Annotated in this window: 54 protein-coding genes, 1 pseudogene and 1 other annotated feature; of the genes and pseudogenes, 32 read left to right on the top strand and 23 right to left on the bottom strand. The window is 49.1% G+C overall.

Annotated elements, in window-relative coordinates; all coding sequences use genetic code 11:
* Positions 1-432 precede the first annotated feature (432 nt).
* Both ACI7RC_RS23395 and ACI7RC_RS23390 read right to left on the bottom strand, forming a co-directional pair.
* The gene (locus ACI7RC_RS23395; RefSeq protein ID WP_408110594.1) at positions 433-1,746 is read right to left on the bottom strand and encodes a sensor histidine kinase; all 1,314 of its coding nucleotides are present in this window, start codon (positions 1,744-1,746) and stop codon (positions 433-435) included.
* 19 nt (positions 1,747-1,765) lie between these two features.
* A complete protein-coding gene (locus ACI7RC_RS23390) occupies positions 1,766-2,464 on the bottom strand; it encodes a response regulator transcription factor (RefSeq protein ID WP_408110593.1) in 699 nt (232 codons plus the stop codon).
* 184 nt (positions 2,465-2,648) lie between these two features.
* Between ACI7RC_RS23390 and ACI7RC_RS23385 the strand changes: the two genes are divergently transcribed.
* From ACI7RC_RS23385 to ACI7RC_RS23375, 3 genes are all read left to right on the top strand, one after another.
* Positions 2,649-3,173, top strand: a complete 525-nt coding sequence (locus ACI7RC_RS23385; protein ID WP_408110592.1) for a HemJ family protein — start codon at positions 2,649-2,651, stop codon at positions 3,171-3,173.
* A gap of 150 nt (positions 3,174-3,323) precedes the next feature.
* Positions 3,324-4,793, top strand: coding sequence for a multicopper oxidase family protein (locus ACI7RC_RS23380; protein ID WP_408110591.1), 1,470 nt, complete (start codon positions 3,324-3,326; stop codon positions 4,791-4,793).
* A complete protein-coding gene (locus tag ACI7RC_RS23375) occupies positions 4,757-5,116 on the top strand; it encodes an MFS transporter (protein WP_408110590.1) in 360 nt (119 codons plus the stop codon). Before ACI7RC_RS23380 ends, ACI7RC_RS23375 begins: the two co-directional genes overlap by 37 nt.
* 86 nt (positions 5,117-5,202) lie before the next feature.
* Here ACI7RC_RS23375 and ACI7RC_RS23370 read toward each other — a convergent pair whose 3' ends face one another.
* From ACI7RC_RS23370 to ACI7RC_RS23340, 7 genes are read right to left on the bottom strand one after another with little or no spacing between them, the layout of a single operon-like run.
* Positions 5,203-6,345, bottom strand: coding sequence for an amidohydrolase family protein (locus tag ACI7RC_RS23370; RefSeq protein ID WP_408110589.1), 1,143 nt, complete (start codon positions 6,343-6,345; stop codon positions 5,203-5,205).
* On the bottom strand, positions 6,335-7,405 hold the full coding sequence (locus ACI7RC_RS23365; protein ID WP_408110588.1) for a pyridoxal-phosphate-dependent aminotransferase family protein: 1,071 nt from the start codon (positions 7,403-7,405) through the stop codon (positions 6,335-6,337). The genes ACI7RC_RS23370 and ACI7RC_RS23365 overlap by 11 nt, the downstream gene beginning before the upstream one ends.
* Positions 7,395-8,174, bottom strand: a complete 780-nt coding sequence (locus tag ACI7RC_RS23360) for an ABC transporter ATP-binding protein (protein ID WP_408110587.1) — start codon at positions 8,172-8,174, stop codon at positions 7,395-7,397. The genes ACI7RC_RS23365 and ACI7RC_RS23360 overlap by 11 nt, the downstream gene beginning before the upstream one ends.
* Entirely contained in the window at positions 8,165-8,932 is a 768-nt protein-coding gene (locus tag ACI7RC_RS23355) for an ABC transporter ATP-binding protein (RefSeq protein ID WP_408110586.1), read from the bottom strand. The genes ACI7RC_RS23360 and ACI7RC_RS23355 overlap by 10 nt, the downstream gene beginning before the upstream one ends.
* Entirely contained in the window at positions 8,929-9,795 is an 867-nt protein-coding gene (locus ACI7RC_RS23350) for an ABC transporter permease (RefSeq protein ID WP_408110585.1), read from the bottom strand. Before ACI7RC_RS23350 ends, ACI7RC_RS23355 begins: the two co-directional genes overlap by 4 nt.
* Positions 9,792-10,778 carry an ABC transporter permease gene (locus ACI7RC_RS23345; RefSeq protein ID WP_408110599.1) on the bottom strand — a complete coding sequence of 329 codons (987 nt, stop codon included), beginning with the start codon at positions 10,776-10,778 and terminating at the stop codon, positions 9,792-9,794. The genes ACI7RC_RS23350 and ACI7RC_RS23345 overlap by 4 nt, the downstream gene beginning before the upstream one ends.
* Positions 10,778-12,397, bottom strand: coding sequence for an ABC transporter substrate-binding protein (locus tag ACI7RC_RS23340; protein ID WP_408110584.1), 1,620 nt, complete (start codon positions 12,395-12,397; stop codon positions 10,778-10,780). The genes ACI7RC_RS23345 and ACI7RC_RS23340 overlap by 1 nt, the downstream gene beginning before the upstream one ends.
* A 235-nt stretch (positions 12,398-12,632) precedes the next feature.
* On the opposite strand from ACI7RC_RS23340, the pseudogene ACI7RC_RS23335 reads away from it, so the two are divergent.
* The 4 genes and pseudogenes from ACI7RC_RS23335 to ACI7RC_RS23320 form a co-directional block, all read left to right on the top strand.
* Positions 12,633-12,855, top strand: a pseudogene (locus ACI7RC_RS23335) (Lsa family ABC-F type ribosomal protection protein); the annotation flags it as partial.
* A gap of 15 nt (positions 12,856-12,870) precedes the next feature.
* Complete coding sequence (locus ACI7RC_RS23330) at positions 12,871-13,221, top strand: SMI1/KNR4 family protein (RefSeq protein WP_408110583.1); 351 nt, start codon at positions 12,871-12,873, stop codon at positions 13,219-13,221.
* Positions 13,222-13,286: 65 nt separating this feature from the next.
* Entirely contained in the window at positions 13,287-13,883 is a 597-nt protein-coding gene (locus tag ACI7RC_RS23325) for a TetR/AcrR family transcriptional regulator (RefSeq protein ID WP_408110582.1), read from the top strand.
* A complete protein-coding gene (locus tag ACI7RC_RS23320; protein ID WP_408110581.1) occupies positions 13,880-15,088 on the top strand; it encodes an FAD-dependent monooxygenase in 1,209 nt (402 codons plus the stop codon). The genes ACI7RC_RS23325 and ACI7RC_RS23320 overlap by 4 nt, the downstream gene beginning before the upstream one ends.
* A 67-nt stretch (positions 15,089-15,155) precedes the next feature.
* Here the strand turns inward: ACI7RC_RS23320 and ACI7RC_RS23315 are convergent, their stop codons facing one another.
* Positions 15,156-16,145: a helix-turn-helix transcriptional regulator gene (locus tag ACI7RC_RS23315; RefSeq protein ID WP_408110598.1), complete on the bottom strand. Its 990-nt coding sequence runs from the start codon at positions 16,143-16,145 to the stop codon at positions 15,156-15,158.
* Positions 16,146-16,381: 236 nt separating this feature from the next.
* On the opposite strand from ACI7RC_RS23315, the gene uvrA reads away from it, so the two are divergent.
* Complete coding sequence (uvrA, locus tag ACI7RC_RS23310) at positions 16,382-18,913, top strand: excinuclease ABC subunit UvrA (RefSeq protein WP_408110580.1); 2,532 nt, start codon at positions 16,382-16,384, stop codon at positions 18,911-18,913.
* A gap of 164 nt (positions 18,914-19,077) precedes the next feature.
* Here the strand turns inward: uvrA and ACI7RC_RS23305 are convergent, their stop codons facing one another.
* Together ACI7RC_RS23305 and ACI7RC_RS23300 are read right to left on the bottom strand one after the other, a co-directional pair.
* Complete coding sequence (locus ACI7RC_RS23305; RefSeq protein ID WP_408110579.1) at positions 19,078-19,233, bottom strand: hypothetical protein; 156 nt, start codon at positions 19,231-19,233, stop codon at positions 19,078-19,080.
* Positions 19,234-19,360: 127 nt separating this feature from the next.
* Positions 19,361-20,227: an NAD-dependent epimerase/dehydratase family protein gene (locus tag ACI7RC_RS23300; RefSeq protein ID WP_408110578.1), complete on the bottom strand. Its 867-nt coding sequence runs from the start codon at positions 20,225-20,227 to the stop codon at positions 19,361-19,363.
* 161 nt (positions 20,228-20,388) lie between these two features.
* On the opposite strand from ACI7RC_RS23300, the gene pdxR reads away from it, so the two are divergent.
* On the top strand, positions 20,389-21,807 hold the full coding sequence (gene pdxR, locus ACI7RC_RS23295; protein ID WP_408110577.1) for a MocR-like pyridoxine biosynthesis transcription factor PdxR: 1,419 nt from the start codon (positions 20,389-20,391) through the stop codon (positions 21,805-21,807).
* An 87-nt stretch (positions 21,808-21,894) separates the two neighbouring features.
* Here the strand turns inward: pdxR and ACI7RC_RS23290 are convergent, their stop codons facing one another.
* Both ACI7RC_RS23290 and ACI7RC_RS23285 read right to left on the bottom strand, forming a co-directional pair.
* Positions 21,895-22,818: a VOC family protein gene (locus ACI7RC_RS23290; protein ID WP_408110576.1), complete on the bottom strand. Its 924-nt coding sequence runs from the start codon at positions 22,816-22,818 to the stop codon at positions 21,895-21,897.
* 235 nt (positions 22,819-23,053) lie between these two features.
* Positions 23,054-23,578, bottom strand: coding sequence for an ECF transporter S component (locus tag ACI7RC_RS23285; protein ID WP_408110575.1), 525 nt, complete (start codon positions 23,576-23,578; stop codon positions 23,054-23,056).
* Between the two features lie 251 nt (positions 23,579-23,829).
* Here ACI7RC_RS23285 and ACI7RC_RS23280 point away from each other — a divergent pair, with 251 nt between their 5' ends.
* Both ACI7RC_RS23280 and ACI7RC_RS23275 read left to right on the top strand, forming a co-directional pair.
* The gene (locus ACI7RC_RS23280; protein WP_408110574.1) at positions 23,830-24,351 is read left to right on the top strand and encodes a TetR/AcrR family transcriptional regulator; all 522 of its coding nucleotides are present in this window, start codon (positions 23,830-23,832) and stop codon (positions 24,349-24,351) included.
* 108 nt (positions 24,352-24,459) lie between these two features.
* On the top strand, positions 24,460-25,431 hold the full coding sequence (locus ACI7RC_RS23275; protein WP_408110573.1) for an SDR family NAD(P)-dependent oxidoreductase: 972 nt from the start codon (positions 24,460-24,462) through the stop codon (positions 25,429-25,431).
* A gap of 255 nt (positions 25,432-25,686) precedes the next feature.
* Here ACI7RC_RS23275 and ACI7RC_RS23270 read toward each other — a convergent pair whose 3' ends face one another.
* Positions 25,687-26,034: an FAD-dependent monooxygenase gene (locus ACI7RC_RS23270; protein WP_408110597.1), complete on the bottom strand. Its 348-nt coding sequence runs from the start codon at positions 26,032-26,034 to the stop codon at positions 25,687-25,689.
* Positions 26,035-26,107: 73 nt separating this feature from the next.
* Between ACI7RC_RS23270 and ACI7RC_RS23265 the strand changes: the two genes are divergently transcribed.
* Both ACI7RC_RS23265 and ACI7RC_RS23260 read left to right on the top strand, forming a co-directional pair.
* Positions 26,108-26,893, top strand: a complete 786-nt coding sequence (locus ACI7RC_RS23265) for an alpha/beta fold hydrolase (protein ID WP_408110572.1) — start codon at positions 26,108-26,110, stop codon at positions 26,891-26,893.
* Positions 26,868-27,455 (top strand): TetR/AcrR family transcriptional regulator, encoded by a 588-nt coding sequence (locus ACI7RC_RS23260; protein WP_408110571.1) that lies wholly within the window; start codon positions 26,868-26,870, stop codon positions 27,453-27,455. Before ACI7RC_RS23265 ends, ACI7RC_RS23260 begins: the two co-directional genes overlap by 26 nt.
* Before the next feature lie 135 nt (positions 27,456-27,590).
* Here ACI7RC_RS23260 and ACI7RC_RS23255 read toward each other — a convergent pair whose 3' ends face one another.
* Complete coding sequence (locus tag ACI7RC_RS23255; protein WP_408110570.1) at positions 27,591-28,211, bottom strand: DUF2306 domain-containing protein; 621 nt, start codon at positions 28,209-28,211, stop codon at positions 27,591-27,593.
* Positions 28,212-28,442: 231 nt separating this feature from the next.
* Here ACI7RC_RS23255 and ACI7RC_RS23250 point away from each other — a divergent pair, with 231 nt between their 5' ends.
* From ACI7RC_RS23250 to ACI7RC_RS23220, 7 genes are all read left to right on the top strand, one after another.
* Positions 28,443-29,129, top strand: coding sequence for a response regulator transcription factor (locus tag ACI7RC_RS23250; protein WP_408110569.1), 687 nt, complete (start codon positions 28,443-28,445; stop codon positions 29,127-29,129).
* A gap of 1 nt (position 29,130) precedes the next feature.
* Entirely contained in the window at positions 29,131-30,471 is a 1,341-nt protein-coding gene (locus ACI7RC_RS23245; RefSeq protein ID WP_408110568.1) for a sensor histidine kinase, read from the top strand.
* Positions 30,472-30,659: 188 nt separating this feature from the next.
* Complete coding sequence (locus tag ACI7RC_RS23240; protein WP_408110567.1) at positions 30,660-31,475, top strand: MerR family transcriptional regulator; 816 nt, start codon at positions 30,660-30,662, stop codon at positions 31,473-31,475.
* A 30-nt stretch (positions 31,476-31,505) separates the two neighbouring features.
* Positions 31,506-32,702 carry an MFS transporter gene (locus ACI7RC_RS23235; protein ID WP_408110566.1) on the top strand — a complete coding sequence of 399 codons (1,197 nt, stop codon included), beginning with the start codon at positions 31,506-31,508 and terminating at the stop codon, positions 32,700-32,702.
* Positions 32,703-33,087: 385 nt separating this feature from the next.
* On the top strand, positions 33,088-33,864 hold the full coding sequence (locus ACI7RC_RS23230) for a putative protein N(5)-glutamine methyltransferase (protein WP_408110565.1): 777 nt from the start codon (positions 33,088-33,090) through the stop codon (positions 33,862-33,864).
* A gap of 226 nt (positions 33,865-34,090) precedes the next feature.
* Positions 34,091-34,354 (top strand): type II toxin-antitoxin system Phd/YefM family antitoxin, encoded by a 264-nt coding sequence (locus ACI7RC_RS23225; protein ID WP_408110564.1) that lies wholly within the window; start codon positions 34,091-34,093, stop codon positions 34,352-34,354.
* Positions 34,351-34,665 carry a type II toxin-antitoxin system RelE/ParE family toxin gene (locus tag ACI7RC_RS23220; RefSeq protein ID WP_408110563.1) on the top strand — a complete coding sequence of 105 codons (315 nt, stop codon included), beginning with the start codon at positions 34,351-34,353 and terminating at the stop codon, positions 34,663-34,665. Before ACI7RC_RS23225 ends, ACI7RC_RS23220 begins: the two co-directional genes overlap by 4 nt.
* A gap of 567 nt (positions 34,666-35,232) precedes the next feature.
* Here the strand turns inward: ACI7RC_RS23220 and ACI7RC_RS23215 are convergent.
* Positions 35,233-35,970, bottom strand: coding sequence for a cyclase family protein (locus ACI7RC_RS23215; protein WP_408110562.1), 738 nt, complete (start codon positions 35,968-35,970; stop codon positions 35,233-35,235).
* A gap of 221 nt (positions 35,971-36,191) precedes the next feature.
* Between ACI7RC_RS23215 and ACI7RC_RS23210 the strand changes: the two genes are divergently transcribed.
* Together ACI7RC_RS23210 and ACI7RC_RS23205 are read left to right on the top strand one after the other, a co-directional pair.
* Positions 36,192-36,737, top strand: a complete 546-nt coding sequence (locus ACI7RC_RS23210; RefSeq protein WP_408110561.1) for a PadR family transcriptional regulator — start codon at positions 36,192-36,194, stop codon at positions 36,735-36,737.
* A gap of 40 nt (positions 36,738-36,777) precedes the next feature.
* The gene (locus tag ACI7RC_RS23205) at positions 36,778-37,929 is read left to right on the top strand and encodes an MFS transporter (protein WP_408110560.1); all 1,152 of its coding nucleotides are present in this window, start codon (positions 36,778-36,780) and stop codon (positions 37,927-37,929) included.
* A gap of 97 nt (positions 37,930-38,026) precedes the next feature.
* On the opposite strand, the gene ACI7RC_RS23200 is transcribed toward ACI7RC_RS23205, so the two are convergent.
* The 3 genes from ACI7RC_RS23200 to ACI7RC_RS23190 form a co-directional block, all read right to left on the bottom strand.
* The gene (locus ACI7RC_RS23200; RefSeq protein WP_408110559.1) at positions 38,027-38,791 is read right to left on the bottom strand and encodes an SDR family oxidoreductase; all 765 of its coding nucleotides are present in this window, start codon (positions 38,789-38,791) and stop codon (positions 38,027-38,029) included.
* Positions 38,792-38,871: 80 nt separating this feature from the next.
* A complete protein-coding gene (locus ACI7RC_RS23195; RefSeq protein WP_408110558.1) occupies positions 38,872-39,702 on the bottom strand; it encodes a MerR family transcriptional regulator in 831 nt (276 codons plus the stop codon).
* Between the two features lie 36 nt (positions 39,703-39,738).
* Positions 39,739-40,515, bottom strand: a complete 777-nt coding sequence (locus tag ACI7RC_RS23190) for an arylamine N-acetyltransferase family protein (RefSeq protein ID WP_408110557.1) — start codon at positions 40,513-40,515, stop codon at positions 39,739-39,741.
* Between the two features lie 214 nt (positions 40,516-40,729).
* On the opposite strand from ACI7RC_RS23190, the gene ACI7RC_RS23185 reads away from it, so the two are divergent.
* The 7 genes from ACI7RC_RS23185 to ACI7RC_RS23155 all read left to right on the top strand — a co-directional run bounded on the left by ACI7RC_RS23185 (position 40,730) and on the right by ACI7RC_RS23155 (position 47,237).
* Positions 40,730-41,803 carry an SIS domain-containing protein gene (locus tag ACI7RC_RS23185; RefSeq protein ID WP_408110556.1) on the top strand — a complete coding sequence of 358 codons (1,074 nt, stop codon included), beginning with the start codon at positions 40,730-40,732 and terminating at the stop codon, positions 41,801-41,803.
* A gap of 15 nt (positions 41,804-41,818) precedes the next feature.
* A complete protein-coding gene (locus tag ACI7RC_RS23180; protein ID WP_408110555.1) occupies positions 41,819-42,241 on the top strand; it encodes a PTS sugar transporter subunit IIA in 423 nt (140 codons plus the stop codon).
* Positions 42,242-42,266: 25 nt separating this feature from the next.
* Entirely contained in the window at positions 42,267-42,752 is a 486-nt protein-coding gene (locus tag ACI7RC_RS23175) for a PTS sugar transporter subunit IIB (RefSeq protein WP_408110554.1), read from the top strand.
* A gap of 24 nt (positions 42,753-42,776) precedes the next feature.
* Positions 42,777-43,556 carry a PTS mannose/fructose/sorbose/N-acetylgalactosamine transporter subunit IIC gene (locus ACI7RC_RS23170; protein WP_408110553.1) on the top strand — a complete coding sequence of 260 codons (780 nt, stop codon included), beginning with the start codon at positions 42,777-42,779 and terminating at the stop codon, positions 43,554-43,556.
* Positions 43,549-44,367 carry a PTS system mannose/fructose/sorbose family transporter subunit IID gene (locus tag ACI7RC_RS23165; RefSeq protein ID WP_408110552.1) on the top strand — a complete coding sequence of 273 codons (819 nt, stop codon included), beginning with the start codon at positions 43,549-43,551 and terminating at the stop codon, positions 44,365-44,367. Before ACI7RC_RS23170 ends, ACI7RC_RS23165 begins: the two co-directional genes overlap by 8 nt.
* 80 nt (positions 44,368-44,447) lie before the next feature.
* The gene (locus tag ACI7RC_RS23160) at positions 44,448-46,364 is read left to right on the top strand and encodes a BglG family transcription antiterminator (RefSeq protein ID WP_408110551.1); all 1,917 of its coding nucleotides are present in this window, start codon (positions 44,448-44,450) and stop codon (positions 46,362-46,364) included.
* A 66-nt stretch (positions 46,365-46,430) separates the two neighbouring features.
* Complete coding sequence (locus ACI7RC_RS23155; RefSeq protein WP_408110596.1) at positions 46,431-47,237, top strand: YitT family protein; 807 nt, start codon at positions 46,431-46,433, stop codon at positions 47,235-47,237.
* Positions 47,238-47,283: 46 nt separating this feature from the next.
* Here the strand turns inward: ACI7RC_RS23155 and ACI7RC_RS23150 are convergent, their stop codons facing one another.
* The 3 genes from ACI7RC_RS23150 to ACI7RC_RS23140 all read right to left on the bottom strand — a co-directional run bounded on the left by ACI7RC_RS23150 (position 47,284) and on the right by ACI7RC_RS23140 (position 49,435).
* Positions 47,284-47,853: an MFS transporter gene (locus tag ACI7RC_RS23150; protein WP_408110550.1), complete on the bottom strand. Its 570-nt coding sequence runs from the start codon at positions 47,851-47,853 to the stop codon at positions 47,284-47,286.
* A gap of 23 nt (positions 47,854-47,876) precedes the next feature.
* On the bottom strand, positions 47,877-48,944 hold the full coding sequence (locus tag ACI7RC_RS23145; RefSeq protein ID WP_408110549.1) for a saccharopine dehydrogenase family protein: 1,068 nt from the start codon (positions 48,942-48,944) through the stop codon (positions 47,877-47,879).
* 104 nt (positions 48,945-49,048) lie between these two features.
* Complete coding sequence (locus ACI7RC_RS23140) at positions 49,049-49,435, bottom strand: MarR family winged helix-turn-helix transcriptional regulator (RefSeq protein ID WP_408110595.1); 387 nt, start codon at positions 49,433-49,435, stop codon at positions 49,049-49,051.
* A 428-nt stretch (positions 49,436-49,863) separates the two neighbouring features.
* On the opposite strand from ACI7RC_RS23140, the gene ACI7RC_RS23135 reads away from it, so the two are divergent.
* From ACI7RC_RS23135 to ACI7RC_RS23125, 3 genes are all read left to right on the top strand, one after another.
* Positions 49,864-50,661, top strand: coding sequence for an AraC family transcriptional regulator (locus ACI7RC_RS23135; protein WP_408110548.1), 798 nt, complete (start codon positions 49,864-49,866; stop codon positions 50,659-50,661).
* 68 nt (positions 50,662-50,729) lie between these two features.
* Entirely contained in the window at positions 50,730-51,143 is a 414-nt protein-coding gene (locus ACI7RC_RS23130; RefSeq protein ID WP_408110547.1) for a VOC family protein, read from the top strand.
* A gap of 173 nt (positions 51,144-51,316) precedes the next feature.
* The gene (locus tag ACI7RC_RS23125; protein ID WP_408110546.1) at positions 51,317-51,718 is read left to right on the top strand and encodes a DoxX family protein; all 402 of its coding nucleotides are present in this window, start codon (positions 51,317-51,319) and stop codon (positions 51,716-51,718) included.
* Between the two features lie 91 nt (positions 51,719-51,809).
* Positions 51,810-52,039 (top strand) — a binding site (T-box leader).
* The last annotated feature ends 83 nt before the right edge of the window (positions 52,040-52,122 follow it).

Below are 52,122 nucleotides of genomic sequence, written 5' to 3'. Positions count from 1 at the left end.
CGAGAATAAGGGAGAAAGACTCAAATTTTAAGGGGTTAAACCGGTAGACCGTTAGTTCACGGGTCCACACTTCAGATAACCCCTTGGCTGAGGTTAAAGCTTTGTATATTTCTGTAGCGGGTACATGAATCGTTTGCAGTTGCTCGATATTTGCCATGAATTACGAAGCCTCCTTTTTTGTATGTATCTAAATGAATAAATTATATCACTGAGAGGCAACAAAGATTTATTACAGATTGCGATTAAACAGATTCAAAAAAATAACTGATATATGGTGTGGCCAACATTCCCTTCAAGGTAATGGCGGGAGAGCGCTTCGCTGGCAGCGAAGAGGTCAGCGGTTCTGTCCCGCTGGCAAAAGGTACGAGCATTGACACGCAATCCGTTGCGAGCCAATCTTCCTCCTGGGGTGGAGGTTTTATAGATTTTCTCTTAACGCTCTTTTGCTGTCGGTAAAAATACCGAGAATGCCGTACCTTTTACAGCTTCGCTGCGCACTTCGATCCAGCCTTTGTGTACGGCAATGTTTTGCTGCGCGATTGCCAGGCCAAGACCTGTACCGCCGTTCGGACGACTTCTTGAATGATCGGCCCTGTAAAACCGGTTGAATATATAGGGCAGATCTTCCTGTGGAATGCCCACTCCGTTATCCTCAATTACAATCCGGACAACTTCATCCTGCCGGTCGGGACTGTACATCCGTTCCACATAAAGCTGTACTTGCCCCCCCTCGTTCGTATAATGAATCGCATTAATTAAAATATTGTAAAGCGCGTGAAGAATACGGGATTTCTCGACCGAGACCTCGATCACATCCTCTGAAGCATGCATGGATAAGCCGATATGCTTATCCTCGGCCAAAAACTGCGTTTTCTCGATCAGCACGCTGACCATCTCGACTATATTCTCAGCTGTTGGACGGAGCTCCGTGCCGCCGGCCTCCAGCTTGGATAGATCAAGCACGTCATGAACCAGCCGGGATAGCCGTAACACTTCGTCGAGCAGAGACGATAGCTTTTCTTGGGTAAGCGGGACATCTCTTTCCTGAGCAAGCTCTATCTCGCCCTGTATAACCATGAGAGGGGTTTTCAATTCATGCGCAACATCGGATAATAGCTGCTTACGGGATTGTTCTGCGCTGGCAAGGCTGTGATTCATCTCCTGAAGCGCTCTTGAGATCGCTCCGAACTCGTCCTTCCTGTGGACAGGGAAAGGCACGTTTGCATCTCCTTGCCTGATCCCATGGATTCCTGCAACAATTTTGCGTACCGGACGGGTCATCCCCCAGGATAGCAGGAAGATGATGCCCAGAGCGGCAACAGCAGTCAGCAGTAGGGAGACGAGAAGAGTATTCGGAAGAATGTTATACCACATGTTCTTAAATTCATAGGTTTTGTACTGGCTGTCGTTCATAACAAAAAGGCGGCCGATCTTCCGATCATGATCATGTAACGAGATATGAAAACCATCGGCCTGCATGCTTTTGATGTCCAGCTGTCCTTGCTGGTACAATACTTGGCCATCCACTACTAAGACGATCTCGGCAAAGCCGTGGCTATGTTCAAATTGTTCATCATGGACGCCTTCCCAGGAATCATCGTGATCCGCATAATATTGTTCAAATTCCTCTTGCAGCAATTGAAAGGCGGCTCTGTCATTATAATACGCAAGATCACGGACAATAAAAAACTGGATATGCGTGACTGCGAGCAGACTGAGCAGGATGAATACGATCAGAATGATCATCGACAGCATCAGCTTCGTTCTAATTTTCATGTTTCGTTCCGAAGCGATACCCGAACCCGTATACCGTCTGGATGTATACAGGCTGATCGATATTGTCCTCGATCTTTTTACGCAGCTTGCTAATGTGTGAATCCACCGTCCGTTCGTCAATGACGAATTCTTCTTCAAAAGCGTGCTGAAGCAGCTGCATTCGGCTGTATACCCGGCCAGGCTTCGCCGCCAGCATATGAAGGAGCTTGAATTCGGTCGGGGTTAGCCGTAGCTCCTGATCTCTTCTATAGGCTTGCAAGCTCTCCTCGTAAATCGTCAAATCGCCTCGGCGGAGCACATTGCTCTGTTCGCCGATGTTACTTCTGTTCATTCTCCGCAATAAGGATCGGATACGAGCGGAAAGCTCTCTTAGGCTGAAAGGCTTTGTTAAGTAATCGTCCGCGCCCATCTCTAGGCCGACGATTTTGTCCGTTTCCTCCGTTTTGGCCGTTACCATAATAATTCCCGGCTCTCCGATTTGCCGGAAGTAACGGCACACATCCAGACCGTTCATTTGCGGCAGCATCCAATCCAGAATGACGATATCCGGCTTGTGCTCCTTAAATCGACTGACCGCGGTTTCCCCATCCCTGGCGGTAACAATATCGTAGCCCTCCGTCTGAAGGAAATCTTCCATCAACGACAATATTTTCTCCTCATCTTCGATGATTAGAACTTTGATCCCCATTTTTGCCCCTCGCTCATTTTTCCGTTTTTCGTGTTCCCGGTTTAACTGCATTTTATTATACAACAACTTGATACGACGAACGGTAGCATCACAACCTCTCAAAAATGTCTCCACAAGTTCGCAACATTCTGGTGTTAGCATGATTTTAAGCCTGTTACAAACACGATATAGGAGGATTAGATCAATGCGCTACAGATTATCTTTGAAAAAGAAGCAATTGTTGATTACGATTCATGTCATTTCGATAATAAGTTGGTTCGGCGGCGTTTTTTGTATGTTTATGCTCGGGTTGTATATGCTGAACTCGGATAATGGAGAGCAGCTTTATTACACCCTTGAAAACATGCATTTGGTCGATGTCGTCTTGATTCGCTATACCGCGCTTGTCGCCTTGTTATCAGGTCTCGCGCTGTCACTGTGGACCAACTGGGGACTATTTAATTATTACTGGATTGTAGCCAAACTCGTCTTGACGATACTTTTAATTTTACTCGGAATCGCATATATGAGCCCATGGTTATCTCAGCTCCTTCGCGAAGCGGACCAGGGAAGGTCTCTTGCCCTGGTTAATGCAGCATTCCTCGATAAAAGCTATTCCCTACTCGGAGGCGCTATCGCAAACATCATCGCGCTTGCTTTTATGACGGCGATCTCTTATTTCAAACCATTCGGCAAAATCAAACCAAAGCTTAACAAATCCAAATCATAGCGCGAAAGGGTTTTTGAGTTGTTCCACAATTTTTCCAATATGATTTTGACATTCCTAATGGCGATTATATGGTCTATTGCCGGATTATTGATTACGATGCTTCCTTATGCGAAAAATAACCGGCGCCTAAGGCTCTGGAGAATGGTTCTGATGGGGATCATCTACATCGCTCTCACAATCGCAGGGTTATGGGGAGCTCTGCTCAGCTTTGGTTTTATTCAAAATGACTGGCTACTCATTGAAGGGACCATCAAGGGAATGGTTCCCGTCACGCTAATCGGTTATATGCCAGTCGTTGTTTTCACATTGTCACGGGCAAGGCGTCTAGGCGAATCAAATCAAGAACCATTATCGTCAGTGACGTTGGCCAAGACAATGGACCCCCTGCTGATTATTCCGGTCTATGCAGCTGCATTCGCTTCCGGCATAAATGCTGTCAGCAATATTTTCGCGCAAGCGGTTATGCCGAGTTTATTTGAAATCGTGCAAAGACCTGTTCTGTTGCTGCTTATTCTGGTCGTACCCGCTTTCTTCATCCTGAGAAGATATCTTGTGGTCTTACGAAGGGGGTTCATCCTGCATCCATTTTGGAAAAGGTTGATTAAGTTCGCTGTGATGACCGCTATAACGGCAATTGCTACGGTCGTAGTCATTGTTGTTAATGTCTTGTTGGCAGCGGATTTATCCAAATTGCCGGAAGCCTCCGATATGATGAACCATCATCTGATTGATGAAGGGGGCGGAACGCCTACGAGGATGTCAGCCTATCAGATGTGCGGTCAATCCAATCCTTCCAATTGGACTGAAGTGGCTGCTTTGACGGGAGATATCTCCGATCCGGCAGATGTCACGTTCGAGCTCGTCGCGCAGAGGAGGGAAATAACACTTGCTTCCGGCGCGAAGATCGATACCTGGACCTACAATGGAGAAATCGCCCCCGAGCTTCGCGTGCGATATGGAGATATGGTGGAAGTGAAGCTGCTCAACAAGGATATCGACAAAGGCGTGACGATTCATTGGCATGGCTATAATGTGCCGAACTCGATGGACGGCGTGCCGGGAATGACCCAGAATGTCGTCAAACCAGGGCAGTTTTTTACGTATAAATTTCGGGCGATGCAGAAAGGAACCTATTGGTTTCACTCTCATCAGCAAGCTGCAGAGCAAGTGAGGAAGGGGCTCTTCGGATCGTTCATTGTCGAGCCAAGAAGCGGCTGGAAAGACGAGTACGATGAACAATTTACGATTATCAATCATAATTGGGAAACTGATCAAGGAAAGACGATGGCCTTCGGAACCGAGGATCAAATGCAATTCAAGCAAGTGGAGCCTGGAAAAAGGGTAAACTTGAAAATTATCAACACGCATAACCTCTCGCAAAAATACCTTCTGCAAGGGTTCGATTATCAAATTACAAGCATTGACGGCGTGCGGATTCAGGATCCGGACCTATTGTCCGATGACACTGCATTCAGGCTCGCATCTGGCGGAAGATATGACATCGTCTTTAGGATGCGATCTTCGCAGTGGCCGGCTCGCGAATCGGAGGATATGGAACGGATCGTAGGGGAACTTACTGAACTTTGCTCGTCAGTCTGCTTTTTCACGCAGTGGCATTGACGGTGATTTCGTTCGCGGCAACGACATTCGTAGGGGCATTAATTATTTCTGCATTTTGGGTCGGATCTGCCACCATGACTATGCCGGCACAGCAATATTATCTTATCTCTCTTTCACCTGAGTCATCTGGACTATCGCTGGGGATGAATAATTCCATATTTCAGCTCGGAATGGCTGTTGGTGCGGGGGTAGGCGGATGGGTGGTAAACCAAACCTCGGTTATGAATTTGGGATGGGTTGGAGCCATGAGTATCCTACTCGGGATGATTGCTGTATTTTATTCATTTTCCATTAATAAACAGATGAAAATGGAGGTTAGATAAAGCTTTATAAAACTAGAGGGGAGGGAGAAGTTGAGGACGAAATAGGGACGTGCGCTATGGGCGTCCCTATTTCATTAATGAGATCTCTAAATTCCCTTTTTACTAGTAATGACAGAAACAATGTTCTTCCGCAGTTCAGACGGATTTTGGGCCTGATACGGATCGGTATCAAAAAGAATCGCGTCCGCGAGAAAACCTTCGGCAATTTGCCCTAATTCGTTGCCATTTCCCAGAATCTCAGCAGCACCTTGCGTAGCAGATTGCCAAGCTTCTGCGCGAGTCAAGCCGTAATCAATCAACGTATCCAGTTCTTGAAGGTTGTAGCCATGCAACGCAGGTGTGGCATAATCCGTACCGAATCCAATGCGGACTCCCGCTCTTTTGGCATAATGAATGGCTTTTGAGTGGGCTTCGGCGGCACGGGCAGCTCGATCGCAAATGACCTCGTTCAGAGCCAATACGCCTTTCGGATCTGAAGCAATGCGATAAATCGATGTTGTAGGCACAAGCGCTATTCCAGATTGTGCAAGTTTGCCAGCCTGATCCTCAGTCAGGAACATGCCGTGTTCAATCGTTTCAACACCGGCTTTGATGGACCAGTCTACCGTCACCCCGCCCCATGTATGAACCATGACCTTTTTATGGTGAGCTTTCGCATGGCGAACAATGAAAGAGAACTCTTCCTCCGAAAAAGTCGGGTCAAGCACTTTCTCCGCAGGTGCTCCAAGACCGCCTGTTGCCATGATTTTGATCCAGTCTGCCCCTGTATCAAAGATTTCTGCCATTCGTTGTTCAAGATGCAAAACACCTCGGGCATCCGCTGCGCCAAGCATAAAGCTGCTGGTTTGTACCCGTAAAGGATGTTGATAGTGCGAAACTAGATGCTGCACGGTGCTTGGCAGAAGCCCGCCAGCATCGCGCGCCGTTGTTACACCAGTCCGCAGTGTTGCTTCAAAAGCTTGCGCCTGCATAATTTCGATCTCGCGGCTGTCGCGTTTTATTTGATCGGCATGGTCAAAGTCTGTCCAGGCCAGATGCGTATGAAGATCAATAACCCCAGGACTTATCCATATATCTTTGCCTGGTTGAGATGGCTGATCCGGATGCGGTTCCGTTTCAACAATCGATACAAATCGACCATCCTGAATCGCGATATCGAAGCGTTTCCCTTCAATACCTGCGATAAAAATACGATGGAATGTTTGTTGTTGTGGATGTTCATTTATCATGTTCATTCTCCCAAATCAGTTGAACTGCCTGTAAGGCGAGATCGGGGTCTTTCTTCAATAATTGGGCGAGTGTCGAGATGGCTTCCTCCACGCTTTGCTGGTTAGCGTCCGCTCCAAAATGGTTGATTCGCAGAAGTTGACCAAATAAATCCCCGTCTCCGGGAGCTACGATTCCAATAGGCTGATCGATATGCAAATTCTGCTCCCCAGCTATCCGAACGGTCGTAGTCAGCGTGGAAAAGTGCCTGCTATCCTTCTGCCAAGGATCAAGACCCAAGGCTTTGATGCCGGCCACGGTCGAGGCTGCAGCCAATTCATGACGCTTGATCACCTGCTCCAAACCTTCTTCCTCGATTCGGTTTAATGCCTGGATCAGGGCTCTGGCCTCCAGCGTTGGAATGTTGTAGGGAACCCGTAGCGGCTCAGCGCCATTGCGCGATGGTTTCAGATCGAGCAAGGACAGAATGGAATTACGCGGCGCATATTCATTGGACGAAAGGAATTCCCAACCGCGTGGTGAAATGCTTACCGCGCTGACGCCATTAGGCCCGGCCAGCGCTTTTTGCGCGCCAATAATGGCAAAATCCACTCCCCACTCATCAATCAGCAGGGCCTCGCCTCCGACAGCGGAAACAGAGTCCGTCACCGTAATGATGTTAAAGTCGCGTGCAATCCTGCATATTTCTTTGGCGGGATTCGAACCGCCTGTAACCACTTCAGCCTGAACGAAGGATACGGCGCATGGGTTAAACCGTTCAATCGCTTCAGCGATCTCCTCTGCTGTAACTACTTCATCAAAAGGGACCTTCACTTCAACAACCGTCGCTCCGCTGCGTTCAAGCCATTTTCCAAATAAAGTTCCATAGGGGCCCGTCACCACATTTACAAAGGTGCGGCCAGGCGCAGCTATCCCTGCAGCCACCGCCTCAATTCCCAAGATCGCTTCTCCCGGGATAATGACCGGGGGATGTTGTGTAGACAAGAGTCTGGAGAGCAACTGTGTAAGCGTATCGAACTCAGACAGAGAAAGTGGCACAAATCCTTTATACTCACGGTTCATAAAGACCTCCTATTGTACTTGGTTTCGGCATTTTCGGAACTGCGGACAGCAGCTCGTAGCTGTACGCCGTTGCAGGGCGAGTGAAGAACTGGTCTTTGGGACTATGCTCAACAAGTTTCCCCTGCTGCATGACCGCTACCGTATCACAAATGGCATGGATGACCCCCAGATCATGGGAGATAAACAGCATGGTAAGATTGAGTTCGGATGTAAGTGTGTGTAACAGTTCGAGCACACTGAGCTGTACGGAAACATCCAATGCGCTCGTCGGTTCATCCGCGATCAGAATGTTCGGCTCAACGCTCAATGCACGTGCGATCGCGATCCGTTGACGCTGACCGCCAGAGAATTCGTGAGGGAATCGATCCAAGGCGCTTGCTTCCAGGTGAACGAGATTCAAAAGCTCTTTGCATCTTTTCTCGACCTGATTGCGTTCCACAATGTTATGAAACAACAGTGCTTCGGAAAGAATCTGCCTGATGGAATGCCTGGGATTCAACGATGCGTCTGGATTTTGAAAAATCATTTGAATCATTTTGCGCTGTTCACGGCTTCGCTTCTTTTTTAATTCTTGTGTACCCAGCAGTAGCTGCCCCTCATCGGGAGCGATCAACCCGGCTATGACCCGTGACAGAGTGGATTTGCCCGATCCAGACTCACCGACAAGGCCAAGAGTGGTATGGGGTTGCAGATTCAGATTGATGCGGTCGAGCGCAGTAAACTCGCCGTAGCGAACGGTTACATCTTTCACTTGCAAGGCTAATTCCATGAATGTCCATTCCCTTCAAGCTCCGGCAGAGGAAGCACCGAATCAATCAGCATCTGTGTGTAAGGATTCGTCGGCTTTTGTAAAAGTCGAAGGGTATTGCCTTCCTCCACAATCTGCCCCGCTTTCATCACACACAGCTTTGAGCATAAAGAAGCTGCAATAGCAAGATTATGCGTAACAAATACCATGGCAAAACCAAGTTCATGCTGCAGACGAGTGATCGTCTCTATAATTTGCCGTTGAACGGTTACGTCCAGCGCTGTTGTCGGCTCATCACAGAGCAAAATACCCGGCTTGCACGCCAAGGCCATGGCGATGACTACCCGTTGACACTGACCTCCCGAAAGCTGGCTCGGATACCGGTCCGATTTCTGTAAAGAATCCGGGAGCCCGAGCATTTCGAGCAATTCCAGCGCGATGATACGCGAAGCCTTTCGACCTACTCTTTGTCTGTAATAAACAACTTCCGATAGCTGCTTGACGACCGGACAGAGCGGATCCAGCGCCCCTCTTGGGTCTTGAAAAACCATCGCGCTGCTTGCTCCTTTCTTAACGGTTCCTCCAATCTGTTTAATACCATGTGGAAGCAGTCCCAGAATCGCACGCAGCGTAAGGGATTTTCCGGAACCCGATTCGCCTACTAATCCGAGACTCTCTCCCTTGCCGAGTGAAAAGCTAACATGATCAACTAATTTTGCATTTGACTTGCTTGCCAGCGATAGTGCCTCTACTTCCAAAATAGGGCTTGTAGAAATCATTTTTTCCTCCATATGTCTGCCAAACCGTCACCCACAAGAGACAAAGCAATCCCCACATACACCACTGCAAATCCCGGGACTGCCGAAAGCCACCAAGCTGTCGTGATGAAGGGTTGCCCATCCGAAATCATTGTCCCCCAGTCCGGCGTTGGCGGAGTAATGCCGATGCCCAGATAACCAAGCGTAACAATGACCACTAGCAGCCCAACCATATCTGTCATAAGCACGACAACCGCTTGAGGCAGCACATTAGGCAGGATGTGGCGCAGGATAATTCTTGGTCCAGACAGCCCTAATGTCTCGGCTGAAGCTACCCATTCCTGTTTGCGAAACGTGGCGCTCAGACCTTTGACGACACGGGCAAAAACAATCCAGCCTACCAGCATGAACGTGATATAAATGCCCCTTTGGCCTGCTCCGCTGGCAAAGGCCACGATAATCACGATCAGATAAAAAGGAAAAGCGATTAACGTATCCGTGAGCAGAGTAATGACCGTATCGATCCATTTTCCGTAATAGCCCGCAAGCATTCCCAAAAATACTCCGGTGCAGAATGGGACAATTTCAGCCAATACCATGATTGTCAAATCGGTTCTTGCAGCATAGATCAATCTCGTAAATAAATCACGTCCCAGTTGATCTGTTCCCAGCCAATGTTCGGCGGAAGGGGGCTGTAAAAAGGCGCTCAAATTCTGCTCCGAGGGTTGGTACGGACTCATAAACGGAATGAACACAGCCAAGATGATCAGCACTGCAAGCATGATGCAGCCGGCCAATAAAGAAGGGGTATTCCAGATTCGTTTTACGATGTTTGTCTTCTGGCTCGCCTCATACAATAAGGGTTCGATTGTTATAGGTTTCATGGGTTTCCTTTCGTTCTGGGATCGAGCCATCTGGAAATGATCTCTGTCAGAAGGCTGATGATCACAACAGATAGCGCACAGTAAAGCGCAATTCCTTGTATAACGGGAAAATCCCGTTTCGAAATGGAAGTAAACAGCAAGCTGCCAATCCCTTTGATGCCAAATACCTGTTCGATAACCAGTGTGCCGCCGATCAAATAAGAAATGTTTACGCTAAGAAGCATGAGCGTGGGTAGCGCAGCGTTGCGCAGCACATGTTTAAACAGAATAATCCTGTTTGGTATTCCCGCAGCCTTCAATGTAACGACAAAGTCGGATTCCAACACTTCCAGCATCTGTGCTCGCAGAGACCGAACCAAAGTAGGAATCTGCGAAAAAGCAACGGTAACTGCCGGAAGCGTAAGACTGTACAAGGTTCCGAGCCACCCTTCGCCGACGCCCCCAACTGGAAACCAGCGAAGATGGACACTAAAAAGCAGAATGAGAAGTAAGCCAACCCAGAAAATGGGCATACCCAAAGTTATTGCAGGAAAAATACGTACAAGATGATCCAGCAGCTTATCCTTGTGCGTGGCTGCGAATGCAGCGAGCAGAATGGAAATGATAATCATCGCAACACAAGCCATCACAATGAGCAGCAAAGTAACGGGGGCGCGTTCGGCGATCAGCTCTCTTACAGAGGTTTCCGTAATAATGGAATTGCCGGTATCCCCTTGGGTAACCATCGTCTTCAGAAACTGGATGAATTGTTCCCATAAAGGGAGATCCAGCCCGAGAGTATGGTGCATACTCTCGATGGCCTCAGGCGTACTGTATTCTCCCAAAATCATTTTTGCGGGGTCCCCCGGCACGATTCGGATGATGAAAAAGACTGCTATCATTACGCAAAGGATGACTGCCAACGCTCTCACAAGAGCGATCAGCAGCCAATGAGATGATCCTTTTCTTCCTTTCGATTGATGTAACGTCGTGTTGGAGTTCATCATTTGCCAATGCGAACATCTTCAAAACGAATGCTGCCGTTAGGTAACACAACGATGCCATCGACTGAAGAGCGAATTCCTTTCAAAATTTCTGGGTAATACAGCGGAATGTAAGGCACTTCATCTGCCAGAGTTTGCAGCAGCGTTGAATAGATTTTCGCGCGTTCATTACCATCTGGTGTTTTTTGGCCTTCATAGAGAAGCTTGGTTACATCGTCATTCGTGTAATGCGTCCAATACGATTTACTGAAACCGTTTGGATCTGTTTGGAAAGCAATAATCGAGTTCGCTTCCGGAGAGTCGGCCTGACCGCTGTTTAGCATTGCCGAGAAATCATAGGCAAAGAAACGCTCACGGAACGTGGCCAGTTCAACCGATTCAATTTCAATCTTGATCCCGATCGCTTGACCTGCTGCCTGAATAATTTGCGCCTCTTGGGCTCTTGTGCTATTACCGGACGCTACAAGCAATTTTGTAGTGAACCCATTAGGGAACTTGGATTTGGCAAGCTCCTCCTTGGCCGCGGTTACATCAAAGTTCAGTGCCTTGATCGTATCATTTGCGTTATAAGGAATTGTTGTTGGCAGCAATGAATTTGCAGTCTGTGCATAGCCAAAGGTAAGCGCCTTGGTCAAGCCTTCACGATCAAGCGCCAGAGCCAGGGCACGGCGGACATGCACATCAGCAAAATGTTCATCCAGCGTATTGAAGAACAATTGCTCTGTTACCCAGCTACCGTTGGTCACGACTTTCGTTTCAGCGCCATTCTTGATCTCATTGGCATTTTGCAGAGCCAATGATTCAATTGCATTCACTTCTCCCGCCTTCAGTTGGTTGATGGCTTGGCTGTCGTCTTCAATCAGCTTGTAAACGAGCTTGTCAATAAATGGTTTTCCAGTTTGCCAATAGTTTGGGTTTTTGCTAAAAGTCAGATCTCCTGCAGGGTCCCACTTTTCAACAACGAAAGGCCCCGTACCTACAGGTTTCTTGAAAAATTCTTCTTCGGAAACTCCGCCAAAATTATTCGGAAGAATACCGTTGGAGAAGTTGGACAGCTCGGAGAGAAACGGTGTATATGGCTCTTTCAGCGTAATGACAAGCGTTTTGTTATCCTTCGCTTTAACGCTATCTACCTTTGCCGCTATCGCCAGCGGGCCGCCAACCTTCAAATGTCGATTCAACGAGAATACGGCATCCTCCGCAGTAACATCAGTACCGTTCGAAAATTTCAAGCCGTCACGCAACTCAAACGTATACGTCAAGCCGTCCTCACTTATGCTATGTGACTTGGCGAGCCAGTCCACAATCTTGCCTTTGCTATCAAAAGCAACCAAAGATTCAAATACTTTGTCAATCGCAAAAGCATTGTTTGCCGTAATTTGATTATGCAAGTCAAATGAGGTGACGGAAGCCGGACGTCCATAGACGAAAGTGCCTCCCGCTGCAGGCTCCTCTTTATTTGCACCCTCATTTGCGGCTTGGTTCGCACTTTGCGAAACGCCGTTATTTTGATCAGGAGCATTCTTTGCTCCAGAGCATCCTGCACTCAGCACCAGTAACAAGACTGATAATGTCCCGATCCAAATCGCCCTTCGCAAAGATCCATTGACCTGTGACATGATTAACCATTCCTTCCGGATAATTCATATATGTTTAGTATGGATTATATTGTAGTGCAAATGCCATCACCTGTCAAAAAATTTCGGAGGTTTTGGGTTGCCATTTATCGGATATTGCAAACGCAGGATTTGTTTTATTCTTTTTGGCAAGAAGTTACCTTATTCTTTTCACTCAGAAAATATATCCTTTTCATACCCTGCAATTTTTTATTTTGACAAAGGAGGTTGCCGACACATGTCATTGATCAAGGTAACGAACCTGACGTTTGCTTATGACGGCAGTTACGACAACATCTTTGAGAATGTAAGCTTTCAAATTGATACCGACTGGGTTCCCATTCCACGTTGAACGCAAAGAGAACAATACCGTCGACGTCGTCGCCGACATCTATCCGGACTATGAGCACTGGCAGCTTCTTCGCGAGCTTTCGCTGCTGAGGGTGTCGGAGGACGTGTTATAAGCGGTCTGCATCGTGAGTTGGCTTCGTCAGCAAGTTAATCGGGATTCAGACTTCCCGCTATGCTCCACCATTCACATAGGAGTTCCATTGCCAACGACATATAAAAAGTGGCTGAGAGAACAAGCGAATGGTGCATTTTTTGATAGGGGCAGTACCTTACGATTATTCTCTTTAGATAAGATCGACGGAGAACCGTTTTCCGTACTTTCCCAAACGGAGTACTTCCGCAACATGGAGCACTGTGAACTGAAGGAGTTAGTGGTATTCGGTTGTAATGGAGTCGATGGAGAAAAATATTCAACGTGCGCGGCGCATTTTAAAAAAATAAAATTAAATATTGAAATAATTCCCAATAAACAGTAATATTATGGTACTAAGAGTACTGAAAAAACTAATTTAGTACTTAAGGTTCGAAGGGGTGGTATATATTGCAAGAGGAAAAGACGAAAGAGAAAATAGTTAGCTTCGCTGCAAAGCAATTTTTGACGATCGGTTTTTCGAAGGTTTCTACCGACCAAATCGCGTATGAACTTGGCATGAGCAAATCAACTTTGTACAAATATTTCCCGAAAAAGGAAGCGTTGCTTCATGAGGTCGTTTCAAACTTCTATCGAGAGCAGCTTGATGATATCGAGCGGATCATAAATAACACCGAACTCGATTTTTTACAAAAAGTCAACCAGTTTATTTTTGTAGTAGGGAAGCGGCTAGGTACGGTGAAAAAATCCGCGGTCCTGGATATGAAACGAACAGCTCCTGAAGCTTATGAGCTTCTCATGGATTTCCGTAAAAATCTTATATTGAGGAAGCTGAGTGAACTTTTTCAACAGGGTGTGCAAGATCACGTATTTCGCAAGGATATGGATCAGACATTCGTGGTGAACGTAATACTCGCCGCTATCGAGAGTTTGACTGACCCCGATTATTTATTGACCTCCGGAAATACGTACGAAAGCGTGTTTCAGAATGTGCTGACCCTTGTTCTAGAAGGGAACTTAATCAGAGAAAGGGACGATGATGAATGAAAAATCTAGAAACCGACGTCTGCATTGTGGGGGGCGGTCCCGCTGGAATGCTTCTAGGTCTACTGCTGGCCAAACAAAATATTCGGGTCCATGTCCTGGAGCGACAAAAAAACTTTGAACGCGAATATCGCGGGGAAATATTGCAGCCTCGTTTTCTACAAATGCTGGAACAACTTGGTCTCAAAGAGTACATCGAGCAATTTCCGCATGAAAAACTAAAGGAGGGCGCTTTTTATGTCCATGACCGCCGCATAGGGACCATTAACTTCCAGAACATCCATGCCAGCAGCCCCTACGCCATTTCAATGCCACAGCCGATCCTGCTGCAAGCTTTGTATGAAAAAGCAGTCACTTTTCCCTCGTTTGAAATGTCGTTTCATTCCAGTGTAAATAATCTGATTGTTGACGACGGTATTGTCAAAGGCGTGACCGTTAAAAGAGGGGGAGAAGATGTCGAAATTCGCGCTAAAATTACGGTTGGAGCAGACGGAAGGTTCTCCACTTTACGTCGATTAACTGACTTTGAAATCGAGTATGAGCAATACAATATGGACCTAATCTGGTTTACAATAGATCATCCGGAGCATTGGGAACGTATGCTGCGTTTTCAAATCTCGAACGGCCCAACCTGCATCATGGGTTCGAAATACGGGAATCAATTACAGGTGGGAATTGCTTTCAAGAAGGAAGAATGGGAAATGAGCAAGCAGAAAGGGATAGAAGATTTTAAGCGAACGATCGTTAATATCCATCCATACTTCCAAGAGTTTGTCTCCTCTTTAAAAGATTTTAGACCGTTTACTCCCCTCCAATCGAAGCTTTTTATGGTAAAACAATGGGCGAAAGACGGATGCCTCCTCATTGGCGATGCCGCGCATTGCTCAACTCCGATCGGTGCGGTGGGCGTCTCTCTCTCCTGCGCAACAGCGGTCATTGCTGCGGATGTGATCGTTCGAGCGATGAGAGAAAATAATTTTTCCGCTGAAATGCTTAACCAGGTCCAAGTGATACGCGAACCGGAGATCAGGAGGATTCATGCGTTTCAAATGAAGATTGAAAAAGTGATGGTGGATTCGCCTATATTGAGAAGGGTCAGGCCGATAGCAATCACGATGCTGGCTAAAACCCCGCTGTTTGGTAATATTCAAAAGCGAATGCTTCTTATGCCGACACCTCTGCCGATTGATCCTATATTATCGTTCTAAACAAAATGAACAGGCTTGCAAGGGCGGCCGGCTGCCTTTCATAGAAGGGATTGACATCCTCCCCCGCCTACGCTTCGCTTAGAGGCGGGGGAAACGAGAGGGTGCCCCCATAGATCGACGCGATAGCTTTCACTTCGGACACAACCTTCGCCCGTAATTCCTCCGGTGCCAGAACTTCAACAAGAGGTCCGTAGCTGAGAATGATTTCGCAGGCGGATTCCAGCGTCTCGAACTCGATGTCCAGCTCCAACCATCCGCTCCCTTCCGATGCTTCCAGGCTGCGCATAATTTTGGCATACCGCTCTTGTCCAATGCGGGAACGCAACTTCTCATTGATCCTCAACCGAGCTGGATAACGGGGCAGATTCTTCTTGAACCGGTCCGTAGATTGCTCCCAATACCTTTCCAGATCGAAGCCGACCGGCCGCTCGAACGTTTCTTCCAACATGCGGGCGTTAATAAGGCGCGAAATGCGGTACGTGCGCATGTCTCCGCCCGATTCAGCGACCAAATACCAGACGTTTCTCTTAGCGACGATGCCAAGCGGATGGATAATCCGTTCTACGATCTCTTCTTCCTTGCGGTACTGCATGTACAGCTTCCGCTCTTCCCAGACAGCTTCCTGGACGGTCGATAAATGCGCGAACGATTCCTGCGACTGGTGCCAACCGACCCCGTCAATAAGAATCCGCTGCCGCACTAATTCGGCATTCTTCCTTATTGTCGTAGGAGATGCTGCCAACAATTTTTGAAAGGCGGTTTCAAAATCGTCCTTAATGCCAAGGTCGTCCAGCAAATTGGACGGATTGGAGAGCAGCAGAGAAAAAATTTCCTCCGTCTTCATCCCTGTCAAATTGGTCCGATAACCTTCCGATAAAGCCCACCCGCCTCCAGAGCCACGCTCGGCGTAGACGGGTATGCCCGCCGCGCTTAATGCCTCCATATCGCGAAAGATGGTTCGCTCCGATACCTCCAGCTTTTCCGCTAGCTCCCGCGACGTCATTCTTCCATGGTTTTGCAGCAATAACAGAATGGAAAGCAGCCGATCCGCTCTCAGGTTGATCCCTCCTTACTGAATCGATAACGCAGATATTTTTCATTGTACTACAGTAATATGACAGCTGTTGTCATATTACATTTGCTACACTGCGATTGCAGTAATAAAACCGTAAAAGAAAAGGAGACGATCCGCTTGAGCGAAAAACAAAGAAACATCGTACGATACTTTCCGATATTGCGGGGAGGGTGCATCCCATTTCATTACGGACTCCGCTCACAGGCAGGTGAGAAAATATGAAGGATATCATTGAAATACGGGGCGCCCGCGAGAACAATTTGAAAAATATCTCTCTGGGCATCCCCAAATATAAGCTCATTGTGTTAACGGGGGTTTCCGGTTCCGGCAAATCGTCGATCGCCATGCATACACTGCAAAAAGAATGCCAGAGACAATACATGGAATCGATGGGGATGGTCACCGATTATTTAAACAAGCCTAACGTCGACTCCATAACCGGATTGTCTCCTTCCATCAGCATCGGGCAGCATAATAACAATCGCAATCCGCGGTCCACCGTCGGTACCGTGACCGAGATTTATACTTACCTTCGGGTGCTGTTCGCACGCCTTGGCGAACGCCCCTGCCCTTCCTGCGGGCGGCAGGTGAAGCCGGTTTTTGAACGGCAGATCAGCCTGTCGTCTCCCGATAAGGAAAGCGATCGGTTATTGGAGGAAGAAAGTGATGAAGACCGTATCGTTGAGTGCCCTTACTGTCGGCACAAGCTTCCCGAACTGACGATGGCTCATTTTTCCTTCAATAAAGCGCAGGGGGCCTGCCAATCTTGCGGGGGACTGGGATTTACAAGCCGGATGAAACAGCAGGCGATTTTCGATGAAGAGCTGAGCATCGCTCAAGGCGGAGTCAAAGCATGGGATACAGACTTCATACTCCCGTACTATATGGACTCTCTGCAATCGGCGGCGGCTCACTACGGCTTCGAATTTGACGTCAATATCCCGATCAAAGACTTTAACGAAGTGCAGCGCACGCTTTTATTTTACGGCGTTTTCAGCGAGCCCTTTCAGGCGATGTTCCCGGGAAAAAAGCCACCGAAAACAGTCGGAAAGGGCAAATTCGAAGGGATCATCACCGCATTTCAGAAAAGATACCATGAAGCCCTGAACGATGAAGAAAGTCGCAAAAAGTGGACTGCTTATTTCGCCACGCAGACATGCGAAGAATGCCAAGGCACACGACTGAAGAAAGAAAGCCGTGCGGTTACGCTTGACGGCGTATCGATCGTAGAGGTTAGCGACTACGCTCTTGATGAGCTGTGGGATTGGCTGCAGCGGCTGCAGTCGAAACTCAGCGAAGAAGCGAATGTGATCCTTCAACCTATTCTTCAGGATTTAACAGAACGGATCCGGCGGTATCTCGATATCGGTCTTTCCTACTTGACGCTGTCCCGGCCCGCGGTTTCCCTGTCAGGGGGAGAAGCGCAGCGGCTGCGGATCGCCTCCTTGCTCGGATCGGGGTTAACCGGGGTACTGTACATTCTGGATGAGCCGACGACCGGGCTGCATCCGAGGGATTCGCACAAGCTGCTGGCAGCGCTGAAGCGTCTTCGGGATTTGGGCAATACCGTGCTGCTCATCGAACACGATATCGATGTGATGGAACAGGCCGACTACATCATCGATATCGGGCCGAAAGCAGGCAAGGACGGCGGCTATGTCGTAGGAGCGGGGTCGCCCCGGGAGCTGCAGCGCACCCCTTCATCCGTTACAGGACCATATTTGTTTTCGCAAACACCCTATCGCGGCGCTCCCAGGCGAACGGGTGGCGACCAATCTCTTGTGGTTAGGAATGCGTCGGAGCATAATTTGAAAAATGTGACCGTGTCCATTCCGCTGCATCGGTTCGTTGCGATTACCGGTGTTTCCGGTTCGGGGAAATCCACCTTTTTATTCGATGTGGTGGAACAAGCGATCCAGCAGGGGCACTCGGATGGGCGCGTTAGCGGAATGGAGCATATAAGCAAATTGATCACGGTTCACCAAGAACCTGTCGGCAAAATCTCCCGCTCGAATATCGCGACCTACACGGATTTGTTCACGATGATCCGCGCCCTCTACGCCGGGCTGCCGGATGCCAAACGGCGGAAACTGACGGCCAAGCATTTTTCGTTCAACACGGCCGGGGGCCGATGCGAGAAATGCAAAGGTCTTGGTGCGCTACAGATGGACATGCATTTTCTGCCCGATGTCGAAGTGAAATGTCCTGCCTGTAACGGCAAAAGGTTCAAGAAAGACGTTCTTGAAGTGAAATATCAAGGATACAGCATCTCCGACGTGTTGGATTTGACCGTAGAGGAATGCCTTCCGCTATTTAGGGAACAGAAGGAAATTAGGAGCAAGCTGGAGCTGCTTATCGAAGTGGGCCTCCATTATATAAAACTCGGTCAGCCTACAAGCACATTATCCGGCGGAGAAGCGCAGAGGATGAAATTGTCCAGAGAGCTCGGGAAGAACGGGGGCAGCCACACGCTGTTTTTACTGGATGAACCGACGACAGGGCTGCATCCGGCGGATGTTGAACGGCTCATCGCTTTTCTGAACAAGCTGATTGACCAAGGGCATACAGTCATTGTGATCGAGCATCATCTGGATGTCATATGCGCTGCCGATTGGATCATCGACTTCGGGCCAGAAGGCGGCAAATCGGGTGGAAACGTTATAGCGCAAGGGACGCCTGAAGAGCTGCAGCATATCGAGTCGTCTTACACCGGACAGTACCTGAGAGAGCGTCTGTCGCCCGGACATTGATCCATCAGGGAAGAAGCTCCCTGTTTTGTAAGGCGTGCCGTTGCCGCACTAGCTGGAGCTCGCTCTTTTAGTCATCTATATCGTTTTTTCTCGGTGTTGAACGAAACGGTATGTAATGTTTCCACGCCGAAAATCGCCGAACAGTTCGGGTTGCTGTGCAGTTCCTACCGTGCGTTCATCGGGCGGAAGCGCATCTCTACAGCAACCTGCTGCTCGTTTTCGCATGCCTTGTAGGCCTCAGCGGTCTCATCTACGTGTGCACCGTCGGGCGAAAGCGAAAAGCAGAGCTCGTGAAACGGGTTGGCAGGGTTAGGCTCCATAGCAAAACGCCACTACGAGAACCGTGAACGTAGTGGCGTTTATTCATGAGCGAACGGTTCCTCCCCCAGTTAGCACCCTCCCTGCTCGATGGCAGCCGGTTTAACTGATCCCCGCCGACCGCGCCTGTCATTCCTCCTCCCGGATCGTCCCTTTCGTGAACCCCGACCTCCAAGTCGGAAAAAGAGGGGTCCACCCGTACTCGTTCCGCGCTTTGGCATTCGACGCGCCGCGTTCCCATCCGCTTTTTCCCGGTTGGTATTCCGGAATGGGGGCTTGCAGGGCTTCGGAGTAGACCGGCAGCCACTCTGTACCTGCGGCGGGCTCGTCATCGACGATGTTGACCGGGCCGTTTGGCCAATCGAGCGCCAGCAAGGCTGCGTTCGCGGCATCCTCAACGTGAAGGAATGAGGTGACACCGTCTGTCGCCGGCAATTGGCGATTCCGCGCTTTGTCCGCCATCATGCCGTCGGCACCGTACCAGGTGCCGGGACCGTAGAACATGCCGTACCGGAGAATGACGTGATGCGGAATTTCGGCAACCGCCTTCTCCAAGGCGACGACGCCGTTAATGGTCTGTTTTCTCGGCATGGGGGCCTCGACGTCCAACGGAACCTCTTCCGTCGCAGGATGATTGCCGGATTCGTATGCCCATGCGATGCTTTGCGCGATCATTCGCCGAACGCCGGCGGCATGGGCCGCATCGACCAAATTCCGGGTTCCCTCGATTCGGATCCTCGCGTTCTCTTCGACGTTCCATTGACTTAGAGAAGTCAGCTGATGAATGATGACGTCCGGCCGAATGTCCTCGACAGCCGCACGCACCTCGTCTCGATCGAATACATCGACGATCATCGCCTCGGCGCCTAACGCACGGATCAGCGGCTTGCGCTCCGCGGCATGGGTCATCCCCACGACTTCGTGACCGGCATGTACGAGCTTGGGCAGCAGCAAACGGCCGACCACGCCCGTGGAACCTGCAACGAAAATTTTCATCTTGTCCACATCCCATCTTTCGCTCTTTCTCATAACAATCTTTCGTCGTTTCCCAACAACGCATATTGACATTTCCATGCTAGCAAAATAAATTGGAATCGATTAGGTCCACTTTTTTGTCATTATGACCATACCAATTTCAATCGAAGGGATGGCATACCATGATCAACCGTTCTTTTCCTGAAGCAGCCGATACGAAAACGAAACAAATTTACGACTTACTGCGGGAACGGATTTTACAAAATCGATATACAGCCGGGGATCGGCTCCCCTCAACCAGAGATCTGGCAAGCGAATTCGGCGTGTCGCGCTCTATCATCGTGGAAGTGTACGAGCAGCTCATCGCCGAAGGATATTTGGAAGGCCGTCAAGGCTCCGGAACTTATGTTGCGGATCTGGGACAAGAAAGGCCCTTCCAGGTTCAACTCGATGAAACGGTTGAATCCGGCGATTTAGCCGAGCTTCCGAAAAATCCGGCACGTTTCCATGGTATTGATTTTCGCCCGAGCTTTCCTGCCCTGGAGCACATCCCGTACAAAAAGTGGAAAGAAACCGCGCTCTCCATATTCGATCGCTTGCATACAGCGGATTATGGATACGAGGAAGATCCTGCGGGGAATGGAGAGCTTCGCGCGAACATATGCCGTTTCTTGCTTCAGACCAAGGGGATCCGTTGTTCCCCTCGGCAAGTGGTGGTCACTGCCGGAGCAACCCAAGCCATCGACCTGTTATGCCGGCTTTTGTTGAAGCCTGGCGACGCGGTCGCGACGGAGGATCCTACGGCACCCTTCATTTATCAAATCTTTGCGTCGACCGGCGCCGAGATCCTACCGGTTCCCGTCGATGAACACGGTTTACGAGTTGAAGCACTGCCGACGGCACCGATACCGAAATGCGTCTTCGTCACGCCATCACATCAATTTCCGCTCGGCAGCATTCTCTCTATCGGACGGCGTATCCAACTCCTGGAATTCGCCCGGCAAACCGGCTGCTATTTGATCGAAGACGATTACGACAGCGAATTTCGCTATGCGGGTATGCCGGTTCGCGCCTTGAGAGAACTGGACTCGGAACGCGTGATCTATGTCGGAACGTTCAGCAAAAACTTGTTCCCTTCACTGCGGCTCGGTTATATGGTCGTACCGCAGGATTTGCTTGCTCCGCTCCTTCGTTTGAAGCAGCTGACGGATATTCACTGCCCTACCTTGCCGCAGATCACGCTCGCGAGATTCATCGCGGATCGGCACTTGGAACGCCATATCGCCCGTATGAAACGCATCTATAGCAGAAAAAGAAAACGTCTCATCGACTCCCTGAACGCAACGTTCGGCGGTGGGGTGAAAATAACGGGCGATGCTGCGGGCTTGCATTTGATCGCGGAATTTTCCGATCGCAAGTTCGATTCCTTGGCGGCCGAGCAGCTCGAGCGGCGGAACATCAAAATATACCCGGCAGAGAGATACGCCATCGTCAAAGGAAAGCAAGAAAACCGGCTCGTCATGGGGTTTGGCAATGCAGCGGAATCGCAAATCGACAAGGGGATCATGGCAATGGCGGACCTGCGAAATGCATGGATTTGATCGCTAGTAAAGTCCGCGAGTTTGGTCTAGCAAAGATGACGCCGCCCAACAAGCGGGCGGCGTCACATGCCACGATTTTTGGCTTGGTCAATTTCCTAGAAATGCTTTTTGCAATTCCGCAATGTTGAACTTTTTCATCGTCAAGAACGCCTTCGTGACGCGATCGCGTTGTTCCGGCGTGGACTTGGTCATCATCTCGTCCAGTGCAGCGGGGGAGATCTGCCACGAGACGCCGTATTTGTCCTTTAGCCAGCCACACTGCTCGGCTTCGCGCACGGCGGAAAGATTTTCCCAATAGTAGTCAATTTCCTCCTGCGTCTCACAATTGATCAACAGGGAAATCGCCTCGTTGAAGCTGAACGGATGTTCCAGCGCGCTGTCCATTGCCGCAAACCAGGTTTTCTCCAAAAGAAAGTCGGTGAACATAACCGTCCCTTCTTTGTTCGGCTCTTGGTCGGGGCCATACCGGAACAGGGCGCCAGGTTTGGCATTCCGGAAAATGGAAAGATAGAACTCGCGTGCCTCTTCTGCCTTGCCGCAGTTGTTGCCCACGAACATCAAGGAGGGGACAATTGCGGGCCGCGGCTCTCCATCCGGATTCGTCAGAAGGAGCTGCCACGAGACACCGTACTTGTCCTGGATCCAGCCATACCGTTCACTAAACGGGTACTTGTCAAGCGGCATAAGCACGGTGCCGCCTTCGGACAACTGATTCCACACTTTGTCTAAATGAACTGCCGCGCCCTTTTCCCGGGACGGATCGAAATGAACGATAAACGAGATGGAAGGATTGAACGTAAAGAACGGCCCCGCAGAAATAGCCATGAACGGATGTCCCCAGACGTTGAACGAAACGACATCGCAATCACCTGATGGCGTATTGTGCAAGGTGGCCGTACTCTTGATTTCGGAATCCGGGAATACAGAGCAATAGAACTCCGCGGCTTCTTTCGCCTCTTTGTCGAACCATAAGTGCGGGGTGATAGGTTGGATGCTTTTGACATCGCTCATGATATTCTCCTCCTCTTTAAGAGAGTCTAACATTTCCTAAAATTCTAACATAAAGATTGATTTTACGTTTCTTTCCGATTGCTTTCTTGATGGAATACGCAGAAAAACAAGAAGCCCCTGCCTCTTAGATGGCGGGAGCATTACCTGAATAACATATCTTCAAATTGTATAGCGGTCTCTTTGATAACGTCAGGTAAAACATGGAGACACGTGTCAAGTGTACCCCGGATCCCCGTTAAATTCGCTCAGCCATTTTCCTCAAGCGTCCTGCAATGGGCAGTACAATAATACCGGCAATTACGACCTGAAGAACGTTTCCGGGGATGGAGCCGAATGGCTGTATCCAGTTGCTGTAAAGGATCACTTCAGCAAAGTAGTAGCCGACGATTTTTATAATCAGGGCAACGACAATTGCCAGTGCGTTTACAAGGACTCTATTGCCAGGTACTTTTTCGGATATGAGGCCGGCTAGAAAGCCCATCGTACCTACGATGATGAATGTAAACGGCGCCCAAGCTGTCCAACCGGAGATAACATCGAACAGACCCATGCCGAAAGCGCCCGCTATGGCTCCGGTTCTTCTGCCGAACACAAAGGCTGCGATAAAAAGAGGTACGTTGCCGAGATGGATGAGGCCACCGTTACCCATTATAGGGAGCCTGATGTTGATGAACATGGTAGCTACAAGGGTAAGCGCGATGAACAGGGCATTGATGACTAAGGTTTTTGTTCTGCTTCTCGGGGAAAATGTTGAATCCATATGATTGCCTCTTTCTATTTTTTTAATTACTATCATACTCGTAATCAGATGCTTGTTAAATATCTGATGAGTATTTATTTAGCGCAGATACATCATTTTAGTGATAACAAGGCGCTCTATCCCTTTATGGTGGCGAAAATCATTGGTTTCATGCTTTGCATCGATGATTGCCAAATTGTATCGAAGCAAATCCTGGTATATAATAGGGTATTGATTGATGAATCACTAACCTGAAAAGGAGCGGCAATCCGATGGCGAAATCCGAGACGACTTCAGTCAATCGCAAAACGGAAATTATATCTGCGGCCATTGAGGTGTTTGCAGAGATTGGATACTACAGGGCAACGACGGCACAAGTCGCGAAGCGGGCCGAAATATCGCAGCCATATATCTTTCGTTTTTTCTCTACAAAAGAAGCCTTGTTGCTCGCGGCGCTGGAGGTATCGTGGACACGTGTGATCGATTCCTTCCGCAAAGTTGTGGAGTCCGCGTCGCCAGAGAAGCTGGAGACTGACTTGATCCGGGCCTATGACGATATCTTGAACTCCTACCGCAATGAAATACTGCTTCAAATGCAGGCGCAGACGATCCAGGAAGACTCGATCCGGGAAGCGATGCGCAATGGATTCGGGGAAGTTCGCCGTATGGTTTTGGACGCTTTTCGCGCAGCCGGCATTTCGAATCCGGAGGAACGGACGATGCTGTTCCTGGCACGGGGGATGCTGTGCAACATTTCAACAGCGTTGAACATGCCCGAATTGATGGAAATATGAAGGGGGGAGAGGTGTTAAAAAGTTGTGATTGACTGATCAATTACAACATAATACATTCTCTTTAAGTTAGTGATTGATCAATCACAATTATAAAATGAGGTGATTCCAATGGAAAAAGCGATTGTCATAGGAGCAACTGGCGGTACGGGCGCTGCGATAACGGAAGAGCTGTCGAAGCGCGGGATACGCACGGTGGCCTTCGGAAGATCTGTTCGGAAGCTGGAGCAGCTGAGGGACAGGTTGGGCAATCCGGAGCATGTAACGATTGCAGCAGGGGACGCTTTCCGTCCGAGTGACATCGTCAGGGCGGCGGAAGGGGCGGATGTCCTGTTCCATTGTGCCAACGTGCCGTATCACGAGATGGAGCGCAAGCTGATTCCTCTAGGCGAATCCGTGATGGAAGCTGCCGACCGGCTGGGCCTGAAGGTAGTCGCAATCGACGGTATTTATCCCTATGGAAGAAGGCAGATGGACCGTGTGACCGAGGAGCATCCGAAGCAGCCGCATACCCGAAAAGGGAAGACAAGGCTCGCTTTCGAAAAAATGCTGTTTGACAGCCGGTGGGGCCAGGCCAAGGTCATGATCGTCCGCTTGCCGGATTATTACGGTCCCACGGCGAACGAAGCTTCTTATCTGGGCTCGACGCTCGAAGCAATCGCAGCCGGCAAGATGGCATTTTTTATCGGAAATATGCGGGTCGCCCGGGAGTTTGTTTATTTGCCGGACGCGGCGTTCATGATTGCAGAGCTGGCTATCAGGGACGATACCTATGGGGAGAATTGGAATATACCGGGTGCAGGTCTGATATCAGGCAGGGAGATCGTGCGAATCGCCCGGCAGGCAAGCGGCAGCGCCAAACCGGTCATTCCACTGGGAAGAGTCGGCCTGTCCTTGCTCGGCATGGTCGCGCCGGTAATGAAGGAGGTTGTGGAGATGCTCTACTTGACAGAAGAGCCGCTTATCTTGAGCGGGGAAAAATACGAGAGGCGGGTCGGTCCGGTGCGGGCGACATCCTTTGAAGAGGGGATTGCGAATACGATTCGTTCGTTGCAGGGCAGAAATACGTCTCTTTTAAAGTAATTGATTAATCACTAACTGTTCATCTCCAATTGACAGCACATGCCAAGAGGGATAGCCGTCAGATTCCGTTCGTTCGTCATTCAGGGTGTCGGATAAAAAGCTCGATGCGCTCGAAAGGCAGAAGAAACGCTGAAGCCCTCCGAGCGCTGCGAGATTATCTGCCAGACCATTCGGGTAAGAGGGTGAACTGGAAATTAACTTTTTTCATGAAATCTTGGTTTGATAAGAGCGAGCAATAGCAATGTATGAATACTTTCAAATCGTAATCTTCTCCTTCCAGTCTGTCTGGTAATCATACATCCACCCGAGCGAGTCCTTGTTGGCCTGTTTTAGAAACTTCGGCAGCATCAAATCGCGGAAAAATACCTGGACCGGATTGGTGGCATGCTTGCGTTGGCCGATACTCCGGGAATACTTCACAATCCGTTCTACCCTGTCGCGGCGTAATTTTTGAAACATGGAAAATGCCTGCTCCATATTCGGCAGGTCCCGCATGCACTTCACCAGCATCATTGCATCCTCAAGCGCTAAGGAAGCGCCCTGGCCGGCGTTGGGCGATGTCGCATGTACAGCGTCTCCGACCAAAACAACCGAATTTTTTATTGACCGTACGTTCAGTCATAAAATATAATCACAATAAAGGGAATTATTTCACTCAGTGAGGAAGGGAATGTTCATGGATCTTTATTACGAAATGCAAGGGGAAGGCTCGCCGATCGTCATGTTTCACAGCCCTGGCGTCGATTCGAGAGAGTGGAAGTATATCGCACCGATTTTGGCGAAATCCTGGAAGGTTATTACTTTTGATGGCCGGGGAACCGGACGTTCTCCAGCCCCGCAGTCACCGACCAGCCTGGTGGAGGATTTGCGCAAGCTGCTTGAACATTTGGGATTAGAGCGGGTCACGCTCGTCGGCCATTCCATGGGCGGGCAGGCGGTAACGGATTTTACGCTAACTTATCCTTCCATGGTGGAGCGGCTTATCGTGATCGCCCCCTCCTTAACGGGATTCACTTATTCTCGGGAGTTTACGGATTGGATGGCGTCGGTGAATTCCGCCGCTCCCGATATTGCCAGACTGGTTGACTTGTCCTTGGCCGGTCCGAATTATCGCGTCACGATGGCCGGACCGCATCGGGATTTCCTTCGTGAAATGACGACCCGATATATGACAAGGGTGTTTACCGAATGGAAGAGCTTTGAAGTTCTCTGGCCCGAACCTCCGGCGATTGAACGGTTAGAGGAGATAGCCGTGAAGACGTTGTTTATACATGGTAGAATTGAATGGCCGGACATGTTCAAGATAGCCGAACATTTTAAGCGGGTTCCCTCGATCCGATTTGCTGAAATCGAAGAGGGGGATCACATGCTTACACTGACTCACGCTTCAGAGCTCGCCTGGCACATCCGGCATTTTATACAAGGAGAACCTGATAATGCCACGAACCCGGGAAGAAAATGAGCGGATTCGTCAAGCCGCTAAAGAAAATATTCGCAATGCCGCTATGGAGATTTTTATCGAGCGCGGGTATCATGACGCTTCGATTGATGATATTGCGAAAAGGGCTGGCGTCTCCAAAGGACTAGTGTACAACTATTATAAAGGGAAGGAAGACCTTCTCGCGAATATGGTGCAGCACAGGATCGACGAAATCAGCGAAGTGATGCAGGCTGCTGCCGATCTCGGTTCTCCGTCCGAACAGTTGAAGTATATCGTTGAAGGAGCGCTAGACAACGTCAGGCAGCGTCTGAATGAATACCGCTTTTATTTGCACTTGCAAACGCAGCCGGAGGAAGACAAAATTCTGTTCAAGTACAGCCAAAGACTCAATAAAGCGATGGCCGAACAATTCGAAGTGCAGTGCAGGCTGTTCGCCGAACTGGGGGTCGAGGATGCGCGAATAAGATCGTTATACTTCTCCTCCACCCTCCATGGAATGATGCTGATGATTGCCACGTACTCCGATCATTATCCGGTCGAGGAAATGAAAAAGCAAATCATCCAACAGTTTTGTAATTTTTGACCTGCCTGCTTAGCGACGATGGATTTTTACACGACTTGTTGATGCGCGGGAAGACGAAGCATGAGCAGACTGCCAAAAAGTACCGTCAGGGGTAACTGATTGATATGCTCCCTGACGGTTTTTCTTGCCTCAATCTTAACGTATCGTTCTGATGATCACGCTGGGTATAACCAGCAGAAGCACAGTAGAGCCGTAAACGCCTATCGTGTAGCTGATGGCGTAATCGAAACCGAATCCCTGATGAAAAAGAAACGTCGTAAGATGAATCAACATGTTCGTAAAACAAAACGCATAGCTTCGGATCATCCAGTTCCGGTGCCGGGATATCCGTTTCTTTTTGATGTGGACAAGCGCCGCAATGGTGATGAACAGCCAGATGAGATTGAGCGCATTAAACCCGATACTGCTTATTTTTCCTCCGGTAGCGTACGGTGCCAGGTATCCGGATGTCAGCACCACAAGCAGGACAGACAATACGTACACATAGCCGTTTAGGCTATGGAACCTGCGGCTTTTTTCAAAGAGACGTTGAGAAAAGTTGAGCAGCCCCGCTGCCATGGCGATGCAGGCAAAGGCAACATGCATGTGCATAACGGTTAACCAGACCGGGAGTTTCAGTTCGCGGCTCAGTCCGGTTTTCTGGCTCAAAAATTCCACGGCTCCGGGATCCATCACAAAATTGTCCACCAAGGCGTAGAGGATAAAGACAATGCTGATGCAGGACAAAATAATGGATAGTAGATTGCGTTTCTTCATCTGCTCCGAATCCTCCTTTGCCGTTCGTCAGTTTCACTTGTGCCGTTTTTGCATCACAGCAAAATCGTACCAATGAAATATCTCGAACGAAGCGGCAAAAAGGTCACAAAACAATAAACAATTCATCACAGAACGAAAGGTTTCGTTTTTCTTATGGAGAGTAATGATAAACTTAGGTCAAACGAGAACCGTTTCATATAGTAGAATCACGGGAATAAAGGTGGAGTCCTTGTGAATGAACAGATAACGATTCTGGTCGTGGATGATGACCAAAGCATCGTCGAACTTTTGCGGGATTTTTTGGAGAACGAAAACTTTCGGGTAAAAACCGCTTGCGATGCCGCTCAAGCACTTGCCGTGTTCCGAGAGAGCGAGATTCACTGTATGGTGATCGACATCATGATGCCGGGACTGGACGGATTTGAATTATGCCGGCGAATTCGCGCACAGAGCAGCGTTCCGATCCTGTTCTTGAGTGCGCGCAGCGATGATGTAGACAAGATTCGAGGATTGACGCTCGGCGGCGATGATTATATTGTCAAGACGGCTTCCATTGGTGAGATTGTCGCCAGAGTAAAAGCTGTATTGCGGCGTGCCGGTTCTCGGCAGGAAATCAGCAGAGGTATCCTGGACTACGGACGCCTCAAGATCAATCTAATCACGCGTGAAGTATGGGCAGAAGGGCGAAACATCTCGCTCACCCCAAAGGAATTTGAATTGCTGCAATTGTTTGCCCAGCATCCGAGGCAAGTTTTTACGTATGACCAACTGCTTGATACATTTTGGGATGGCGTGGGCGATAAACATACCATTCGCGTCCATCTCAGCCGGCTTCGTGACAAAATCGAAGCTGATCCGAACCAGCCCGCACACCTGATTAACGTATGGGGCGTTGGGTATCGATTCGAGGGAAGGTAATATGAGAACACTCCGTATTCGTACGTTTACCATGCTTGGCTTGTTTTTCATCCTTTCGCTGCCGTGGATCTTCTTTGTTGCAGCCCATTTCTTGCAAACCAATACCTTGAGCCTTGGCGAGAATCAGGCGCAAGATCAGCAGCTGCAACAACAAGTAACCGAGACGATTCACCTGATCGAAACGGGCGTGGACAAGTGGATGGATCCGAATTGGCAAAACCGGCTGCAAACGCATTTACGGAAAGCGAACATAGATGCAGTTTTGCTGGACGCCTCCAATCAGGAAATCTATCGGTCCTTTTCAGGGCGCAAAAGCTCGTTGTCGTCGACCGAACCATTATCTATCAGAGAGGACGGTCAAGTGCTTGGAAGGGTTGTCCTCTATATGCCAAATTCAAAGGCAGTTTCCATGATTGCGGCGTTTGCCGGGCTCTTGCTGGCTTTCTTTATAGTGGGTGTTGAAATTCGAAGGTACATTCTCAAACCGCTCGACAGGATGAGCATGGCTGCCAGGCAAATTGCCGCCGGAGATTGGGACGTCCAGCTGCCCCCGTCGAGAATTACGGAAATAGCCGAAGTGGGCGATGGTTTCAAGGTCATGGTGGAGGGACTGCAAAAGTCGTATCAGAAACAAGCGGAATTGGAAGAAGAACGCCGATTCGTCATTGCTGCTGTTGCGCATGATTTAAGAACGCCGCTATTCGCCCTGCGAGGATATCTGGACGGGATCGAACAAGGCATTGCTCAATCTCCGGAAAAATTGGCAAAGTATGTGGCGGTTTGCAAGGAAAAATCAGTGCAGTTGGACCGGCTGGTAGAGGACCTTTTCACATTTACGAAGATAGAGTATTTGGAAGCGGAGCTTCATAAAAGCGCGATTGACCTGAAACTCGTCCTGCAGAAGGCGATCGACAGCCTAAGTCCGCAAGCCCGGCAAAAGCACATCTCTGTGATCCTGAATCATTCTGCAGATGATTTTACGATGATGGGCGATTCTCACTTGTTGGAGCGTGCCATAAGCAATCTATTGGATAACGCTGTGAGACATACACCATCACACGGGGAAATTTTGGTTGGATGCTATAAGGATGAGGATAAGGTAATTTTTACCATAAGGGACACGGGGCCTGGTTTCACTTCTAAGGAGCTTGGGCGCGTTTTTGAACCGCTGTATCGCGGTGAAGGATCGAGAAATCGTGCAACAGGAGGAGCCGGGTTAGGGTTAACCATTTCACAGAGAATCATCAGGCGGCATGGAGGTGAACTGATCGTGGGGAATCACTCGGATGGAGGAGCGCTTCTGTCAGGTTGGATACCTTCAGTTGACAGCTTGCCAGGCTAAAGCTTGGCATCGGGATGGACTTCATACTGATTAGCAGCAACAAAAAGGACCGGGGTAGTGTTTCCCCGGTTTTACTTTTTTGCTTCTGCTGCCACCTTTGAATCCCGCTTGACTCTCCCCTTAACGGGAACGTTATAGTTGGTGAAGACGAGGGGAGAATCGAAATACACTAAGCAAGGAGTGTATCCATGTTTAAAATCAGCGAGTTTTCGAAGATCAGCCAAGTGTCCGTCAAGACGCTTCGTTACTACGACCAGTTGAACTTGCTCAAGCCGGCTCACACCGACCAAATTACAGGGTACCGGTATTACTCGGCTGACCAAATGTTTCAACTCAATCGGATTTTGGCCTATAAGGAATTGGGCTTCTCGTTGGATCAAATTGGTCGGATGATTGGCGAGCAAATCTCGATCGAACAAATCAGGGGGATGTTTCGAATCAAGCAAAACGAGATTCAGTCCATTCTGGATAAGGAACAGGCCAAACTTGCCCGAATCAAGGAACGTCTGTGGCATCTCGAGAATGAAGGTGAAAACCTGACGTCACACGATGTCATTTTAAAGGAAGTTGAGCCCCAACTGGTGCTGTCTTATCGTCAAAGAACTTCGCATAGGCAAATTCCCGAGCTGTTCAAACAGCTGGACGATTATCTGAGAGACTCCGGTCAGCCCGCCTCGTCAAGACTCGTGCTTTGGCACGGCTGTGAAGAATGCGAAGACGATATCGACATCGAAGTGGCTCGTCCGCTTACACACGATATGCCGAGTCGTCCTCCCTTTACAGTAAAACGATTGCCGGCAGTTCCGATGATGGCCACGCTGATTCATTTATGCCGAACGACGGGTCCCTGCACGGCGAGCGCGGGATTGGCATTGTGGATCGAAAGGAATGGATATCGAATGAAGGAGAATGAGCCGCGGCGCGAGCTTTATCTTCCTCATGAAAAATTAGAAGACCCGGAGGCTTACGTTGCCGAAGTCCAGATTGCCGTCGAAAGAGCATGAAGGAAAGCCGCATGAAAAGGAGATTCAGCTGTGACTAAACAACAAAAGCTGCTAACTTTTACTTTATTTTTGTTAACCTTCGTCCTGGGAACGAGTGAATTTGTCATTGTCGGTCTGCTGAGTGACGTGGCAAACGACTTAGATATCGCCATTTCAACGGCAGGGGCCTTGGTATCGACCTTTGCCGCAGCCTTTGCTATCGGTACACCCATCTTGACGGCTGTATTCAGCCGATACTCCAAGTACCCTTTGATGCTTGCTTTAACGGCCGTGTTTATTGCAGGGAATATCATAACCGCTTTATCCGGATCGTACGCGCTGTTGCTTGTTTCCAGAATAATCACGGCCGTTGTTACGGGAGTATTGATCGCACTCGCCATGGCGGTTGCCAGCGAAACAGTGTCTGCCGAAAGGAGGGGTACGGCTATATCAATCATTTTTACAGGTTTTACAGTAGCCAGTGTCATCGGGGTACCTCTTGGCACCTATATCGGGCAATGGGGCGGTTGGCACATGTCCTTTTGGTTTACCGCTTTATTGGGAATCGTTTCTCTGATCGCAAGCTCGGTGACCTTACCCAAAGGGTTGAAGGGAACGAGGAGTTCATTGAAAAAACAAATCGGATTAGTAACGAATTCGCGTATTATCATCGCATTCTTTATTCCGGCGTTGAGTATTGGGGCGACCTATACTGTCTATACGTATTTAACCCCGCTCATGCAAGAAGTGCTCTCTGTCCCGGATCGGTATATTAGCCTTGTATTTTTGCTTTACGGAGTTGTATCCATCTTCAGCACGTTGATTGGCGGGAAGATAGCAGCCAAGAACGGCATTGGAAAGCTGAGATTTGTGTTTCTGATCCAAGCTGTCATTCTCACGTCGCTTTATATTTCTTTCCATTCGATTGTCACAGGATTGATTAGTATCTCATTCATCGCCCTTGCCGTTTACACGATGAACTCCACCATGCAGTTGTATTTCATTGATTTGGCCGATCAGCATTTTCCAGCTGCGAAGGATTTGGCTTCATCGTTGGCTCCTGTATCGGTAAACGTCGGAATCGCGCTTGGGTCGTCTCTAGGGGGATTTGTCACGACGAACATGGAACTGATCGATGTGTCCTGGGTCGGGGGGATCGTTGCGGTTGCTGCCTCATTGCTTACCTTTATAAGCTGCAGTCTAGGCCAAAAAGCCGTGTCTATCCATGTGAAAAAGTTATCTGCGTAACTGTTGCCGTCTAAAGTGAAGGTGTACAAAAAATACAGCAGTTTTGGAAGGACTGGCTTCATATATAGTTTCACTTCATTTTCTCTAAGCCGAATTTCCCTTCCGAATTTGTAAACGTCGCTCCTTGTGGTCATTCTGTACAAAAGTATACAGGTTTTTGTTTGAATGCCCAAAATGCATGGTTTTCTGTAATTCTCAGTTCATGTTACTATTTGAACAATACAATGAGTTCAGGGTCATTCAGATTCAAGCAGAACATTTATTCGTTAGGGGTTTTTGCTAATACCAGAAGGCCAGGGTATATGGATGCGATTAAGAGGTTCACAGAGTCGAACGGATGATATCTGGGGCAGTGTGCCCCGCAAACATGGGAGAGCGAAATCTATTGGATAACCTATTTGCAAACATCGTCACCAAACTTCGTGCCGCAGGGTGTGTTTTCGCCGAAGATGAGGCCAGGCTGCTCATCTTAGCGGCTTCGACACCGGCTGGCCTCACTGCCATGGTCGAACGGCGAGCAGACGGTCTGCCACTCGAATACGTCATCGGATGGGCGGAGTTTTGCAGCTTGCGGATAGCGGTGGAACCGGGGGTCTTCATACCCCGCCGACGTACCGAATTTCTCGTTCGCCAGGCCGCCGCTCTCGCCAGACCGGGGGCTGTCGTCGTCGACCTGTGCTGCGGAACGGGTGCGGTAGGCATGGCGGTAGCGGCATCCCAGGAGGGAATTGAGCTGCACGCAGCCGATATCGATCCCGCCGCAGTCCGGTGCGCCCGCCGCAACGTCACGGCCGCAGGCGGTCACGTATACGAGGGTGACCTGTACGAGCCGCTGCCCATCACATTGCAGGGCCGGGTCGACGTATTGGTCGTCAATGCCCCTTACGTACCGACCGAAGAGATTCGGCTGCTGCCCGCGGAGGCCCGAATACACGAGGCACGGGCAGCGCTCGACGGGGGAGGGGACGGGCTTGACATCCAGCGGCGGGTGGCGGCCGAAGCATTGTGCTGGCTGGCGCCGGATGGCTGCCTCTTGATCGAGACGAGCGCCCGTCAAGCGTCACAGACTGCGGAAATCTTCGTCCGCAATGGGCTGATTCCGCAGGCGGCCAGCTGCGACGAATGGGAAGCCACCGTTGTTATCGGAACCAGGTCGACCTAGCTGGCCATGATCAATGGCAGCGAGTAATCCGCTAACATTTCTGCGCTCTCCGCGTATGTTTGTTCACTCCACGATAAAACAAATCGACCAGCTGTTGATCGTAGCCTTGATCTCCAGCTTTCTTATTTTCTTAAGGTTTCGCCGGATTTTCCCATATGTAGTTAGGGTTTGATCATGTATCGTTATTTTGATAAAATGACGATACAAAATTGTTGAGGTGATCGGAATGCCTACGATCAGACCAAGTTCAGACCTGAGGAATAAGTATAACGAGATATCCGATTTTTGCCATAAGTACGATGAGCCCGTTTACATCACAAAGAACGGCAAAGGCGATTTGGCGGTTATGAGTATTGAGACATATGAGAAGCTTGTCGGGAAATTTGAGTTATACAAGTTGCTTGATGAAGGAATGGAAGCTGCGAAAGAAAATAAAGTTAGATCTTTCCGCGATGCCCTTGATGACATTCAGAAGGAATTTACGAAGTGAAAAAATACACAATCGTCATTACTGAGCCAGCTGAGGCCGATCTGCGTGGAATTGCCCAATATATTTCATTTGAATTGAAGGAGCCACCCGCCGCGCAAAACTTGATTAACAAAATCGGAGAAGCTATTTTTGTATTGGAGAAAATGCCCTATCGATATCCAGTAGTGAACGACGAACAGTTAGCTTTTCAAGGAATTCGAATGTTACTGGTTGAGAACTACATTGTTTTCTATTTCGTTTCTGAGATGGATGACTCGGTTACGGTTATAAGGATCCTATATGGCAAGAGGGAATGGAATAGGGTATTATAAAAATCGTTTGGACAAAATCGGTTCATGTGATGGAGGCGAAATGGAATTTCGTGCATGTTCCGGCTGCCGTAAGGAGCTGCCCCTTGGCCTTCCTTTCCCCTTTTGGCTTTTTACTTCCACATCTCCTTTCAAATCTTTTATGATGCTGAAAGCGGCCATGGTTTTTTTCATCATGTTCGTCAAGCATTGTTTAACCCTCAGCGGATTGGCTTTGATGATCACAGATAGCTGCAGTTCGCTTTGAATTTGCACGAGATTTTCCGCGGCCACGGGAGATAAGAAGACCTGATAACCCAAAACGCAAATCAGAATAATCAGTGTGTTCAGTAATAGCGTCGCAAGCCCCATCCAATCAGCTCCTTCATCTTGTTGATCTACTGGGAATCATAATCTTATATCTGAAATGGCTAGAAAAGAAAGAGGGCTTGATGGGGGCTGCGGGAAGCAGGAGGGAGCCAAATAAGTGCGATCACGCCACCTGGGAGGATTCGGCAGCGTCAGCAGGGTGAACGCTCATAAAAAAGAGGTGATCGGCATGATCACCTCACCTTTTAACGCGCTCCGGAATCAGGGCAGGATCGCAAAGGACCGCACCGGAAATCCGGATGCTTTTTCCGGTTTGGGAACGATATTCACGATGACGGCTCCTGTCGCGGGTACCTTGTCCAGATTCGTCAACAGCTCTACTTGATAGGTGTCTTGTTCAAGTACATAGTACTCGCCCAAAAGCGCCCCGTTCTTCTGATAGTCCAGGCTGGAGTCCGTATCAAAGGTTTCATGGCCGACCGCTTTTATGTTTCTCTCGGTAAACAGAAATTTCAACGCCTCAAGCGACCAGCCGGGAGCGTGGTTTTGGCCGTCTGCATCTTTGTTGTTGAAGGCTTCCACATCCGGCCAACGCTTGCTCCAGTCTGTGCGCAGCGCTACGAACGTTCCAGCTTCGATTCGGCCGTGTTCGGCTTCAAAGCGCAGGATATCTTCGACGGAGAGGGAATAGTCGTTATTCTCCGCTGCCTCTTTTGATTTATCAATGACGACGAGCGGCAATACCAGTTCCTTCAAGTCAAGTTCATCCAAATAGCGTTTATTGCGAACGAAGTGAATCGGCGCATCCAAATGCGTGCCATACTGTCCGGCAAATTTGAAGCTTTGGGCAAAAAAGCCGTCGTCATGGGTAAACAAGGTAGTAAATTCGGCGGCGTCAAACGCAGAAAAATGCGGCGATTCCGGACCAAATGTATGGGTCAAGTCCACCCACTCTTTCTCTTTCAACAAAGTAATTGCCTGTAACAATTCGTTACCCATCTGCTCACCCCATCTATCATTTTCACAACGCTCTGGATAGGTTTCCACAAAGTATGAAGAACTCCTTCCAGAATCACTGCAGGCTATAGTTATTCATACTTTATCGGTCTTAATTCCAAGTGTCAAGGGAGAAATAGTATGAATTAAAAATGTGCTGGATAAATGTGTCGAATCGACATATAATATATCGAAACGACATATGTGATGGGTGGTGATTGGGAGTGTATGAATTGTTTGTCTTGGGAGAATTGATGACGGGGGAGAAGCACGGCTACATGCTGCAGGATGTTCTGAAAAACTCCCTTGGCTTTGGGCGGAAGATCAGCTCAGGGACGCTGTACCCGCTCCTCTCCCGCATGACCGAAAGCGGATCGATCCACCTGCGAATCGAAGAGAAGGGAGGAAGAGCAAGAAAAATATACGAGATCACGGAAGCCGGGCGGGATCGATTCCTGCAGTTGATGACCATGCCGCTGGATTCGCACGCAGATGGCGAGACGGGAGTCATCTTCCGGCTCAAGATGGTCTATTTTCAATACGTAGCCAAGGACGTGCGTTTGGCTTGCCTGGATCAGTATTTGCAGATACTCGAAAAGAACTGCCGATACGTGTCGGACTTTGAGTCGTACCTTTTAAAGCATAAGCCAGAGCCCGAAGCGCAGCGGGTTCAGCTTCTGCGAGTATTCGATTTCCGTAAGCGGCTGGGCGAGGTCGAGATTCGGTGGGTCAAAGAAGAGATCGACAGGGTCCGGGCGCAGCAAGAATAAAAAACGGGCAAGTATCAAAGCTTGCCGCCGGGAGGATCACATGGAGCGATTATGGACGAAGGCTTTTATCCAAATGACGTTGGGGATGCTCGTCTTGTTCACGGGATTTTATTTGCTGCTGCCCACTATGCCGCTGTTTATCAAGCATCTGGGCGGCAGCGAGTCACAGGTCGGACTCGCGGCGGGGGCGTTTACGCTGACCGCGGTCGTCTTTCGGCCGATCGTCGGGGGTCTGCTTGACCGCTACGGCAGAAGGCCGTTTATGATCTGGGGACTGGTATTCTTTCTTTTATCGATGTTTCTGTACAACTGGGTCAGCGGCATCGCGATCTTGCTCGCACTGCGCGTACTGCATGGCGCCAGTTGGGCCTTCTCCACGACGGCCGTCAGTACTTCGGTCACGGACATCATCCCGACTTCGCGCCGGGGAGAAGGCATGGGCTGGTTCGGCATGGCGATGACGGTGGCGATGGCGATCGGTCCGATGTTGGGGATCTGGGTGATGGATAATGGTTCGTTCCAGGGCTTGTTTTTGCTTGCCACGGGTCTGTCCGCGGTGTCGCTCTTGCTGGTTTTCACGAACAAAATCCCGTTCCAGCCGAAAGCGGCGGCGAAGCGGATCGAAATTTTCGAGAAGTCGGTATTGCCCGTTACGACATCACTCTTCTTTCTGGCCACCGCATACGGCGGAATCACGACTTTCCTGCCGTTGTTCGCGGAGTCGATCCGGGTAAACTCCGGCGTATTCTTCCTGGTGTACGCGCTGGCGCTTACCCTGGTCAGACCGATTGCCGGCAAGCTGTCTGATCGGCTTGGCGAGGCTTACGTAATCGTGCCGGCACTAGTGGTCACGGTATGCTCACTCTTGGTGCTGAGCGTCTCGAGCGGGCTCGGCGGGATCGTAGTCGCCGCGATTCTGTACGGGATCGGTTTTGGTTCGGCGCAGCCGGCTCTGCAAGCGGCGAATTTGCGGCTGGCCCATCCCGACAAGAAGGGTGTCGCCAACGCCTCTTTCATGACCGCGTTTGATCTCGGCATTGGACTCGGCTCAATCGTTCTCGGCTGGGTGTCCCAATATACGGGGTACGGGGTTTTGTTCACCGTCTGCGCAGTGTCAGTGGCCGTATCCGCACTGGTGTTCATCTTCTTCGCCAAGCGGCATTTGGCGCAGAAGCAGGCTTATACGGGCTAGCGGCAGGGCGAATGTTGGAGGAAGACGAAACGCAGCCAGTCAAGGCTGCGTTCCGTATTTTATGAGGCTGTGATGGTCTCGGAGCCGATCGCGAATTTTACAGATGCGATCCCCCGGTAGCATCAAGCAACTGTCCAGTGACCCAGCGGCTTTCTGCAGATGCGAGGAATGTTACGATATCGGCAATGTCAGCAGGCTCGCCTACTCTGCCTAATGCGGACATCTCGACGGCATGCTTGTGTCCTTCAGGCGTATGCAGCCATGAGGCATTGACATCCGTATCCACGATACCGGGAAGCACGGCATTGACTGTAATCTTGCGGGGTCCCAGTTTTTTTGCCAGATGCAGCGTAAAGGTATTGATCGCTCCCTTGGTCAAATTGTAAGACATGAGATGCGGGTAGGCGATGCGTGTCACGCCTGAAGAGACGTTAACGATTCGCCCTTCCTCGCGCAGAAGCGGCAGTGCTTGCTGTACAAGAAAGAAGGGCGCTTTGACGTTAACGGCGAAGATTTCATCAAAGGATGCCTCTGTCTCCTCCTCCAACGTTTGCGATGTACCGATTCCGGCGTTATTGACTAATATGTCGAATTGAGGATCTCCGGTTAGCCGGACGAGCTCTTCCTTTAGGGAATCGATTAACTGCCTGACCCCGGAAACGGATTGAAGCGCTGCTCCAATCGGAAACGCATGTCCTCCTTGCTCTGCAATCGTGCGTACGGTATCCTCCGCGGCATCGCGTCTGCTGCCGTAATGAACGGCGACGAGCGCCCCTTCCTCAGCCAGTCGAAGTGCGATCCCTTTCCCGATGCCCCTGCTTGCTCCAGTGACCAAGGCAATTTTTCCTTTCAAACGCTTCATTTCTCTCCGCCCCTTTGCGAATGTGGTGTACGTCTATACGTTACACCTTCCAGTTAAGGGGAGAGTCAAGGGGTGCTTCGTTATTTATTTCGGACGGGGATCAGCAGTTCGGACAATCGCATGCGCCCGTAAATATCAGCGTCGGAGGTTACATACGTTTCGCGAAACGGCTCCGAATCGATGGGGACATAGCTGTTGGCCGATATCCAGGACATAAGTTCCTCTATCGCCGAACAAGAACTGGCGTAGGGATCGCAATGGTGCAAAAGCGAAGCGGCTTGATTGATTTTTGGCAGGAAGCCCACTTTCACTCTGTCGCTGCCCGGGATTTCCCTCGTGAGCGGTATGGCGACCTCGATATCTGCCGGATCCGGCATTTCTTTGGAATCCTCCCGATTATGCCACAGAATCGTGAGTGGGCCGAATTCTTCTTCCCCGTTGGCCTGTACGTATTTAGTGATTTCATCCAGCAAAAGGCATAGTTGTGAACGCGGGACTACATCGCGGATGGAAGCCGCTAGCTGTGGACGTACATTTCGAATCGTTATCGTCTCTACTCTGTCGTCATCGGCCAGTTTTTGAAGGCGATTCAGTCTCTCCGTTACTTCGGCGAACTGCTGTTGCGCTTGTTGAATGACATCCTGGAGTTCCCGCTTTTTGTCCAGAAGCCGATCCTGTACGACGTTGAACGGGATCTGTTCCTCTAAAAAGGTCTTGATCTGTTCCAGTGTGAAGCCCTGCTCTTTAAAAGAAACGATTCGCTTCACCGTAAGAAGCTGTTCCTCAGAGTAATACCGGTACCCCGAATGTTCATCTACGCAGTCAGGCATGAGCACCCCAATCTGATCATAATATCGCAAGGTTTTAACAGATACCCCGCTCAATTTGGAAAAAGCGCTGATTTTCAACATGTGAGTCAAGTCCTTTTATAAAAATTTGCCGTTTAATCATTGTCCAAAATGCTTCAGCAGCAGTTCGTTGTACCTCGCGTTGTCAATCTTCTCCTTCGTCATATTGCCATGATCCCACTGGGTAAACGAGCTGTCCGTCAACGTCAGATTTCCGCCATTTGTACGTTTGGTCAACAACGGATGCTTGTTAAAAGAAGATTCTTCGTGTTCAGCGATGATCTTTTGAATCTCGTTGCATTCCGTTACATCGCTGATCGGTTTCCGGGAGTCGAAGGCATATCCGATCCGCCAATCCGTATCCTTATACCGCAATTTCATTTCAAGCACATAGTCTCCATGCTCGGTATCCACTTTTTTGACCCGGAAGTCTCCATTCGCAGAGGAGACGGTTTCCCCGGTCAGAGGGACGGGCTTTAACGGCAGATTTCCTCCAAATCCCGTATCTACCAAATACGTTTGCTCCCCGTGAGTCAGCAGGATGGTGACATGTGTTCTGCCGATTGTCAGATACTTCTGCGCCTCGTTATTGTAGACAACCCCGCGGGTCAGGACCGCCTCAAACCCGTTTTCGATCAAAAAGAAGCAGAGAATCGAGTTTAATTCGTAACAAAGCCCGCCTTCTTTTCTGACCAGTATTTTATCAACGAGATTTTCACTGGTGATGTCGTACGTTTTCTTTCCAATAATGCACAAATTTTCAAAAGGGATGGTTTGGGCCGTTTTTTCCAGAACCCTTTCCAGGCTCTCAAACGTAATGGGTTCGTCCTCCGGCAGACCGATTCGTTTCCGAAACAAAGCGTTCAGCTCACTCATTCTACATACCTCCTCGGCGGGATCGCGGCAGCATCTGTCCGTTACTTGAAATAGTATGGCGAAAAACCGGTCGGGGCAATATCTTTTTGCGAAAATTGTACCGGTACAGGAAGGACAGCCCTGCTTGAATTTCTGCACCATTGTTCATGCAATTTTACGTATAGATAGCCACACCCGATGGAGATATGATGTAGGTGGAAAGAGGGGGGATGACATGAGCAGCATGTTGGACACGATTGAACGGATCCCTGTTCAGTTGACGAAAATTCTTCACCGCAAAGACTCGCTTCACGGCCAATTGCAGGCGTATTTGAAAGCGCATTCCGGCATCAAAAAAATCGTATTTGTCGCATCGGGAACGTCTTTCAATGCCGCCTTTACTACGAAAAATTTTGCCGAGGAAGTGACTCGGCTTCCGGTTGAATTGATCTATCCCAATATTTTTGTTCATTACTACAACCGCTCATTATGGAGCAGGGATCATCTCTACATCTTTATTTCGCAGGGCGGAAAGACAAAGCTGGTGCATGAAGCGCTTCGCATCGTGAAAGAAAAGGGGATTCCCAATATCTCCATCACGGAAAGCCTGGACAGTCCCATCGCCGCTTTGGCAGATGCAGCGATCGAGATGGGCTCCGAAAACGAAGAATTTATGTTCCGGACGCTGGGCTACTCTGCGACCTGCGCCACCTTGTATTGGCTGTTCGCCGCACTGGCCAAAATCAAGGGGCTGCTGCCGGTGCACGAGGAACAAAAGCTGATGGAAGACTATGTGCAGATGGTGAACCACCTGCCCAAGATCAAAAGCGACACCCTGCAGTGGTACCGGGAACATAAATTCATGTTAATGCGGAAGCATACCTTTATCTTTTCCGGCACGAATGATTTATGGCCGGTCGCCCAGGAAGCGGATATCAAATTTATGGAAATGCTGCCGGTTTTCACGAACAGCTTTGAGCTGGAAGAGCTGATCCACGGGCCGCAAAATGCATTTGACCAGACGACAGGGTATTTTCTCTTAAGCAGAAAAAATGAAGATGCGAACAAGGTGCAAAAGATCGCGGAGTTTATCAATACGGAGATAGCGCCGTGCATCGTGGTCGGAGAGGGCGCGTCGGGCGTTCATGACTTCGCCTTTCAGCCGGCGGGCAAGTCCTTCAGCAGCCTGGAATACATCACGTTTTTTCAAACGCTTGCCTATCTGTTGGCCTCGGATCGGGGACGCGACTTGACGAAAACGATGTATCCGCAAATCGTCAACTACATCAACAAATCGATTACACCATAAGGAGCTGCCTGTTTCATGAAAAAAGTATTGATCGCGACTCACGGAAGGTTTGCAGAGGGCATCGCCGCCGCAGCGGAAATCATCCTGGGAAAACAGGAAAACGTCTTTTTTCTCAACGCCTACGTGGATGAAACACCATTCCATCAGCAAATCGAGGAGTTCCTCCAACAACAGGTGAGCGAGGATGATACGCTGTTTATTCTGACCGACCTGTTCGGCGGAAGCGTGAACCAGAAGGCTCTTCGCTACCTTTCCGGGGACAGAGTGAAAATCATCACCGGCATCAGCCTTCCGCTCGTTTTGGAAATCATCATGCTGACAGAAGCGGACAGCACGCCGGACAAGATCAAGGAAATCGTCAGCAGTGCCAAGGAACAGATCATCTATGTCAACGATGAATTGTTAAAAATTAACAAACAGGATGATTTTGATCTTTAATTCCATCGATGAGGAGTTGAACAGCATGATCGTAAAAATGAGAATTGATGACCGTTTGCTGCATGGACAAGTCGCCTACAGTTGGAAATCAGCCCTGTCTTACAATGCGATCGTCATTGCCAGTGATGAAGCCGCGAACGATGACGTGCGAAAAATGGCGCTGAAGCTTTGCTGCCCGGATGGCGTAAAGCTGGCCACGCGAACGATCGAAGAGGCTGCAGCGCTGCTGAAAAATCCAAAATTGGAGCCGATGAGAGTATTCGTGATTTGCGCAAAACCGAAGGATGCCTATGAATTGTTGGAACGGATTGAAGAAAAGCCTGTTGTAAATGTGGGCGGCATGCAAATGGCGGATGACAAGGTACTGCTCTCGCCAGCCGTGTACGTATCGAAAGAGGACATCGAGTACCTGGACAAGATCCAGGCGAAAGGGATCGAATTGGAAGTTCGCCAGGTCCCTTCGGAACACGCAAAAGATTATTCGGCGTTAAAGAGCAAACTATCCTTGTAGACTGACGGAAGGGAGGGACACTCGATGCAAACAGCACTGATCGTTGGTCTTATCTTGGCGGTCCTGTGGTTTATCGAAAAGATGCTGGGCACCTCCATGGTGATCAGGCCGATTGTCGTATCATCGGTGATCGGATTGTGCCTGGGGGATTTGAAAACCGGCGTGCTCGTCGGTGCGACCCTTGAATTGATATTCATGGGGGCGATCCAGGTTGGCGGAGCGGTGCCGCCGGACGTTTTGGTCGGGGCGGGTCTGGGAACGGCCTTCACGATTATGAGCGGAAGCGGAACGGAAGTGGCGCTGGCCCTCGCATTGCCCATCGCGATCTTGGCGCAATCTTTGAAAATCGTCGTGTTTATCATTCGAAGCTGGTTTATGAACTATGCGATGAGTCTCGCCAGACAAGCCAATATCAAAGGTCTCATCGCTTTGAATATCGCAGGCTTGCTGCTCCAGTGCGCGATGTACTTCGTTGTCGGATTCGTCGCCATTCTCTTCGGTTCCAAAGCGGTAGAGACGTTTGTCAACAACATCCCGGAAACCATCATGAACGGGCTGACGGTTGCAGGCGGATTGATTCCGGCTGTCGGATTTGCCCTGTTGTTATTGCCGATGATGAACAAAAGCAATATTTTGTACTTTATTTGCGGATTCGCCCTCGTCGCCTATTTAAAATTGCCAATTTTAGCAATTACCATCTTTGGAATCGTTGCCGCCTTTATCGTCACGTATGAGTTGAAAGGCAAGGCAGTTCCCGCTGCAGCAGCAACGGGAATAGAAGAGGAGGACCTATTCGATGACTGAGAAAAAGAAGCTGTCCAAAGACGAAAAGAAGCTGATGCGCGAGATTTTTTGGAGCTCCTTTATGCTTGAAGCCTCATACAACTACGAGAGACAGCAGGGGCTTGGCTTTGCCGTCGGGATGTGGCCGGCCATCAAGCGCTACTACAAGACAAAAGAGGAGCAGGCCGAAGCGCTTGTCCGCCACATGAGCATCTTCAACACAACTCCCCACGTCGTGACGACGATTACGGGTGTCGCCACATCCCTGGAGAAACAAGCGAGTGAAAACCCGTCATTCGACAAGAATATCATCAATAACGTTAAAGTCGGCTTAATGGGACCCTTCGCCGGAATCGGGGATTCGTTTTTCTGGGGGACGATCCGCATCATCGCCGTCGGGATCGGCCTGTCATTGGCGCAGCAAGGCAGCTTTTTAGGACCTCTTTTGTTTTTGCTGCTCTTCAACATTCCGCATTTGCTCGTCAGATATTATGGCGGCGTATACGGCTATAAATTCGGAACGAACATTATGCAGTCGGCCAACAACTCCGGCATTATGAGCGTGATTTCCAAAGGAGCCACGATCGTCGGCTTGATGGTGATCGGCGGCATGAGCGCCTCGATGGTAACGCTCAAGTCAAAACTGGTCTTTCACGTAGGGCAGACGGATTTTCCCCTGCAGGATTATCTGGATCAGATCTTCCCGCTCTTGCTGCCGATTCTCTATACGCTGCTCATGTTCGGGCTGCTGAAGAAGGGATATAAATCTACCACGATCTTGTTGCTTACCATCGCATTTGGCTTGGCTGGCGCGTTTTTTGGCATCTTTTAAGCAAGTGAATACGATTTTAAACTGATATACTATTACTGTAATCTGTTAAAGATTACAGTAATTTTTTCAGGGTGGTTGATATGTCAAATTTCAGCAGAAGACAATTACTCATCATAAATGAATTGTTTCTTAAGAGCCGTTTGACATCTGCAGAGCTCGCACTGGCTGTTGACGCATCCGTTCGAACCGTGAAGACGGATATCGCCACGCTGAAGTCAAAGCTCGCGCCGTATGGCATCACGATTGAATCGAGACCGAATATCGGCTACGAGCTGATGTATCAGGAAAAGGCAAGCCTTGATTTTCTGACGAATCTGCATAAATCCGCCGAAGTAAAAAGATTGAATCACTTTATGAAAAATAACTACGAACGAGTCTTTTACATGATCCGCCGGCTTTTCTTCGCCAACGATTACATCAAGCTGGACGAGCTGGCCAACGACATGTTTATCAGCCGTTCCACCCTGAATGGGGATATGATCGAGGTAAAGAAGCTGTTAAAGAAATACCAGTTGAAAGTCGTATCGAAGGCAAATTACGGAATCATGATCCAGGGGACGGAGATCAACAAGCGTTTAGGCATTGCGGAGTTCTTTTTTCACAACCGGCCTGCCTTTGAGTATAAAACCGATCAGGAAAGCGCTTATTTGAAAGGAAATCACGATTTTTACATCCGGTCCATTGAGATCCAGCTGAGATCGATTTGCGAAGAATATCAGATCGTGCTCTCCGACTTTTCCTTAAAAAACATCGCGATCCACGTTTTTATCTCGATTCAGCGTAATCTCGCCGGCTGCCATGCGTCTGTGCCCGATTCCTATGGTAAAGCAATCAGGACAAACAGCATTTACGCTGCCAGTCAAAAGCTGTGCCAACGCATGAATGAGCTGTTTGGCTGCCGTTTTCAAGAAGCGGATCAGGCTTACATCTACATGCATCTGGAAAGCAAGCAGATCAAAAATGAGATGTCAGGCATACCGGATCAAGATCAGGCAGAGGTAGAGCTGGTGCTGGAGAAGATCTTTGCGGAAATAAAAAACAACTTCGATATCGATATTTCAAAGGATGAAACGGTCGCGAAGTTTCTGGCCCTGCACATTCCGCAGATGGTCAACCGGATCAAAAACAACATGGTGATCCGCAATCCGGTCGTCCATGAAAATCTGCAGAAGTACATTTTTGCGACCAAAGTAACCATTTCGGCAGCGGCGGTCATTCAAGATCACTACGGGGTGACCATCAGCCTGGATGAGTTTGGTTATCTGCTCCTGTATTTTAATCTCGCCTTGATGAACCTGCAAAAGAAGAAGAAGGTCACGATCGGCTTGATGAGCGGACGAGGCAGGGCGGAAACCATTATGTACATCAACGAAATCAAGGAAAACTTCTCGCCGGAATACGAATGCATCAACTACCCTTCAATCGATGAAGTGCTGAAACACTTGGAAGAAATTGATATTCTCGTCTCTTCCTATTCGGTAGAATTATCGCGCTCGATTTTGCAGGTGGCGATCGAAAACGGAAATTACATCGAGAGAATCAGAGAATACGCCCGCAAGCTCGACTTCTACAAGCTGAATATGGAACGGTATTTTCAGCCGCAGTATTCGGCTTTTCAGCTGGAAGGGGATCATAAGGAAAGCATTTTGCGCCATTTGGTCGAAAAACTTCGAGAGTTGGAGATTATCGATTCCGACGTGCAGATGGAGATGCCGTTTGTCGCGCATGAAATCGGCAATAATATTGTTCATTTACAGGATTTGTATAAAATCTGCCGCAAACCGTTTTGCTTTATCGCCGTGCTCAAAAACCCGATCATTTGGGACAAGGACGTGATCAGGGTCCTGTTCATGATCAAAACGAAGCGAGACGGCGACCATGACCTGAACATCTTATGCGACATGTTCTCCAAATGGACGAGAGACAAAGAAAAAATCAGCAGACTGATCAATGGCAAGAACTATGAACAGTTTTTGCAGGACATTCAGGATTACTGAAAAATAGGCAGAAGCGATTAAACCCAAGGAAGTGGCAACGTGAAAAAGACGATCCGGGATATTCTCATGATCATGCTCGGGGGGATTGTTTATTCCATTGGCATCAACTACTTTACGATCCCGAATTTCCTGTCGGAAGGAGGGATTATCGGTCTCACTGTCATCGCCCACTACGTATTCGACTGGTCCCCGGGGGTCGTCAATTTCGTGCTCAATATGGCACTCGTTTTGGTTGGATATAAATACCTGGAAAAAAAGATGATTGTATATACAATTTTTACCGTTTTTTCGAGCTCGGCGATCCTGTACGCAACCGAGCAGGTGGGCAGAAAACTGACGGATGACACACTGCTGGCCGCCATTTTTGCCGGCTTGCTGGTAGGCATTGGACTGGGGATGATTTTTCGCGCAGGCGGGACGAACGGCGGAACGACGATCCTGGCGCGAATGGCTAACCAATTCTTCGGCTGGAGCGTCGGGAAAGGCATGCTGATCATTGACATGATCGTAGTCGCCGGATCAGTCTGCATCATCGGTTTGGACAAGGCGATGTACACGGTCATCGCCGTCTATCTCGGCGCCAAGGCCATCGACTTTATCGTCGAGGGACTGGATGAGCGGGTCGCCGTGCTGATCATTTCCAACTCCTCAGAAGAGGTTCTGCATGAAATCACGACGAGCATGTCCAGAGGCCTGACCGTGCTGGAAGGGCGGGGCGGTTACACAGGCGCCAATAAAAATGTGCTCTACATCGTGATCAACAAGCAGGAAATCGTTCGGTTGAAAAAGATCATCAACGAGATCGATCAAAATGCGTATGTGACGATCCACAACGTCCATGAAATGATTGGCAAGGGATTTAAGGCAGCGTAGCGGTCAAACGCCAAACACATAAGCTCCACTCAGGTGAGTGGGGCTTTTACAATTTTGATTCATCAAACCCTAAATGTTGCAATAGATGGTATAAATAGATAAAATCACAGGAATGACGGGATTCCCACAGCCAAAACGTAATAAAAGAGATAAGCGCAATAAGAAAAGTCGCTATCGTTTGAGCGGACCATAGTCCCCAAGCATTGCTATTGGAAATTCCAAAGATGGTGGAGGCGACTCCTGCGACAAACAAGATCATTCCCAAGCTATCGAATGCTGTAAATTTCCGTACCTGCTTACGGGCAGGTATGTACCGCATCGCCAGTAGCGCGGCAACGAAGATGACGGGGACTTGGATCACAAACAACCATTCCCAAACGCGATGGCCCAAACGGTCTCCCAAATTGCCCATGACGGGAAGCAAAGAGGCCACGGCCAATAGATAACCGACCGTAACCCATTGCACAATTTCCAAGTCCGTATGGAATATATCCGAAAGATACGGAAGGGAGACATTGACAACCGTCGCGGTAAAATGCGAAATAAACGCACCTATGCATATCGCGGCCATCATTAAAATTTGTTTGTTTTTTGATAAGACTGCCGTTGTTTTCATAAGATGAATGCACCACTCTATCCTTAAGATCTGTAAAGTAGGTTCTCTTCCAATGTGACAACGTCTCTTAGATCGGCAAATAAATCGGCAGGCCGGAACAACTCTTCCATATGAAATACACCCGCTGGAAGCTGCCTCATGTACACCTGTTTCGCTACAAAAGCCGCAACTCTTCCGGTTGCATAAAACTCCTTCTCGCCGTGAACCGAACCTTGGTAGCGTAAGGAACGCCCGTTTATTGTCCCGGTTACACCGACTTTAACCGCATATACTTCCGATCCCCATTTCGATGTTTCGAATAGATCCACTACTTTCTCCCGTATCGAAGGGCGCTGCAACCACCGTATGAGCCCTGTTCGCGTTAAACCCGCTATCATTGTTGTCACAATCCCCGAATCGAAACAGAGACGTGTCGACACAGAGGAAATCCCGAGCGTCCGCGGCACAACATGCTGATCGGAGAAGTTGAACCGATACGCCGTTTTTCGTCCCAGGCCGGCCGGAAAATCCATCTTCTTCCCATCAGTGAAGCTTCTCACTTGTTTTGCGCTCCCTTGCTCGATGACGGAATAAACGGCATTCAAATTATCCACTGTCCATTCAATCGCCGCACGCCCATGCGCTTCCCCTAAACCTAAAAGAATATAAATATGCGCAGCATCCACCTGATCCAATCGATCCTTCCCTTGCTTCACCAGCATGTTGGTTATTCCGGGTGCTAAACCGACGCTAAGCACAACCGTAGATTCCACGGAGCGAATTTCTTGTATGTTAGACATAATCGAATAATCGGCCGTAACATCGATATAATCGACATGATGCTTGACGCACGCTTGGACAAAGTCCGTATGTTGCAAATCGAGGCACATGACAACCATGGAGACATCCTGGAAAAAATCGTCCGATATTCGCTCATTCACATCAAGCCGCAACGGGAGCACATTTCCCTCCGTAAGGATCGAGAACTGTTCCGCTTTATGGAAATTGCGTCCGGCAGAGTAAACCTTACGAGGGTAAACTTTTCCTAACTCATTACAGATCACTTTGCCAACCTGACCGTATCCGCCGACCACAATGATTCTATCTTTCAATCAAACCGCCTCTTTTCGTCAAAGATCGCAAGTTAATCATTAACCCATCCTTAGAATGGTTGATTCATTTTAGTTTAGCAACTAAACGAAAAGAATAAAAAAAATCACTTCTGTAAATAATTGCTAAGCTTTGCAATGCACATCTCGAAAATTTCAATCTCTTTCTCGTCTAATTGCGAACTTAAATCCCGATAAAAATTGGAATGTATCTCTTCATGAGCCCGAAAAGCACTCTTTCCCTTATCCGTTAAGGAAACGATGACGCTTCTTGAATCGATTGGGTTAGGCGTTCGCTTTACTAGATTTTTGTCTTCCAAACGTACGATGAGTTGGGTAACGGCACCTTTCGTAATTTGGAGGCGATTGGCCAATTCGCTCATAAGCACACCCCTTTCGATGCCAATCGCGTCAATCGTATGAATCTCGCTCGGCGTCAAAGGGCCTGCTTCCCCAAACGTACGCGGATGCTTTTCCAGACGTTGGAGCTGCATAATGAATTGATTCAAATTTCGGATACTTGATTTTGGTTGATTTGCTTTTTCTTTTTCCATGATTTTTAGTTTAGCGATTAAACTTTTTTTCGTCAAGCTGAAGAAAGTCACGTCAATCGGCACAATATGTTAAAATGGTGCGGAGGTGCTTCCTTCGTTAACCAGCCCCGAATGCAGGCTCACCAGCTTCCGCATCACGGGCGACACAGCGCCGCTCATCGCCCCTTCTATAGAGCACTATGTTATTGGATGACTTTCAACCAAATTTTCCGAAGAGCCAAAAAAAGTGGCAGGTTTTTGGCCCGCCTGCACGAACTACTAGACCAAACCATGATTGTCATAAAATCATGTATTCGCGATGAAAGGAGAGACGCGGCCAATCATCGTCCAACCTCATCTGCAGCTTATCCCGCGCCGCGCAAGGCAGCATGTTGCAGCGTACTTACATTCCCCATGCGCCATTATCTAGGTTCGTGGATCAATTTTGGTACCTCCGGGGTTACAAGCCTTCACACACCAAGGAAAAGGCTTTACCGGACGGCTCTGTAGAAGTGGTGATCAACCTTCGGGAGGATGCGATTCGCCTGTTCGACCGGGTGAGCCGCGAATTGATTATGGGCAGTTCGGTCGTCTGCGGCCCGCACACGGATTTTTTTGTCATTGACACCTCGTATGAGATGGAAGTGATCGGCATCCATTTCAAACCGGGAGGCTTTTTTCCTTTTCTGAAAATGCCGCTTGATGAAATTCTCAATTCGCATGTCCCCTTACATGCGCTGTGGGGATCGGCAGCCTCCGACCTGCGTGACGAGCTGCTGGCTTCCAGAGGACCCGAAGAGATGTTTCCAATCCTTGAACACAGGCTGTTGTCGCTTGCCTGCAGGGAGTTGGAACGGAACCGGGCAGTGGACTACGCGATTAGCCATCTGCGCCGCTTTGACGTGACGAACGTAATCGAACAAATCGGGATGAGCCACAGAAGGTTCAATCAGGTGTTCAAGCAAGCAACAGGTATGACGCCCAAACGGCTAAGCCGCCTGTATCGCTTCCAGGAAGCGCTCCATCTCATGGATCAAGGGCTTCACGGGCCGGATCTCGCACTGGCTTGCGGCTACTGCGACCAGTCTCATTTCATCAAGGACTTCCAGTCATTTTCGGGAATCACTCCCGGCACTTACCTCCCGATTGAAGGGAGGCATTACAATCACTCCGTGCATCGAACATAGGGTCAAAAATATACAATACATCCTTCCCGGGCATTAGCTAAAATGGGTAAAAAAAGGAGGATTGACCCATGGCGAATGACAATTTCACACCTCACGGCTACCGCACTGTAACTCCGTACTTTACGGTAAAAGATCCGGAAAAAATGATCCAGTTTGTAAAAACCGTTTTTGATGCAGAAGAATTAAACCGTTCGATAAATGCAGAGGGGCGAATGATCCACGCCGAGGTCCTAATTGGAGACACAATCGTAGAAGTATCCGAAGGAACGGACCGGTTTCCGCCAAGACCCAATACTCTCCATGTCTTCGTCAGCGATACGGATGAATGTTACAGACGGGCGCTGGAGGCCGGGGCCGCTTCTTTGTACGATGCGGCGGATATGCCTTACGGCGAGCGAAGTGCAGGGGTTGCCGACCCTTTCGGCAATCATTGGTACATCGCAACCTTTAAGGGCAAGGCTGGCCAGGGCTACTACCGATAAAGCTCCGACCTGCATGATTTCTTTTGCCGAAAGCGGGAGAATACGATCGGTGTTGAAAGGTGACTGGACTTTCGGGTTCAGTCACTTTTTTAAAAAAGCAATCGAAAAGAAATCCCTGCCCCATTTGTGTGTTACAATTTCCCTGTCAAAACTTTTTGTGAGGAGGAAAAAACTTGGCGAACACCATTTCAAAGGGCCCGCTTTGGACGGGGCGAATCATGAGCGGACTCGTCATTCTTTTCATGTTATTTGACTCAATATTCAAATTTGCCAAACCGCAGCCCGTGATTGAAGGGACACTCACACTCGGATATGCCGAGCATCACATCAGTGTGATTGGAATGCTGGGCCTTCTGTCCACCATTCTTTACTTCATTCCGCGCACCTCTTTTTTGGGGGCCGTATTGCTGACTGCCTATTTTGGCGGAGCGATCGCCACCAATCTTCGCGTGGATGCGCCGCTGTTTACTCATGTGCTGTTTCCCGTCTACCTTGCCGTCTTGACCTGGGGAGGAATTTGGCTGAGGGATAAAAAGATGCGAAAGCTCATACCATTTGCTGGAAAAGAGGGTTGAGAGCACAGACGTATCGTTCAGGAAACAGATTTTTCCATCGGCATATTGACAGATCCGTCATCATACCATATAATAACAAACAATTTCACATACAAATGTTATGATTAGAAATAGTAGAAATGAAGCGATGTTCCAGAGAGCCGTTGGGTGGTGCGAAACGGCAGTGTCGTTCATTTTGAACTCGTCTATGAACTGCTGCCTGACAATGTAGGGTAAGCCGGAATTCCACCGTTACAAGGATAGATGGTGATGGCCATCGAAAGAGATCATTTCTGAGGAAATGAATTAGAGTGGTACCGCGGGTTAAACCTCGTCTCTATACGTAGAGACGGGGTTTTTTTGGTTGGTTAAAGTCCGGGTTTAACAACTTGCGTCAGAAGTCTCCTTCCTCAGCGAAACAGGTG

The sequence above is a fragment of the Brevibacillus sp. B_LB10_24 genome, assembly GCF_046036945.1.
Lineage (GTDB): Bacteria > Bacillota > Bacilli > Brevibacillales > Brevibacillaceae > Brevibacillus_C.
The sequence above is the reverse complement of the archived record's forward strand: the minus strand, read 5'-3'. Positions and strand labels throughout refer to the sequence as shown.

Coding starts and splice junctions, on each gene's coding strand:
- ACI7RC_RS23200 (WP_408110559.1), bottom strand. CDS start 38,791: ATGAAGCGTTTGAAAGGAAAAATTGCCTTGGTCACTGGAGCAAGCAGG.
- ACI7RC_RS23390 (WP_408110593.1), bottom strand. CDS start 2,464: ATGGGGATCAAAGTTCTAATCATCGAAGATGAGGAGAAAATATTGTCG.
- ACI7RC_RS23165 (WP_408110552.1), top strand. CDS start 43,549: ATGACTGAGAAAAAGAAGCTGTCCAAAGACGAAAAGAAGCTGATGCGC.
- ACI7RC_RS23285 (WP_408110575.1), bottom strand. CDS start 23,578: ATGGATTCAACATTTTCCCCGAGAAGCAGAACAAAAACCTTAGTCATC.
- ACI7RC_RS23140 (WP_408110595.1), bottom strand. CDS start 49,435: ATGCAGCTCCAACGTCTGGAAAAGCATCCGCGTACGTTTGGGGAAGCA.
- ACI7RC_RS23190 (WP_408110557.1), bottom strand. CDS start 40,515: ATGAGTGAGCTGAACGCTTTGTTTCGGAAACGAATCGGTCTGCCGGAG.
- ACI7RC_RS23305 (WP_408110579.1), bottom strand. CDS start 19,233: ATGGAGCCTAACCCTGCCAACCCGTTTCACGAGCTCTGCTTTTCGCTT.
- ACI7RC_RS23360 (WP_408110587.1), bottom strand. CDS start 8,174: ATGGAATTAGCCTTGCAAGTGAAAGATGTAACCGTTCGCTACGGCGAG.
- ACI7RC_RS23395 (WP_408110594.1), bottom strand. CDS start 1,746: ATGATCATTCTGATCGTATTCATCCTGCTCAGTCTGCTCGCAGTCACG.
- ACI7RC_RS23195 (WP_408110558.1), bottom strand. CDS start 39,702: ATGTTGAAAATCAGCGCTTTTTCCAAATTGAGCGGGGTATCTGTTAAA.
- ACI7RC_RS23240 (WP_408110567.1), top strand. CDS start 30,660: ATGTTTAAAATCAGCGAGTTTTCGAAGATCAGCCAAGTGTCCGTCAAG.
- ACI7RC_RS23265 (WP_408110572.1), top strand. CDS start 26,108: ATGGATCTTTATTACGAAATGCAAGGGGAAGGCTCGCCGATCGTCATG.
- ACI7RC_RS23385 (WP_408110592.1), top strand. CDS start 2,649: ATGCGCTACAGATTATCTTTGAAAAAGAAGCAATTGTTGATTACGATT.
- ACI7RC_RS23245 (WP_408110568.1), top strand. CDS start 29,131: ATGAGAACACTCCGTATTCGTACGTTTACCATGCTTGGCTTGTTTTTC.
- ACI7RC_RS23280 (WP_408110574.1), top strand. CDS start 23,830: ATGGCGAAATCCGAGACGACTTCAGTCAATCGCAAAACGGAAATTATA.
- ACI7RC_RS23225 (WP_408110564.1), top strand. CDS start 34,091: ATGCCTACGATCAGACCAAGTTCAGACCTGAGGAATAAGTATAACGAG.
- ACI7RC_RS23130 (WP_408110547.1), top strand. CDS start 50,730: ATGGCGAATGACAATTTCACACCTCACGGCTACCGCACTGTAACTCCG.
- ACI7RC_RS23185 (WP_408110556.1), top strand. CDS start 40,730: ATGAGCAGCATGTTGGACACGATTGAACGGATCCCTGTTCAGTTGACG.
- ACI7RC_RS23260 (WP_408110571.1), top strand. CDS start 26,868: ATGCCACGAACCCGGGAAGAAAATGAGCGGATTCGTCAAGCCGCTAAA.
- ACI7RC_RS23380 (WP_408110591.1), top strand. CDS start 3,324: ATGGGGATCATCTACATCGCTCTCACAATCGCAGGGTTATGGGGAGCT.
- pdxR (WP_408110577.1), top strand. CDS start 20,389: ATGATCAACCGTTCTTTTCCTGAAGCAGCCGATACGAAAACGAAACAA.
- ACI7RC_RS23365 (WP_408110588.1), bottom strand. CDS start 7,405: ATGAACCGTGAGTATAAAGGATTTGTGCCACTTTCTCTGTCTGAGTTC.
- ACI7RC_RS23160 (WP_408110551.1), top strand. CDS start 44,448: ATGTCAAATTTCAGCAGAAGACAATTACTCATCATAAATGAATTGTTT.
- ACI7RC_RS23345 (WP_408110599.1), bottom strand. CDS start 10,778: ATGAACTCCAACACGACGTTACATCAATCGAAAGGAAGAAAAGGATCA.
- ACI7RC_RS23180 (WP_408110555.1), top strand. CDS start 41,819: ATGAAAAAAGTATTGATCGCGACTCACGGAAGGTTTGCAGAGGGCATC.
- ACI7RC_RS23275 (WP_408110573.1), top strand. CDS start 24,460: ATGGAAAAAGCGATTGTCATAGGAGCAACTGGCGGTACGGGCGCTGCG.
- ACI7RC_RS23155 (WP_408110596.1), top strand. CDS start 46,431: ATGATCATGCTCGGGGGGATTGTTTATTCCATTGGCATCAACTACTTT.
- ACI7RC_RS23205 (WP_408110560.1), top strand. CDS start 36,778: ATGGAGCGATTATGGACGAAGGCTTTTATCCAAATGACGTTGGGGATG.
- ACI7RC_RS23215 (WP_408110562.1), bottom strand. CDS start 35,970: ATGGGTAACGAATTGTTACAGGCAATTACTTTGTTGAAAGAGAAAGAG.
- ACI7RC_RS23150 (WP_408110550.1), bottom strand. CDS start 47,853: ATGAAAACAACGGCAGTCTTATCAAAAAACAAACAAATTTTAATGATG.
- ACI7RC_RS23340 (WP_408110584.1), bottom strand. CDS start 12,397: ATGTCACAGGTCAATGGATCTTTGCGAAGGGCGATTTGGATCGGGACA.
- ACI7RC_RS23175 (WP_408110554.1), top strand. CDS start 42,267: ATGATCGTAAAAATGAGAATTGATGACCGTTTGCTGCATGGACAAGTC.
- ACI7RC_RS23170 (WP_408110553.1), top strand. CDS start 42,777: ATGCAAACAGCACTGATCGTTGGTCTTATCTTGGCGGTCCTGTGGTTT.
- ACI7RC_RS23350 (WP_408110585.1), bottom strand. CDS start 9,795: ATGAAACCTATAACAATCGAACCCTTATTGTATGAGGCGAGCCAGAAG.
- ACI7RC_RS23370 (WP_408110589.1), bottom strand. CDS start 6,345: ATGATAAATGAACATCCACAACAACAAACATTCCATCGTATTTTTATC.
- ACI7RC_RS23355 (WP_408110586.1), bottom strand. CDS start 8,932: ATGATTTCTACAAGCCCTATTTTGGAAGTAGAGGCACTATCGCTGGCA.
- ACI7RC_RS23135 (WP_408110548.1), top strand. CDS start 49,864: ATGTTGCAGCGTACTTACATTCCCCATGCGCCATTATCTAGGTTCGTG.
- uvrA (WP_408110580.1), top strand. CDS start 16,382: ATGAAGGATATCATTGAAATACGGGGCGCCCGCGAGAACAATTTGAAA.
- ACI7RC_RS23290 (WP_408110576.1), bottom strand. CDS start 22,818: ATGAGCGATGTCAAAAGCATCCAACCTATCACCCCGCACTTATGGTTC.
- ACI7RC_RS23320 (WP_408110581.1), top strand. CDS start 13,880: ATGAAAAATCTAGAAACCGACGTCTGCATTGTGGGGGGCGGTCCCGCT.
- ACI7RC_RS23300 (WP_408110578.1), bottom strand. CDS start 20,227: ATGAAAATTTTCGTTGCAGGTTCCACGGGCGTGGTCGGCCGTTTGCTG.
- ACI7RC_RS23255 (WP_408110570.1), bottom strand. CDS start 28,211: ATGAAGAAACGCAATCTACTATCCATTATTTTGTCCTGCATCAGCATT.